This window comes from Mycolicibacterium flavescens (genome assembly GCF_001722335.1).
GTDB classification, from domain to species: Bacteria; Actinomycetota; Actinomycetes; order Mycobacteriales; family Mycobacteriaceae; genus Mycobacterium; species Mycobacterium flavescens.
This window is the reverse complement of the sequence record NZ_MIHA01000018.1, coordinates 1-55,254: the sequence shown is the minus strand read 5'-3', so window position 1 is coordinate 55,254 and position 55,254 is coordinate 1. Positions and strand designations below refer to the sequence as shown.

57 protein-coding genes and 2 pseudogenes (1 of these 59 only partly in view) are annotated in these 55,254 nt (G+C 68.1%); 23 read left to right on the top strand and 36 right to left on the bottom strand.

The annotated features are described in order from the left end of the window. The 3 genes in view from BHQ18_RS21600 to BHQ18_RS21590 are tightly spaced (at most 7 nt apart) and all read right to left on the bottom strand, a layout consistent with a single transcriptional unit that may run on beyond the window. Positions 1–866: the 5' portion of an LLM class flavin-dependent oxidoreductase gene (locus tag BHQ18_RS21600; RefSeq protein ID WP_069415691.1), read on the bottom strand. 106 nt of this gene lie to the left of the window's left edge; the window shows 866 of its 972 coding nt (coding positions 1–866); its start codon is at positions 864–866; its stop codon lies beyond the left edge, outside the window. Further along, positions 863–1,825 carry a DUF7064 domain-containing protein gene (locus tag BHQ18_RS21595; RefSeq protein WP_069415690.1) on the bottom strand — a complete coding sequence of 321 codons (963 nt, stop codon included), beginning with the start codon at positions 1,823–1,825 and terminating at the stop codon, positions 863–865. Before BHQ18_RS21595 ends, BHQ18_RS21600 begins: the two co-directional genes overlap by 4 nt. Before the next feature lie 7 nt (positions 1,826–1,832). Further along, entirely contained in the window at positions 1,833–3,266 is a 1,434-nt protein-coding gene (locus BHQ18_RS21590; protein ID WP_131815720.1) for a phosphotransferase, read from the bottom strand. A gap of 59 nt (positions 3,267–3,325) precedes the next feature. Between BHQ18_RS21590 and BHQ18_RS21585 the strand changes: the two genes are divergently transcribed. After that, complete coding sequence (locus tag BHQ18_RS21585; RefSeq protein ID WP_069415688.1) at positions 3,326–3,874, top strand: TetR/AcrR family transcriptional regulator; 549 nt, start codon at positions 3,326–3,328, stop codon at positions 3,872–3,874. Here the strand turns inward: BHQ18_RS21585 and BHQ18_RS21580 are convergent. Together BHQ18_RS21580 and BHQ18_RS21575 are read right to left on the bottom strand one after the other, a co-directional pair. After that, positions 3,841–4,854 carry a 3-ketosteroid-9-alpha-monooxygenase, oxygenase component gene (locus tag BHQ18_RS21580; protein WP_069415687.1) on the bottom strand — a complete coding sequence of 338 codons (1,014 nt, stop codon included), beginning with the start codon at positions 4,852–4,854 and terminating at the stop codon, positions 3,841–3,843. The genes BHQ18_RS21585 and BHQ18_RS21580 overlap by 34 nt on opposite strands. After that, complete coding sequence (locus BHQ18_RS21575; protein WP_069415686.1) at positions 4,851–5,426, bottom strand: TetR/AcrR family transcriptional regulator; 576 nt, start codon at positions 5,424–5,426, stop codon at positions 4,851–4,853. Before BHQ18_RS21575 ends, BHQ18_RS21580 begins: the two co-directional genes overlap by 4 nt. Before the next feature lie 53 nt (positions 5,427–5,479). On the opposite strand from BHQ18_RS21575, the gene BHQ18_RS21570 reads away from it, so the two are divergent. After that, positions 5,480–6,685, top strand: a complete 1,206-nt coding sequence (locus BHQ18_RS21570) for a cytochrome P450 (protein ID WP_069415685.1) — start codon at positions 5,480–5,482, stop codon at positions 6,683–6,685. A gap of 7 nt (positions 6,686–6,692) precedes the next feature. Here the strand turns inward: BHQ18_RS21570 and BHQ18_RS21565 are convergent, their stop codons facing one another. After that, positions 6,693–7,160 (bottom strand): MarR family winged helix-turn-helix transcriptional regulator, encoded by a 468-nt coding sequence (locus BHQ18_RS21565; protein WP_069415755.1) that lies wholly within the window; start codon positions 7,158–7,160, stop codon positions 6,693–6,695. Between the two features lie 83 nt (positions 7,161–7,243). Between BHQ18_RS21565 and BHQ18_RS21560 the strand changes: the two genes are divergently transcribed. Both BHQ18_RS21560 and BHQ18_RS30175 read left to right on the top strand, forming a co-directional pair. After that, positions 7,244–8,149: a spirocyclase AveC family protein gene (locus tag BHQ18_RS21560; RefSeq protein ID WP_109789369.1), complete on the top strand. Its 906-nt coding sequence runs from the start codon at positions 7,244–7,246 to the stop codon at positions 8,147–8,149. A gap of 19 nt (positions 8,150–8,168) precedes the next feature. After that, positions 8,169–8,345, top strand: coding sequence for a DUF7156 family protein (locus BHQ18_RS30175; RefSeq protein ID WP_165614585.1), 177 nt, complete (start codon positions 8,169–8,171; stop codon positions 8,343–8,345). A 202-nt stretch (positions 8,346–8,547) separates the two neighbouring features. Here the strand turns inward: BHQ18_RS30175 and BHQ18_RS21555 are convergent, their stop codons facing one another. The 10 genes and pseudogenes from BHQ18_RS21555 to BHQ18_RS21515 all read right to left on the bottom strand — a co-directional run bounded on the left by BHQ18_RS21555 (position 8,548) and on the right by BHQ18_RS21515 (position 19,003). After that, complete coding sequence (locus tag BHQ18_RS21555; protein ID WP_069415684.1) at positions 8,548–10,047, bottom strand: MCE family protein; 1,500 nt, start codon at positions 10,045–10,047, stop codon at positions 8,548–8,550. 1 nt (position 10,048) lies between these two features. Further along, positions 10,049–11,197, bottom strand: coding sequence for an MCE family protein (locus tag BHQ18_RS21550; protein ID WP_372516660.1), 1,149 nt, complete (start codon positions 11,195–11,197; stop codon positions 10,049–10,051). Then, positions 11,194–12,522: a virulence factor Mce family protein gene (locus BHQ18_RS21545; protein ID WP_069415682.1), complete on the bottom strand. Its 1,329-nt coding sequence runs from the start codon at positions 12,520–12,522 to the stop codon at positions 11,194–11,196. Before BHQ18_RS21545 ends, BHQ18_RS21550 begins: the two co-directional genes overlap by 4 nt. Further along, positions 12,519–13,871 carry an MCE family protein gene (locus BHQ18_RS21540; RefSeq protein ID WP_069415753.1) on the bottom strand — a complete coding sequence of 451 codons (1,353 nt, stop codon included), beginning with the start codon at positions 13,869–13,871 and terminating at the stop codon, positions 12,519–12,521. The genes BHQ18_RS21545 and BHQ18_RS21540 overlap by 4 nt, the downstream gene beginning before the upstream one ends. After that, a complete protein-coding gene (locus tag BHQ18_RS21535) occupies positions 13,868–14,899 on the bottom strand; it encodes a virulence factor Mce family protein (RefSeq protein ID WP_069415752.1) in 1,032 nt (343 codons plus the stop codon). Before BHQ18_RS21535 ends, BHQ18_RS21540 begins: the two co-directional genes overlap by 4 nt. 37 nt (positions 14,900–14,936) lie before the next feature. Further along, positions 14,937–16,397 (bottom strand): MCE family protein, encoded by a 1,461-nt coding sequence (locus tag BHQ18_RS21530; RefSeq protein WP_069415681.1) that lies wholly within the window; start codon positions 16,395–16,397, stop codon positions 14,937–14,939. A gap of 1 nt (position 16,398) precedes the next feature. Next, on the bottom strand, positions 16,399–17,253 hold the full coding sequence (locus BHQ18_RS21525) for an ABC transporter permease (protein WP_069415680.1): 855 nt from the start codon (positions 17,251–17,253) through the stop codon (positions 16,399–16,401). Next, positions 17,250–18,017 (bottom strand): MlaE family ABC transporter permease, encoded by a 768-nt coding sequence (locus BHQ18_RS21520; protein ID WP_069415679.1) that lies wholly within the window; start codon positions 18,015–18,017, stop codon positions 17,250–17,252. Before BHQ18_RS21520 ends, BHQ18_RS21525 begins: the two co-directional genes overlap by 4 nt. A 208-nt stretch (positions 18,018–18,225) precedes the next feature. After that, positions 18,226–18,330, bottom strand: a pseudogene (locus tag BHQ18_RS29900) (VOC family protein); the annotation flags it as partial. 67 nt (positions 18,331–18,397) lie between these two features. Then, on the bottom strand, positions 18,398–19,003 hold the full coding sequence (locus BHQ18_RS21515) for a TetR/AcrR family transcriptional regulator (RefSeq protein WP_372516659.1): 606 nt from the start codon (positions 19,001–19,003) through the stop codon (positions 18,398–18,400). A 115-nt stretch (positions 19,004–19,118) separates the two neighbouring features. On the opposite strand from BHQ18_RS21515, the gene BHQ18_RS21510 reads away from it, so the two are divergent. Further along, positions 19,119–22,040: an aminotransferase gene (locus tag BHQ18_RS21510; RefSeq protein WP_069415678.1), complete on the top strand. Its 2,922-nt coding sequence runs from the start codon at positions 19,119–19,121 to the stop codon at positions 22,038–22,040. 6 nt (positions 22,041–22,046) lie between these two features. Here BHQ18_RS21510 and BHQ18_RS21505 read toward each other — a convergent pair whose 3' ends face one another. Beyond that, complete coding sequence (locus BHQ18_RS21505) at positions 22,047–23,015, bottom strand: hypothetical protein (protein ID WP_205866162.1); 969 nt, start codon at positions 23,013–23,015, stop codon at positions 22,047–22,049. A gap of 14 nt (positions 23,016–23,029) precedes the next feature. Here BHQ18_RS21505 and BHQ18_RS21500 point away from each other — a divergent pair, with 14 nt between their 5' ends. After that, positions 23,030–23,842, top strand: a complete 813-nt coding sequence (locus BHQ18_RS21500) for an adenylate/guanylate cyclase domain-containing protein (protein ID WP_069415677.1) — start codon at positions 23,030–23,032, stop codon at positions 23,840–23,842. Here the strand turns inward: BHQ18_RS21500 and BHQ18_RS29655 are convergent. Further along, positions 23,812–23,970, bottom strand: a complete 159-nt coding sequence (locus BHQ18_RS29655) for a hypothetical protein (RefSeq protein ID WP_109789368.1) — start codon at positions 23,968–23,970, stop codon at positions 23,812–23,814. The genes BHQ18_RS21500 and BHQ18_RS29655 overlap by 31 nt on opposite strands. Positions 23,971–24,012: 42 nt before the next feature. Here BHQ18_RS29655 and BHQ18_RS21495 point away from each other — a divergent pair, with 42 nt between their 5' ends. Next, complete coding sequence (locus BHQ18_RS21495; RefSeq protein WP_069415676.1) at positions 24,013–24,687, top strand: guanylate cyclase; 675 nt, start codon at positions 24,013–24,015, stop codon at positions 24,685–24,687. Positions 24,688–24,692: 5 nt separating this feature from the next. Here BHQ18_RS21495 and BHQ18_RS21490 read toward each other — a convergent pair whose 3' ends face one another. From BHQ18_RS21490 to BHQ18_RS21450, 10 genes and pseudogenes are all read right to left on the bottom strand, one after another. Beyond that, a complete protein-coding gene (locus tag BHQ18_RS21490; protein ID WP_234794262.1) occupies positions 24,693–25,787 on the bottom strand; it encodes an LmeA family phospholipid-binding protein in 1,095 nt (364 codons plus the stop codon). 49 nt (positions 25,788–25,836) lie between these two features. Continuing rightward, positions 25,837–26,322, bottom strand: a complete 486-nt coding sequence (locus BHQ18_RS21485; RefSeq protein ID WP_069415675.1) for an SRPBCC family protein — start codon at positions 26,320–26,322, stop codon at positions 25,837–25,839. Positions 26,323–26,347: 25 nt separating this feature from the next. Beyond that, positions 26,348–26,905, bottom strand: coding sequence for a VOC family protein (locus BHQ18_RS21480; RefSeq protein ID WP_069415674.1), 558 nt, complete (start codon positions 26,903–26,905; stop codon positions 26,348–26,350). 62 nt (positions 26,906–26,967) lie between these two features. After that, positions 26,968–27,504 carry a GNAT family N-acetyltransferase gene (locus BHQ18_RS21475; RefSeq protein ID WP_069415673.1) on the bottom strand — a complete coding sequence of 179 codons (537 nt, stop codon included), beginning with the start codon at positions 27,502–27,504 and terminating at the stop codon, positions 26,968–26,970. Beyond that, positions 27,501–27,845: a DUF1801 domain-containing protein gene (locus BHQ18_RS21470; RefSeq protein ID WP_069415672.1), complete on the bottom strand. Its 345-nt coding sequence runs from the start codon at positions 27,843–27,845 to the stop codon at positions 27,501–27,503. Before BHQ18_RS21470 ends, BHQ18_RS21475 begins: the two co-directional genes overlap by 4 nt. A gap of 52 nt (positions 27,846–27,897) precedes the next feature. Then, the gene (locus BHQ18_RS29260; protein WP_084294239.1) at positions 27,898–28,239 is read right to left on the bottom strand and encodes a DUF1801 domain-containing protein; all 342 of its coding nucleotides are present in this window, start codon (positions 28,237–28,239) and stop codon (positions 27,898–27,900) included. A gap of 57 nt (positions 28,240–28,296) precedes the next feature. Then, positions 28,297–28,806 (bottom strand): annotated as a pseudogene (locus tag BHQ18_RS21465) (putative immunity protein); the annotation flags it as partial. A gap of 28 nt (positions 28,807–28,834) precedes the next feature. After that, positions 28,835–29,236, bottom strand: coding sequence for an arsenate reductase ArsC (locus BHQ18_RS21460; RefSeq protein WP_069415671.1), 402 nt, complete (start codon positions 29,234–29,236; stop codon positions 28,835–28,837). Beyond that, a complete protein-coding gene (gene arsB / locus BHQ18_RS21455; protein WP_069415670.1) occupies positions 29,233–30,309 on the bottom strand; it encodes an ACR3 family arsenite efflux transporter in 1,077 nt (358 codons plus the stop codon). The genes BHQ18_RS21460 and arsB overlap by 4 nt, the downstream gene beginning before the upstream one ends. Then, positions 30,309–30,779, bottom strand: a complete 471-nt coding sequence (locus tag BHQ18_RS21450) for an ArsI/CadI family heavy metal resistance metalloenzyme (RefSeq protein ID WP_069415748.1) — start codon at positions 30,777–30,779, stop codon at positions 30,309–30,311. The genes arsB and BHQ18_RS21450 overlap by 1 nt, the downstream gene beginning before the upstream one ends. 97 nt (positions 30,780–30,876) lie before the next feature. Between BHQ18_RS21450 and BHQ18_RS21445 the strand changes: the two genes are divergently transcribed. Further along, positions 30,877–31,236 carry an Rv2640c family ArsR-like transcriptional regulator gene (locus tag BHQ18_RS21445; protein ID WP_069415669.1) on the top strand — a complete coding sequence of 120 codons (360 nt, stop codon included), beginning with the start codon at positions 30,877–30,879 and terminating at the stop codon, positions 31,234–31,236. 97 nt (positions 31,237–31,333) lie between these two features. On the opposite strand, the gene BHQ18_RS21440 is transcribed toward BHQ18_RS21445, so the two are convergent. The 3 genes from BHQ18_RS21440 to ychF all read right to left on the bottom strand — a co-directional run bounded on the left by BHQ18_RS21440 (position 31,334) and on the right by ychF (position 33,657). After that, positions 31,334–31,930 (bottom strand): HNH endonuclease, encoded by a 597-nt coding sequence (locus BHQ18_RS21440; protein ID WP_234794261.1) that lies wholly within the window; start codon positions 31,928–31,930, stop codon positions 31,334–31,336. An 86-nt stretch (positions 31,931–32,016) separates the two neighbouring features. After that, a complete protein-coding gene (locus tag BHQ18_RS21435) occupies positions 32,017–32,361 on the bottom strand; it encodes a helix-turn-helix domain-containing protein (RefSeq protein ID WP_084294227.1) in 345 nt (114 codons plus the stop codon). Positions 32,362–32,568: 207 nt separating this feature from the next. Further along, positions 32,569–33,657 (bottom strand): redox-regulated ATPase YchF, encoded by a 1,089-nt coding sequence (ychF, locus tag BHQ18_RS21430; protein ID WP_069415666.1) that lies wholly within the window; start codon positions 33,655–33,657, stop codon positions 32,569–32,571. Between the two features lie 84 nt (positions 33,658–33,741). Between ychF and BHQ18_RS21425 the strand changes: the two genes are divergently transcribed. Beyond that, complete coding sequence (locus BHQ18_RS21425) at positions 33,742–34,848, top strand: DUF6542 domain-containing protein (RefSeq protein WP_069415665.1); 1,107 nt, start codon at positions 33,742–33,744, stop codon at positions 34,846–34,848. On the opposite strand, the gene BHQ18_RS21420 is transcribed toward BHQ18_RS21425, so the two are convergent. Together BHQ18_RS21420 and BHQ18_RS21415 are read right to left on the bottom strand one after the other, a co-directional pair. Continuing rightward, on the bottom strand, positions 34,845–36,578 hold the full coding sequence (locus BHQ18_RS21420; protein ID WP_276046086.1) for a penicillin-binding transpeptidase domain-containing protein: 1,734 nt from the start codon (positions 36,576–36,578) through the stop codon (positions 34,845–34,847). The genes BHQ18_RS21425 and BHQ18_RS21420 overlap by 4 nt on opposite strands. An 89-nt stretch (positions 36,579–36,667) precedes the next feature. After that, on the bottom strand, positions 36,668–37,669 hold the full coding sequence (locus BHQ18_RS21415; protein ID WP_069415664.1) for a 4-hydroxy-3-methylbut-2-enyl diphosphate reductase: 1,002 nt from the start codon (positions 37,667–37,669) through the stop codon (positions 36,668–36,670). 65 nt (positions 37,670–37,734) lie between these two features. Between BHQ18_RS21415 and BHQ18_RS21410 the strand changes: the two genes are divergently transcribed. From BHQ18_RS21410 to BHQ18_RS21390, 5 genes are all read left to right on the top strand, one after another. After that, on the top strand, positions 37,735–38,283 hold the full coding sequence (locus BHQ18_RS21410) for a lipid droplet-associated protein (protein WP_069415663.1): 549 nt from the start codon (positions 37,735–37,737) through the stop codon (positions 38,281–38,283). A 13-nt stretch (positions 38,284–38,296) separates the two neighbouring features. After that, positions 38,297–39,529: an exodeoxyribonuclease VII large subunit gene (xseA, locus tag BHQ18_RS21405; protein WP_069415662.1), complete on the top strand. Its 1,233-nt coding sequence runs from the start codon at positions 38,297–38,299 to the stop codon at positions 39,527–39,529. Then, a complete protein-coding gene (locus BHQ18_RS21400) occupies positions 39,526–39,738 on the top strand; it encodes an exodeoxyribonuclease VII small subunit (RefSeq protein ID WP_069415661.1) in 213 nt (70 codons plus the stop codon). The genes xseA and BHQ18_RS21400 overlap by 4 nt, the downstream gene beginning before the upstream one ends. Positions 39,739–39,801: 63 nt before the next feature. Further along, positions 39,802–40,923: a 3-beta-hydroxysteroid dehydrogenase gene (locus tag BHQ18_RS21395; RefSeq protein WP_069415660.1), complete on the top strand. Its 1,122-nt coding sequence runs from the start codon at positions 39,802–39,804 to the stop codon at positions 40,921–40,923. Between the two features lie 40 nt (positions 40,924–40,963). Then, positions 40,964–41,707, top strand: coding sequence for an alpha/beta fold hydrolase (locus BHQ18_RS21390; protein ID WP_069415746.1), 744 nt, complete (start codon positions 40,964–40,966; stop codon positions 41,705–41,707). Here the strand turns inward: BHQ18_RS21390 and BHQ18_RS21385 are convergent. Beyond that, positions 41,682–42,131 carry an SRPBCC family protein gene (locus BHQ18_RS21385; protein ID WP_205866161.1) on the bottom strand — a complete coding sequence of 150 codons (450 nt, stop codon included), beginning with the start codon at positions 42,129–42,131 and terminating at the stop codon, positions 41,682–41,684. The two genes, BHQ18_RS21390 and BHQ18_RS21385, sit on opposite strands and share 26 nt — an antisense overlap. A gap of 78 nt (positions 42,132–42,209) precedes the next feature. On the opposite strand from BHQ18_RS21385, the gene BHQ18_RS21380 reads away from it, so the two are divergent. The 3 genes from BHQ18_RS21380 to BHQ18_RS21370 are packed head-to-tail and all read left to right on the top strand — an operon-like array spanning position 42,210 to position 45,036. Beyond that, entirely contained in the window at positions 42,210–42,977 is a 768-nt protein-coding gene (locus BHQ18_RS21380) for an SDR family NAD(P)-dependent oxidoreductase (RefSeq protein ID WP_069415658.1), read from the top strand. Continuing rightward, positions 42,974–43,801 carry an SDR family oxidoreductase gene (locus BHQ18_RS21375; protein ID WP_069415657.1) on the top strand — a complete coding sequence of 276 codons (828 nt, stop codon included), beginning with the start codon at positions 42,974–42,976 and terminating at the stop codon, positions 43,799–43,801. Before BHQ18_RS21380 ends, BHQ18_RS21375 begins: the two co-directional genes overlap by 4 nt. A gap of 11 nt (positions 43,802–43,812) precedes the next feature. Further along, positions 43,813–45,036 (top strand): AI-2E family transporter, encoded by a 1,224-nt coding sequence (locus BHQ18_RS21370; RefSeq protein ID WP_069415656.1) that lies wholly within the window; start codon positions 43,813–43,815, stop codon positions 45,034–45,036. Here BHQ18_RS21370 and BHQ18_RS21365 read toward each other — a convergent pair. Both BHQ18_RS21365 and BHQ18_RS21360 read right to left on the bottom strand, forming a co-directional pair. Next, positions 45,017–45,823 carry a dienelactone hydrolase family protein gene (locus tag BHQ18_RS21365; RefSeq protein WP_069415655.1) on the bottom strand — a complete coding sequence of 269 codons (807 nt, stop codon included), beginning with the start codon at positions 45,821–45,823 and terminating at the stop codon, positions 45,017–45,019. The genes BHQ18_RS21370 and BHQ18_RS21365 overlap by 20 nt on opposite strands. 25 nt (positions 45,824–45,848) lie before the next feature. Further along, positions 45,849–46,505 carry a DUF4245 domain-containing protein gene (locus BHQ18_RS21360; RefSeq protein WP_069415654.1) on the bottom strand — a complete coding sequence of 219 codons (657 nt, stop codon included), beginning with the start codon at positions 46,503–46,505 and terminating at the stop codon, positions 45,849–45,851. A gap of 55 nt (positions 46,506–46,560) precedes the next feature. Here BHQ18_RS21360 and glpX point away from each other — a divergent pair, with 55 nt between their 5' ends. The 6 genes from glpX to BHQ18_RS21330 form a co-directional block, all read left to right on the top strand. After that, positions 46,561–47,589 (top strand): class II fructose-bisphosphatase, encoded by a 1,029-nt coding sequence (gene glpX / locus BHQ18_RS21355; RefSeq protein WP_069415653.1) that lies wholly within the window; start codon positions 46,561–46,563, stop codon positions 47,587–47,589. 25 nt (positions 47,590–47,614) lie between these two features. Beyond that, positions 47,615–49,039, top strand: a complete 1,425-nt coding sequence (locus tag BHQ18_RS21350) for a class II fumarate hydratase (protein WP_069415652.1) — start codon at positions 47,615–47,617, stop codon at positions 49,037–49,039. A gap of 14 nt (positions 49,040–49,053) precedes the next feature. Further along, positions 49,054–51,792 carry an ATP-binding protein gene (locus tag BHQ18_RS21345; RefSeq protein ID WP_069415651.1) on the top strand — a complete coding sequence of 913 codons (2,739 nt, stop codon included), beginning with the start codon at positions 49,054–49,056 and terminating at the stop codon, positions 51,790–51,792. A gap of 90 nt (positions 51,793–51,882) precedes the next feature. Next, the gene (locus tag BHQ18_RS21340) at positions 51,883–54,654 is read left to right on the top strand and encodes a helix-turn-helix transcriptional regulator (protein WP_069415650.1); all 2,772 of its coding nucleotides are present in this window, start codon (positions 51,883–51,885) and stop codon (positions 54,652–54,654) included. An 80-nt stretch (positions 54,655–54,734) separates the two neighbouring features. Beyond that, complete coding sequence (locus BHQ18_RS21335; protein WP_069415649.1) at positions 54,735–54,947, top strand: hypothetical protein; 213 nt, start codon at positions 54,735–54,737, stop codon at positions 54,945–54,947. 114 nt (positions 54,948–55,061) lie between these two features. Beyond that, the coding region (locus tag BHQ18_RS21330) for a helix-turn-helix domain-containing protein (RefSeq protein ID WP_131815691.1) at positions 55,062–55,254 on the top strand (193 nt) is incomplete at its 3' end.

Sequence of the window (55,254 nt, the reverse complement as noted above, 5' to 3'; positions counted from 1 at the left end):
TCCACCGGCGCGCCCGCGGTACCGGACTTGATCGTTTCTGCCAGGTGCTCCGGGGTGCCGTACGCGAAGTCCTTCAACGGCGCCATGCTGCCGGCGTTGACGATGCGGTCGAGGTCGACCGGTCTCGGCGGCGGCCTGCCGGTGCCCTCGACCATATGGCGACGATACGAGTTGAGTTGATATTCCAGGTGTTTGGACACCACCGGCCAGTCAAGTTCCGGATCGTCGGTGGCCCAGCCTTGGATGCCGCCCGACATCACACCACGTTCGACGGGATGTCCGGCCTCGGCGAGGCCGTCCCGGTACGGCTCCCACAGCGACGCGTCAACTGAGAGCAACCCCTCGCCGAGCAGTCCGGCCCGGCGGGCACCCTGCGGTCCCTGATAGCCCATCCAGATCGGCATCGGGTCCTGTACCGGTCCGGGCCGCACACCATCCTTGCCCCACAGTTCGCGCAGTCGGCGGGCCGTGCCGTCGGTCTGGGCGTAGCGGGCCTCAATTGATGCGTCGAACAACTCGAACTCCGGCACGCGGTAGCCGGTGCCGATGCCGAGGTCGAGCCGTCCGCCGGAGATCAGGTCCACCGCCGCGCACTGCTCGGCCAGTTCGGCCGGATGGTGCAGAGGCGCGATGACGATCGCGGTGCCGAGCCGAACCCGGGAGGTTCGGGCCGCCACCGCGGCCGCGAAAGTCAGGGGTTGGGCGAGATAGTCGTCGTCGAAGAGGTGGTGCTCGGAGAACCACACCGAACTGGCGCCCAGCCGTTCGGCCTCCTGACACGCTTCGATCGTGAATCCGTAGAGCCGCGACGGATCCTGCCGCCACTGCGGCGGATTACGCAGATCGAAGTAGACGCCAACCTTCATCGGTTTTCCTTTCTCGGCGCGCTTGGCAGGACGCCTTCACGGCGAAACGCCCTCCACTGCGCAGGATCCCAAACATCTTGGTCTTCCGCGTACACCGTGGCACCCGCATAGCTCCACTCCACCAGACTCTGGTGGACCAGCATCGACGGGTACACGAGATTGGTGAACTGCGAGACAACCTCACCATGCGCGACGGCTGAGCGTCCCAGCTCGTCGATGACCTCGATGTCGATCGCCGCGGGCATGCCGTTGTCCTTGCGGTGTACGCGTCGTTCGCCGCTGACTGCCTTACTCCATACGCCGTCCCGCCAGATGAATCCCATCACCACGCGGTCCTCACCCCGGTCCAGAGACAGGCCGAGGAACCCGTCGTCGACGCTCGGGAAGGCGTAGTCGTAACCAGCCTTCACCCCGCGCAGGTCCGACCTCCTTCCCCAACTACGGTCGCGCATCAGGATGCAGTTCACTTCCATCGGCTGCGCTCGTAGGGTGATTGTTCCGGTCACCCGGCCCGCCTGATCGACGTGGTAGGCACCCGTGAAAGGAGGCCGCGGCTTGGGCGCGGTGACCAGCGCCGGCGCGATCGCATCGAACTGCAAATCGACATCGATTTCGTCGTTCGAAATGCCGAAAGCAAAGGATTTGTTGGGTTCTCGCTGCCGGACAAATAGCCCACCGGGCAACCGTGCGTCCCGCATGTCGAGGCCAGCGGGGATCGGTAAGTGATGCTGCATCGAGTAAAAGGGCGTTTCCCACGGCGTCGTACCCGTGTCGTCGAACAACGTCACGCCCCCGCCGATGCTGTTGAGCAGCGGACGAAAGTAGAGATAGAAGTTGCCGAACAGTTTGCATTCCGGGACGGCGAAGGTGAACCAGAATGTCTCGGTCCACCAGGTGTCCGCACCCTCCGGCGGCGTGTGCAATGTGTCGTCTTCGGTAGACAAGTTGTAGTCAGACATGCGCTTCCTAGAATCTCGGCAGTGGTGTGGTCGCCATGGGGCCCAGTAACTCGGCCATCCGGACGGTTTCACGCTGCACATGTCGTCCCAAGTAGCTCAACACCGTATTGGTATCGACGGTGTCGGCACGGATGCGTTCGCACAGTTCCTTTCTGCCGTCGGCAGCGACCGACATGTCCTCGCCGAGCAGTGATGCCAGATCTCGTCGCTCTTGGTCTTCGATGGCGGCGTCATAGCGCTCCCCCTGTTGCAGGTGACGGACGGTGCGCAGGGCTGCCTTGGCCTGAGCGATCTGGTACGGATCCGACAGCGACGGCAAGAGCCGCTCGCGCAACGTCGTGCGGATGAATGCGAGCGAACCCTCACGCTCGGAACCCGTGTCGGGCTGAGGTTCCAGCGAGACTGGTCCTTGCTCGACGCCGGCAAGTTCGCGGAGAGCGTCGATGACCAGACGACCGTGAAAAGCGGGCCCGCTGACCATGATCGGGTATTGCGGGTCGTCATGCCCACGGGCGCGTACAACATCGCCGGCGATCAGTATTTTCAGCATGGCACTCACTGCACCGTGCCAGATGCGCGCGCGGTCGAAGGGAAGCCCACTCGCTTCGGAATAGACTTCGAAGCGGCGAGTCAGATTCCCGAACGGAAACAGCAGAGCGCGAGCGACTACCCAACCGAGATCCTCATACGGGTCGCCCAGGTGCGAAAGCTCCCAGTCGACGACGGCCGTCACCCGGCCTTCATGCTGGACGAAGTTGCCGGGACCCGTATCGCCCTGCACCAGGACAGTCCGGTCGACGTCATTCGGAGCGTTGCGCCGCAGCCACTCCCCGGCAAAAGTGACGACCGGGTTCGCGGGCGCATTCGCCGCGTGAAAGCGCAACCAGTGGTCCAGATCGAGAGTGGCATGTTCCTGCGCCGTGGTGGGCACCGGCATCGGTGGTAGCTCGAGGGCGGTGGGATCAAGCGCGTGAAGCGCGGCGATGTGCCGCATCAACTCGTCGGAGACCGCCTCCCGTGTTGCGGGGTCCAGTCCACTCAGGTCATCAGTTCCGGCAACACGCTGCGCGGCAACAAGCCCGCGCTCGGTGTCGACGGCATAGATGTCTGGGACGGGAACGGGTGTGTGCGCCAACGCGCGGTAGATCTGCGTCTCCCTCGACTCGTCTCCGTAGACCTGGAGAGTGTCGCGAGTTCGACGCACGATCACCGGAACGAGATCATCGCCACGAGTGACGTCCACGCTCCAACTGGAGCGGGTGCCCGCGACGATCGGCTGGACCGAAACTTCGTCGGCACCCAGCGTTTCACGCATCCATTCATGCAGGAACGCTTCGAAGTCGGCGTCATCACTGCGGGACAACAACGCGTCATTACCGGGAGTTCCGGCGGGTGCCTGTATTCGAGCTGCCACGCTGACCCTTCTGTAAACGGTGTTCACTTCCTGGTAAACGGTGTATACCACGTCGAGTGAACGCCGTATACCCCATACTGGGGAACATGGCCGCCCCTGCGACAGCGCCTCTGACCCGCGATCGCATCGTTTCCGCCGCGCTCAGCTTGACCAAGGCTGCCGGCGAACCGCCCAGCATGCGCACGCTGGCCGGTGAACTGTCGGTCACCCCGGGAGCTCTGTACCGCCACGTCGCTGGACAGGCCGACTTGGTGGCGCTGATGATCGACGAGGTGATGGAGCACGTCGAGATGCCCGATGAGGCGACCGAACCGGATCCCTGGCGGCGGATCCGTGCTCACGTGCATTCCCTCACCAAGACGCTCGACGCCTACCCCGGATTAGACCGCTTGATCGCGCACCACGGCGACAGCAGCAATGCTGCCCGCGTCCGGCAACAATGGACGATGGACCAATTGCGGACCGCAGGCCTGAATCGGCGGGATGCCGGTCGTGCGTACGGGGCGCTCGACATCTACTGGCTCGGCTCTCGCCAGAGGACCCAGCGGTCCGTCGCGACTTTTCTCTTCGGACTCGACCGGCTGCTCGAAGGGCTGCGCGCTCACAGCCGGAACTCGTCCGCGACCTCAGGATAGAACGCCCGCGCCCAGCGGCGGAAGTCTGTGAAGGCCTGCCCCTCGACGGTTGCCAGCGCAGGCGGATCCTCGAACCGCTGGTGGCTCCAGATCGCGATGTCGTTCGGCAGCTGCGAGATGGCCTGATCCAGCCGCGACTCGAGCACATCAGGGGTGTCGCCGGGCAGCTTCTCGAGCCACACCGTCTGGAACATGTCGCTCGTGCCGGCCTCGATCGGTGTGGTCGACAGCAGGATCAACGTGTTCATCGAGCCCGACAGCGACGTGTAGTTCAGACCGACCCCCGCAACGAGGATCGACAGCGTGTCCCCGTCGTGACTGTCGGGTTCCATTGGCCGCCAGCGGCTCCCGAACCCGATCTGACTGAACCAGTGCGCCTCGTCCTGCCAGCGGCGCAGAAACACAGGATGACTTCGCGCGCCGTGCACGTAGCGGAAATGGATCGGGTCGGCGGCATTCTCGCTGACGAGCTGCGGGTGCAGCGTGAGCGCGTCGAATTTGACCTGGCTCGGCGCGTGATACTGCAGGGCCGCGGTGTGGGACGCGGTGTCGGTGAAGATGTCGGGCGGTTCCCAGTCCGGCTCGCGACCGTCGACGTCGTGCCACATGTACACCATGCCGGACTGTTCGCGCACCGGCCAGACCCGCAGGCGACGTGCGCGGTTCGGCCGGTCGGGTTGGTACGGAATGTGGGTGTTGCGGCCCTCGGGGCTCCAGTGCCACCCGTGAAACGGACACACGACGCAGTCGTCCTGTACGTGGCCGCCGTAGCCCAGGTGCCCGCCGAGATGCCGGCAGTGTGCATCGAGGATGTGTAACGTCCCGCTGGTGTCGCGGTAAGCGACCTGCTCACCGCCTAAATAGCGCAGCGGCCGCACACCCTCCGCCGGGAAATCTGTCGACCATCCGACCTGGAACCACCCGGTCGGCAGCCAGTGCGGCCTCAGCCGGTCGGGGTTGAGCACGCTGGATTGGGTCATTCGACCAACTCCTTACTTGACCTCTCGACGTGGTGTCGCAGCCCGGCGATCAGAACGTCCAGGGCCTCGGCGAAGGTGTCAATATCGGCTTTACGACGTTTGCGGCCCTCAAGAGCGGCCCGCGACCCCAGCCACAGCCACGTCACCGCGCGGTACACCTTGTGCGCGTCCTCCACGCTGAGCCCCTCGCGCTGCAGCGCAGCCATTCCCTCTTGCCGGAGCCGGTTGGCGACAGGCGAGCTCGGCGAGCGCGCGATCACCGCGTCATCGAGCCCGGGATAGCGGTCCATGAGCGCCTGGACGCCCAGCACCTGGGCGCGCAGCGCCAGCCAGCCGTCGCCGGTATCCGAGCCGGCCTTCGGCGCCTGCTGAAGTACGTGATCGACCACCAACTGGAGAAGCTCGTCCCGGCCGGAAACATGTTTGTACAGGGCACCGACCGATACCCGCAGTTCGTCGCTCAGTGATCGCATCGTCAACGTGGCCAATCCTTTTCGCGCGATCTTGACAGCCGCGGCGACGATCGCATCTACGTCGAGCGCCTCGGCACGAACCCTTGGACGGCCAGCCATACGATGTATAGTAAACAACGTTCGCCATCAGTGCCAGTGCAGACGAGGAACACATGCCTGACGACAATGCACACACCGAGCAGCCCTACGACTTCCGGCTGTCGGACTACGCACGCGACATCGAGACCTTGGAGCACCCACAGGACCACCTCGCCGAGAAGGTAGCGACGACACGGTACGAGCGGTCGGCCGACGGCGCGATCTACCTATATCGGCACGAAGACATTCTCAAACTGAACCGGCATCCGGCGATACTCGGCAACGGTGGACGCGGCAGCATGGTGCCCGGAATGCCTTTGGTGCCACTGGAGATCGATGGTGACGACCACGTCAAGTGGCGCAAGATCCTCGATCCGTTGTTCGCGCCCAAACAGGTCGCCCGGCTCGAGAGCACAATCCGCGAGCTCACCGCGGAACTGGTGGACTGCTTCGCCCACGACACATCGGTCGAAATGTACTCACAGTTCTGTGTGCCGTTGCCTTGCATCGCCTTTCTGCGACTATTCGGCGCGCCCGTAGACGACCTGGGGTTCTTCCTGGAGTACAAGAACGACATGCTGCGCCCGGAGTGTGACACTCCCGAGGAGAACGTCGAGAAGATGCAGGGGGCCGCGCTGCGGATCGCCGCCTACTTCATCGACATCTTGCAGAAGCGGCGGGAAGAGAAGCCCGGTGACGACGTTCTCTGGGCTCTCCTGCAGGCGGAATTCGATGGTGAGCCACTAACCGACGCGCAACTTTTGAGCATCATCATGCTGATGATGTTCGCCGGCTTGGACACAGTGACGGCATCGTTGTCGCTGATGATTCATTGGCTGGCCCAGCATCCGGACGAACGTCAGCGAGTCATCGCAGAACCCACGTTGATGAGAGGGCTTGTCGAGGAGTTGCTTCGGTATGAGTCACCGGTGCAGACGGGTACCCGGTATGCGGCCGAAGGCGTCGACCTCGGAGATGGGCTCGTCATCGAGAAGGGCGAGGCCATCCTCGCGTCGTGGGGAACGGCAAACCTGGACCCGAACGCTCATCCCAACCCGTTGACCGTCGACATTGATCGCCCTCGGCATCAGCACATCGCCTTCGCGAGCGGCACGCATCGGTGCCTGGGGTCCAATCTCGCGCGTTTGGAACTGCGAGTCGCCCTCGAGGAGTTGCACAAGCGGATGCCGAACTACTCACTTCAACCGGGCGAGGCGATTCAGTGGGTGAACATGCCCGTTCGGACGATCGAGTACCTGCCGTTGGTGATCGGCGGCTGACGGCCAGTTACGTCGGCTGCGGGCCGATGCCGAGGTGACGGCAGACGTCGGCCAGCGTCGAGCGCAGCTCGGCCAGTCGCTTCTGCCCGATGATCGCCCCGATCTCGGCGTCCAACTGTTCGGCGATCGCCGCCGCGTCGGCCAGCAGGGCGCGGCCCTTTTCGGTGTACCGAACTATTTTCGCCCTGCCGTCCGCGGGGTCGGGTGCGCGTTCGAGGTACCCGAGTTCTTCGAGTTCGGTCACCAGCTGCCCGACGGCGTTCTTCGAAACGTCCTGCGCCTTGGCGATATCGGAGATGCGGCTGCCCTCCCAGTCGATGAAAACCATCAACCGGGCGTGGGCGGGCCTGAGTTTCGCGTGTCCGAGCGTGCGAGCACGTTCATTGGAGGCGCGCACCATCCACTCGCCGAACTCGATGGCATGTCGCTGCAGCGAGTCCGCCTGAAACCTGCGTACCTGCGACTCGCCGCGCATCGGCATTCTCCTCCGAGATGGTTGACAAGCCGCCGTGTTTTAGTGAAGCTGACTTCACTATATCTCGGCGACAAGAGGCCCGCATGAATCTTGCATCGGATGAACTGGTTCCACCAGCGCTCGTGGAGCCCTCGGGAGTGTGGTTCTTCAACTGGGCGATACCGATCATCGGCAGCATCTTCATCGTGCTGGCAATCGCCGACGTCATCCGGCGCAGGCGCCTGACGTGGGGCTTCCTGTTCTTGTTCAACAGCATGGCTGTCTACTGGATGGAGACCGTCGGCGACTGGGGCCAGATGCTGATCTACAGCCCCACGTTCACCGAGCACCACCTGCTGGACTGGCTGCCGCTCAAGACCCCGAACGATCCACTGTTCATGCCGTTCGCCTACGCCGTCTACTGGGGCGTGCATGCCCTTCTCGTGCTGTGGCTGAGCCAGTGGCTGTCGTCGCGGCTGGGCTGGAGCATGCTCAAATCGATGCTGGTGCTGGCCATTCCGGTGAACTACGTCTGGGACTTCATCGTCGAAGGGTTGGCCACCGCCATGGGATGGTGGACCTACGACCCGGGCATCGGCCCGGTGCTCGAATGGGAGAGCGGCGGCCGGATCACGCTGCTGTGGACGATCGGGTTGATGTGCACCTGGCCCAACCTGATCGCGTACTGGGCGGGCAAGCCGCCCATCCGAGGCCTCAACCATCTCGAGCGCTTCGTCGGCCTGGAGCGGTTCACCAAGCCGAAGGTTCCTGCCAAGCAACCGGTTACAGTCGGCGCTCCGAGTGCTGCGGCCAAGCCTGTGCGGCTGTCCAAGATGCAGGAGTACGACGACTACCTCAATTACGAGGTGACGATTCCGCGGTGGCGGTTCGAACTGATGCGCCTGGGCGCGTGGTTCGTCGGCTTCCAGGTCAGCTTCTTCCTGTTCCTGCTCGTCCCGCTGGTGGTCCTGCGCTGGCTCACCGGCGCCGACAGCCCCTACGTCCCCTGATCTGAAGGATTCCGCTGACATGGCTGATTTCAAGCGCCGCGACATGAAAGACATGCCCGCCGAGTTCTTCCTACCGCCGCCGACCAAAGAGGGGTTGTGGCGCGAAACGGCGGCTTTGGTGATCGGCTGCTTCGCGTTCATCATCGTCCTGGCGATCATCGTCGCGCTCACCCAGGGCATCGTCATCAAGGTTTAGGCCCCGTTCGCTGCCGCGAGTGTGGGCTTACGTCACGCTTTCCGCGATTTCGCGTGCGGGTAACCCACGTTCGGCCGTAAGGCGCGCGACCACAGCGCCGCGGCGCGCGACCACACCCCCGCGAGTGTGGGGTTACGTCACGCTTTTCGCAATTTCGCGTGCGGGTAACCCACGTTCGGCGGCAAGAGGTAAGGCCCGAGAACTACCGGCCCGGCGGGACCAGCAGCGACTGCCACGGCCGCTCGCCGGCCGCACCTTCGGCGAGATTCGACTGGGTGTACACCTTGCCGTCGGGGCCGACGTACTCGCCGGAGGCCGGATCGTACTCAGCGGCGGCGACCGGCAGCGGCGGCGTACCCGGCGGCGGAGGCGTCACCGCGACCGGAACATCCGGCGGCACATGCGGAATCGCCTGCCCGGACAGGGTCGCGTTCGGGTCGCCCTTCCAGTTGTAGCCGTCGTTGAGCGGCACGTACTGCTCGTCGCTCTCGCACATCTGCCACGTCGGAGCCCGCTTACCGGGCACCGTGATACACGGCAGGTTGCGGGCGCCGCGGACGTTGAACGGCGCGTCCTGCGGTGTCCGGCAGTACATGTCGCCGTTCGGCCGGTCGGGGTAGTCCTCGAAGACCGGCACCCGCTGCTGCTGGGCCGGCAGGAACCCCGTCGTACACGGCGGCGGCAGGTTCTGCGGCGGCAGCGGCAGCGGCGCCGGGAACGCGGGCAGGATCGCGTTCAGGTTGAAGATCAACGAGTCGCCCATGTAGTCCTGCTTGGTGCCGCGCTTGTGCACGCCGACGGCCTGCGTGACCGCGGTGCCCTGCGGCAGCAGCACCAGCAGCTGCTCGAGGCTCGGCTGGTAGGCCACCGCGACCTCGCCGATGCTGACCAGGTTGGCCAACACGATCGGCAGCGTCGGCTGCAGCCGCTCGAACAGGGCGCGCACCTCGTCGGCGGCCCCCGGCCCCTTGGCCAGAATTCCTCGCACGGCCGGATCCTGGTTCCGCACCTGACCACTGATGTCCGCCAGGTTCGCCGCCCACGCCTGAATCGACCCGCCGGTCTCGGTCTGGGTGTCGAGTATCGGCTTGGACTGATCGATGAGCGTCAGCAGCGGGTCGAGGTTCTCGCGGGCGTCAATGGCCAGCTTGGCGCTTCCGCTGACCAGCCGGCGCAGCTCGGGCCCGAGCCCGCCCACCGCGGTGTAGGCCTCGTCGACGACGGTCCGCAGGTTCTCTTGGGGGATCGCCTGCAGGCCACGCGCCGTGTCGTCGAGCACCGTGTTGATGTCCGTCGGAACCGTGGTGCGGCTCAACGGGATCACGTCGCCGTCCTTGAGTTCCGGACCGTCGCCGCTGCGGGGCAGCAACTGCACGTACTGCTCGCCGACGGCCGAAACGCTGTGCACCTCGGCTTCGAGGTCGGCGGGGATCCGGACGTCGGAGTCCAGCGACAGCACCGCCTGTACACCGGTGTCGGTCAGCTCGACGCTCTTGACCTCACCGACCTGCACACCTCGGTAGGTGACGTTGCCTCTGGGATACAGCCCGCCGGTCTCCGGCAGCTCGACCGTCACGCGGTACTGACCGACGCCGAGGAGTGACGGCAGCCGCATGTATCCGAAGACCATGATCCCCAGCGCGAGGATCGCGATGGCGGAGAAGATCGCCATCTGGATGAGAATCTGCCGGGTCATTCGCATGCTAAGGCCCCTGATCCCAACGGTACGGAGCGACCAGCGGGTTGCCTCCCGGTGGCGGCACGTTGTGGTTGCAGGGGCTCGGGAACTGGCCGATGGTCCGTCCCCACTGCAGCTCCAGCCAGGTCAGGTTGCACTCGAACCGCGTTCCGGTGAAGAAGCTCTGGTCGATTCGGCTCAACGTCAGGTCGACGACCAACGTCAGGTTCGCGTAGTCGCCGCGCATCCAATTGAGCAGTGTCTCCTTGGGGAACGGGAAGGTCGGCAGGAAGCTCAGCGCGCGGGTCAACGCGGGACCGGCGTCGGCCAACTCCTCGAGCACCACGCCGAGGTCCTTGAGCTCCTGCACCAGCGCCTCTCTGGTCTGGTCGACCGAGTCGGCGGTCAGCGCGCTGAACCTACCGAGCTGGGTCAGCACCTCGGCCAGGTTCTGCCGCTGATCCTTGAGCACCGCCAGCGCGTCGGGGATGGTCCGTAACGCCTTGTCCACCACCGGTTTCTGCTCGGCGATCTGCCCCATCAGGTTGTTGAGGCTCTCTGTGGCGTCGATGATGTCCTGCTTCTGGTCATCGAGGTGCCCGATCGCGATGTCGAGCTGCTCGATGAGACTGCGCAGGTCGTTCTCACGGCCGGTGAACGCGACGCTCAGCGCCTCGGTGATGTCGTAGATGTTGCCGATACCGCCACCGTTGAGCAGCAGCGCGACGGCGGCCAACGCCTGCTCGGTGCTCGGATACGCGCTCGACGACTCCAGCGGAATCAGCGAGCCCTCTTTGAGCTTGCCCGACGGCGCAGCATCGGTCGGCGGCGCCAATTCGATGTGCAGAGAACCCAACAGGCTCGTCAGCCCCAGCTTGGCGGTCGCGTTCGCCGGCAGCTCGACGTCACCGTTGAGCTCCATCGTCACCAGCGCGTGCCAGCCCTGGCGCTCGATCTTGCGCACGGTGCCGACGTTCACATCGGCGACCCGCACACGCGAGTTCGGCTCGATGTTGTCCACATCGGGCATCTGCGCCTGGATCGTGAACGCGCCCGGCCCGGTGCCCTCGACGCCCGGCAGCGGCAACGAGTTCAGCCCCTGCCAGTCCGAGCAGCCCGCCAACAACGCGGCCGACGCCACCACGACCACTGCCCTGCGTAAGCGCCGCATCATGGCCCCATCCCCGGCGGCACCATCAGCCCGTGCAGGCCGTCGGCCGGATTCGTGGAGACCGGCGCCTCGGCCGGCAGCGGCGGGCCCCCGGCCGGCGGTGGTGCCGGCGCACCCGCGGCCTGCGCGGGCGGCGGCGCTGCCGGAACAGGTTGCGGCGGGATGTAATCCGGTCGCAGCCAGTCCTCGCTGTAGGTGAGCTCGTTCGGCCGTGTCGTGGCGCCGGAGAAGACGTTCTGCATGATGGGCAGGAAGTTGTACTGGCGGTTCTTCATGATCGGCGCCAGGTACTGCACGCACAGCTTCGCCGACTGCTCGGCGTTCAGCCGCGACGCCGCCTGAATCCCGCCGCACAGGAACGAGATCGGGTTCGCGAAGTTGTTCAGCATCGGCAGGCTGCTCACCGCGCCCTGCGCGGGCTGCCAGATGTTGACGTAGTTCTGCAGCGTGTTGGGCGCCACGTGCAGGAACTGCTTGACGTCGGCGAGGCTGTCGGTCAGCGCCTGGGTCACCCCGGCCAGCTTGTCCGACGTGGTGCCCAGCGCCTCGCGGTTGTCGGCGACGAAGGTCTGGACGTCGCCGACGACGTTGTTGAGGTCGCGTAGCGCGTCGGCGACCTCGTTGGGATCGTTGGCTAAGAGCCCGGTCACGCTCGCGAGGTTCTGGTTGAGCTGGCGCATCACGTCGGTGCTGTCCTGCAGCGCCGAGACCAGGATCGCGAGGTTCTTGACCGTCGAGAAGATGTCGGTGCTGTGATCGCCCAGGGCGGTCACAGCCTGCGACAGCTTGATGACGGTGTCGCGGATGTTGGCGCCCTCGCCGCGCAGGTTGTCGGCGGTGGTGTTGATGACCGATCCCAGCGGGCTGACATCGCCGGGTTCGGTGGGCTGCAGGGTCTCGGCGAGTTTCTCCAGCTGCTGACGAACCTCGTCCCACTCCACCGGAACCGCGGTGCGGTCCTGCGGGATGACCGTGTCGTCACCCATCACCGGCCCGCCGGTGTAGGGCGGGGTCAGCTGAATTGCGCGCGCGGTCACCAACGTCGGCGACAGGATCGCGGCCTTGGCGTCGGCAGGCACCTTGTACTTGCTGTCGTACCAGAACGAGATCTTGACCCGCTCGGGTTCGGGTTCGATCGATTCGATCTTGCCCACCGGCACGCCGACGATGTTCACGTCGTCACCGGGGTAGATCCCGTTGGCGTTGTCGAAGTAGGCGACGACGTGGGTGCGGCTGATGGCCCCGGTGTTGCGCAACAACACGATTGCGCCGCCCGCCAGGATCACGACCAACGCGACGGCCAACAGGTTACGAGCTGAGCGCGTCATCGGCCGGCCTCCGCGGGTCCGAGGTGGGCGACCCCACCGGGAGCGGGCACCGCGACCGGCGACGGTGTCGGGTCCGGAGTCGACTGCAGACCCGGCGGCGCCTCGGCAGGCGGCCCCGGCGGCGGACCGCCGGGCGGCGGCGCGGGCAGCGGCTCGCGGTACGGATAGCAGCCGGGACCGGGCAACGGCAGCCCGGGCGGACCGCACGCCTGATCACCCGGATTACCGGTGATCGCGTCGGGCACGGTCAGGCGCGGCTCGCCGCCCTGGCCGGTGCGCGGGAACGGCACCGGCAGCGCAGGCGTGCCGGGCTGGCCGACCTGCGGGTCGCTCAGTTCCGACGGCAGCTTCACGTTGGGATCCAGGCCGAGGTCGGAGAACGCGGCATCGATGAACGGCTGCAGGAACTGGCCCGGCAGCAGGTTGGCGACGTAGTTCTTGAAGAACGGTCCGCCCGACACCGATTCGCCCAGCGACATCACGTAGTCGGTCAGCAACTCGAGCGACTTCTGCAGACGGTCCTTACGGTTGTCCAGGATCGTCAGCACGCCGTTGAGCTTGTCGAGGGCGGGCCGCAGGGTTTCGCGGTTCTCGCCGATGAAGCCCTGCAGCTGTCCGCTGAGCGCCGAGATGTTGCCTGACACCTGATCGAGTGCGGCGCTCTGGTTTTCGAGCTCGGCCAGCAGCGCGTTGGTGTTGTTGACCAGGCTGACGATCTGGTTGCTGCGCTCGGCCAGCACCGTGGTGGCCTTGTCGGCGTTCTCCAGCAGACCCCGCAGCTGCGCGTCACGTTCGTTCAGGGTGTCGGAGAACCGGGCCACCCCTTCGATCGCGACCTTCAGTTCCGGCGGGGTGTCGGAGAACGTCTCTGACAGCACCCGCAGCGAATCCGAGAGCTGGTCGGTGTTCAGTCCGCTGATCGCGGTGGCCAACTCCCCCAACGCATCCGGCAGCTGATACGGCGACGTCGTGCGGTCGAGCGGGATCGTGCCTTCCTGCTTGCCGTCGCCGCGGGAGGTGACCTCGAGGATCTTCGTGCCGAGCAGGCCCTCGGTCTTGATCGCCGCCTCGGTGCGATCACCCAGCCGGATGTCACTGTCGACGGTGAAGGTCACCAGCGCGCGGGGTCCGTCCACCTCGATGGACTTGACCTGGCCCACCTCGAAACCCGAAACACGCACGGCCTTACCGGTTTGCAGCCCGCCGACCTCGGCGAAGTAGGCCGAGTACTCGCTGCCCTGCAGGAACGGCAGCCGGTCGTAGTTCAGCGACCCCACCACGATGCCCACGGTCAGCGCCAACCCGACGGCGCCGATGACGGTCTGATTACGTTCGGAGAAGGGCTTCACCTCGGCGCGCACCTCCCGGTGGACTGCCCGGCGACCTTCACGTACACGGGCTGGCCGCCCTTGCCGTTGAGTTTGAGCACGATGTCGCAGAGATAGAAGTTGAAGAAATCACCGTAGAGGCCTTGGCGGGCGAGCGCCTGATGCGCCTCCGGCAGCGTGTTGAGCAGGTTGTCGAAGTACTCGTGGTCAGCCACCACGATCCCGGCCGCACGGTCGGTCTCCTGGACCGTCTTGCTGAACGGCGGGCGGGCCTGCGACAACAGGTCGGCGACCGTGCCTGCCGCCTCGTTGGTGTAGGCCAGCCCGTTGCTGATGTCCTCCCGGCGCTCCGCGAGCGTGCCGACCAGTTCGCTGAGCGCGTCGACGGCCTTGCCGAACTGCTCGTTCTGGTCGCCGAGCGAGCCGAGCACCACGTTGAGGTTGACGATAACGTCGCCGATGAGCTGGTCACGGTCGGCCAGAGTCGTTGTCAGAGCAGCGGTCTGGGCGAGGAACGAGTTGATCGTCGCGCCCTGGCCCTGCAGGGCCCGGATCAGCTGACTCGACAGCGCGTTGACCTGATCGGGGTCCAGCGCCCGGAACAGCGGCCGGAACCCGCCGATCAGCGCGTCGAGGTCGAGCGCGGGTGACGTGCGGGCGAACGGGATCGTGCCGCCGGGTTCGAGTTTCTTGACCCCGCCTGCGCCTTCCTCCAGCGCCAGGTAGCGGCCGCCGATCAGGTCGTCGTACCGGATGACGGCCCGGCTGCCCTCGGTCAGCACCACTGACTCGTCGGCGTCGAACTCCACCCGCGCGGTGGTATCCGGTTGAATGGCAACCTTTTTCACGCTGCCGACCTCGACGCCGGCGATCCGCACGAAGTCACCGTTCTCCAGCCCGGTGACATTGGTGAACTCGGCGACGTAGCTGTTGGTGGACTCCCCGAACCGCATCTCGCCGAAAACCGCGAACAACCCGAACACGCCGAGCAGGCACACGGCCAGGAACGCGGCGAGACGCACCGCGTCTCGCCGGACCCTGGCGTTCATGCTGGACATGGCGTGTCACCTCTCATGGCGTCGTGGTTCATCCGAACGGCGGACCGGGTCGGGCCGGGGTCGGCAGGGGTGTCGGGCGCAGCGGCGTGGGCTGCACCTGCGCAGGCGAGTGCACGATGAACGGCTCCGAACCCGGCCGCGGGCCCGGATCGCGCGGCGCCATCGGCGGCGGCGCGGCCGGCAGGCCCGGCCACAGCGGGGTGCCGTCGTCGGCGTAGAGGTCCGCACCGTAGGCCGGGGCGCCCGGGTACGGCACGGGGCCGATCGCGGGTCCACCGAACAGGTTGCGCACGCTCGGCGGTTCGGGAACCGCGCGGGTCGTCGGCAGATAGTTGGCGTACCCGGGGAAGCCGATGCCGGGGTTGGGCCGCCAGTCGATTCCGGTGCCGAACCCGGTGTTGGTGACGAGGTTGCGCACCGGCCAGTTCTTCGCGACGTCGGGCAGCGAGCCGCAGCTGGGTTTGCCGCCCGGCCCGCCCTTGGCGCCGACGATCGGCAGGTGATCGGGGTAGCGGTAGGGGTCGTCGCCGACGCCGAGGGCCACATCGAGCACTAGGGAGCGGCCGTTGCCGCCGGGCCCGTCGTACCCGCCGTTGTCGAGCAGGTTCTTCGCGCCGGTCAGCAAGCAGGTGTACTCCGGGCTGTACTTGTGCAGCAGGTTCGTCGTCGGCTCGAGCACGTTGATCGACTTGATCAGGTTCGCCTGGTTCGGCGCCAACAGGTTGATTCCGCTGTTGGACAGCCCGATGGTGGCCAGCAGCAACGCATCCAGCTGGCTGGCCTGCGCGGTGATCGTCGTACTCGTCGTGCTCAGCGCATCGAGGGTGCTCAAAATGTCCTGCGCCGCAGCGCTGTACGTGTCGTTGAAGTCGCGCAGCGCGCGCAGGTCCTCGGTCACCGTCTCGTGGCGCGGATTGACCTCCAGCAGAACCTGATTCGCCGCGGTCGTGGCCTCACCGATCAGCTCGCCCTGCCCACGCACACCCTCGGCGAGGGCGTACAGGGTGCTGTTGAGCTTGGCCGGGTCGACCTGTTCGAGCACGTCGACGATGTTCTGGAACACCGTGTTGGCTTCGACGGTGACGTTGCGCGACTGGATCACCTGACCGCCGGCGAGTCGCTGCGAACTGGGATCGCTCGGATAGATCAGGTCGACGAACTTGGCGCCGAACACCGTCGTCGCCCTGATCTGCGCCTCGACGTTCGCCGGGATGAAACCGAGCTTGTCCCTGTCGATCTCCAGCTGCAACGCCACCGGTTCGCTGCCGCCCTGGATCGCCGACACCCGCCCGACCTGCACGCCGCGCAGCTTCACCTTGGCGTCGGTCTCCATCACCAGCCCGGCGCGGTCCGAGGTCAGCGTGACGGTCTCGGTCTTGCGGAAGGCGCCGACGAACAGCGCGTACGTCAGCCAGACGGCGACGGCGACGATCACCGCGAGGATCAACGTCCACCACGCGGGGTGCAGGCCTTCGTCCTCGAAATCCATGTCAGCCCGCCAGATTGAAGTTGCCGGACTGGCCGTAGACCGCCAGTGAGAGCATCACCAGCACGACGGCGGAGACGATCAGCGAGGTGCGCACCGCGCGGCCGACAGCCTCGCCGACACCCGCGGGCCCGCCGCTGGCGGTGTAGCCGTAATAAGTGTGCACCAGCATGATCATCACCGACAGCGCGATGGTCTGGCCGAACGACCACATCAGGTCGGTGGGGTTCAGGAACGTCGTGAAGTAGTGGTCGTACACGCCGGTCGACTGACCGTAGAGCACCGTGGTGCCGAACTTGGCGGCCCAGAATGCGGCGATCACACCGACGCAGTACAGCGGGATCACCACGAGGAATCCGGCGACGACGCGCGTGGAGGCGAGGTAGGCGATGCTGCGGACACCCATCACTTCGAGCGCGTCGACCTCCTCGTTGATCCGCATGGCGCCCAGCTGTGCGGTGGCGCCCGCGCCGATGGTGGCCGACAGCGCCACCGCCGTGGTGGCCGGCGCGATCAGACGCACGTTGAAGAACGCCGACGCGAAACCGGTCAGGGCTTCGACGCCGATCTCCGAGAAGTCGGTGTAGCCCTGCACGGCGACCAGCGCGCCCGTCGTCACGGTGAGGAAGCCGACGATGGCGACCGTGCCGCCGATGATGATGAGCGCCCCGGCGCCCAGGCCCATTTGAGCGATGATCCGGATCAACTCGACCTGATAGTGCAGGAGGGTGTAGCGGATCGAACTCAGCGTGCGGCCGAAGAACTTGGCCTGCATACCGACCCGGTTCCACGGATCGGCCACGCTGCGGAACCGGGCTTTGAGCCACGGGAACTGGGAGTGCGGCCGGGAGATCGTCACATCGTCACCTTCACCGCGACCGCGGTCGCGACGATGTTGATCGCGAACAGGGCCATGAACGTGAAGACCACGGTCTCGTTGACCGCGTTGCCGACGCCTGCCGGGCCACCACCAACGGAAATGCCTTTGTAACAGGCGATCATGCCCGCTGACAGCCCGAACAGCGCGGCTTTGAGCAAGGCGATGACGACGTCGGTGGTTCCGATCAGCAGCGTGAGGCCGGCGGCGAACGCACCGGGTGAGACGTTCTGGATGTAGACGACGAAGAAGTAGGCGCCGGCCAGCCCGACGAGGATCACCGTGGCGGACAACGCCAGTGACACCAGAGTGGCCGCCAGTACACGCGGAACAACCAGTGCCTGAATGGGATTGACGCCCATGACCCGCAGCGCGTCGAGTTCTTCGCGGATCGTGCGGGCGCCGAGGTCGGCGCACATGGCGGTGGCGCCGGCGCCCGCGACGACGAGCACCGTGACGATCGGCCCGATCTGGCGCACGGTGCCGAGCGCGGCCCCGGTTCCGGAGAAGTCCGCGGCGCCGAACTCCCGCAAGAGGATGTTGAACGTGAACGTCAACAACACCGTGTACGGGATGGTCAGCATCAGGGTGGGCAGCAGCGAGACTCGTGCGACGAACCAGGCCTGCGAGATGAACTCGCGCCAGGCGAAGGGCGGCCTGAACATCGCCACGAACGTGTCGAGCGCCATCGAGTAGAAGCCACCGAACGCCCGCACCGGTTTCGCGACCGCAGCCGAGGCCACCATCAGACGGTGAGTCCTCGTGTACACCGCACTGCCATAGGCCGCAGATCCCTCCATTACCAACCGCGCCCATCCAGGCTGTGGGTGACGTTACACGTCAACGGGCCGCAGAACCGTACATCACCGATTTCGTGACCAGCAACAGCGCAGCTGGCCAGGGTGCACGCAGCGCGCAGCAAAGCCGAAGCAGTTAGATGATTCGAGGTCCGCGTCAGGTATTGCGTACCGCCTCTTCGAGTTCGGCGATGACGATCTTTCGCATTCTGAGCATCGCTTTCGTCGCCGCGGCAGCGCGCGCGGGGTCCGGATCGTCGTGCATTTCGAGAAACCGGTCGACTGAGCGCCGCTGTCGAGAACGCAGGTGGGGAAGATCGCTGCGGAAGTCACCGCCCGGCGGGCGTCGCTCCCAGGGCTCGCAGCGCGAATTCGAGCACGGTGGCCTTGGCTCGGCGCATCCCCTGCGGGTCGTCGTAGCGCACGGTGAGCATCACCCGGCTGATGAACGCGTTGATGGCCACCGCGTCCGATTCCGGCTTGGCCAGCGGAAACGACCCGTCCCGGCAGCCTCGGCGCAGGATTTCAGCCAGCGAGCGCTCCCGGTCGGCGTGTGCCTGCTCGCGGGTCTCGCGGTACCCCTTCGCGGCGCGGACCTCCTCGGAGTCGATCACGGTGAAGTGCGCGCGGATCCGGTCGTCGTAGACCAGCCCGAACATCCCCTCGATCCAGGCTTCGAGCAGGTGAGCAGGGTTGCCGGGCAGGTCCTCGACGATGCGGTCGAGCCGTTCTGCGAGCGCGTCGGTCTCCGTCCGCAGCATCGCCAGGAACAGTTCGTCCTTGGACGCGAAGTGCCGGTAGAACGCGCGCGTCGACACCCCGGCGCGCTGCAAAATCGCCGCGACCGGGACCGGGCGGGAGTGCGGCTCGGACAGACACCGATAGGCAGCATCGATGATGCTTCTGCGGTCGTCGGCGGTCGGATCGGACTGCACAAGGGCAAAGTATATTGACGCCCTCATAAATTGGCTAGCGGCGCGTGAAAGGGTCGAATCGTGCAAAACTCTGCGACGTGGTCAGCATGGACGGCGTCGCCGACGTCGTGAACCGGTGAGCGCGGACCGCCGCACCATCGGCTTCAACTTCCTCTCACAGCCGGAGTTGCCCGCACCCCGGGTGAGTGAGCAGCAGGCCGAGCGCCTCCTCGCCGAGCACTACGGGTTGACGGCCGGCGCGGTCTCTCTCGGCAGCCAGCAGGACCGCAACTTCCTCGTCACCGCCGCCGACGGCACGATCGCCGGTGTGCTGAAGGTGGCGAATCCGGCGTTCAACGCCACCGAACTCGCCGCCCAGGATCTGGCCGCCGAGCTGATCGCGAACGCCGAACCGCACCTTCGGGTTTCGGTGCCGCTGCCGAACACCACCGGTGAGAAGTACACCGCGGTCGACGGGCTGGTGGACACCACCGCCTACGTCCGGTTGTTGCGCCACCTGCCCGGCGGCACGCTGCTCGAGTCGGGCTATCTCGCGCCAGCGGCCGTGGCCGGCCTCGGCGACGTCGCGGGCCGGGTGAGCCGGGCGCTGGCCGACTTCACCCATCCGGGCCTGGACCGCGTGCTGCAGTGGGACCTGCGCTACGGCGCCGACGTGGTCGCCGCGCTGCTGTCGCACGTGCCTGACGTGGCGCTGCGCGAGCGCATCGACGCGGCCGCCCGCGAAGCGTGGTCGCGGATCGACGCGCTGGCGGACGCCCTGCCGCGCCAGGCGGTGCATCTGGACCTGACCGACGCCAACGTCGTGGTCACGCGCACGGCAGGCGCCGTGGTGCCCGACGGCGTCATCGACTTCGGCGACCTGACCGACAGTTGGGCGGTGTCGGAGTTGGCGATCACCGCATCCAGCGTGCTCGGCCACCCCGGGGCCGGCCCCACCTCCGTGCTGCCGGCCATCCGCGCGTTCCACCGGATCCGGCCGCTGTCGCCGGACGAGGCCGCCGCGGTGTGGCCGCTGCTGGTGCTGCGGACCGCGGTGCTGATCGTCAGCGGCGCGCAGCAGGCCGCGCTCGACCCCGACAACGACTACATCACCGAGCAGGCCGACGAGGAACAGCGCATGTTCGAACAGGCGACCTCGGTGCCGATCGATGTGATGACCGCGGTGCTCGTCGCCGACCTGGGACTCGACACCCCTGCCCCGCCTTTGCGCGGCCAGTTGATCGAGCCCACGCGGGTGACGACGCTGGACCTCGGCCCGCTGTCGGACGCCTACGACGACGGCCGCTGGCAACGTCCCGATGTCGATGACGAAACCGCCTGTGCCGCACTGACCGACAGCACCGGGGTGGCCGTCTCCGAATACGGCGTCCCGCGGCTGAGCCGAACGGTCAAGCTGTCCCAGGGCAGCCCCGACGTGGTGGCCACCGGCATCGACATGTGGTCGGCGTCCGAGATCGCCCTGCAGGCGCCGTGGGACGGCGAGGTGGTGCGGGCGACCGCCGACGAGGTGACGCTGCGTGGCGTCGACCACGAGGTCACGGTGATTGGCGCGCGCCGTAACGCCCCGCTCGGGTCCCTCACCACAGGCGCGGCGCTGGCGACCGTCGCCCCGTACGAGGCGGTCCGGGTCAGCGTGCGACCGGTCGGGGCGCCCGTCGCGCCCCCGTACGTCAGCGCCGACCTCGCCCCCGGCTGGCTGGCGTTGACGCGTGACCCGCGCCCGCTGCTGGGCCTGACGCCGACCACACCTGTCCCGCGACCCGACCTGTTGGCCCGCCGCGACGCGAGTTTCGCTGCAGTGCAAGAGCATTACTACCGCACACCACCGCAGATCGAACGCGGCTGGCGCCACCATCTGCTCTCCACCGCGGGCCGTTGCTACCTGGACATGGTCAACAACGTCACCGTGCTCGGCCACGCGCATCCGCGCGTCGCCGACACCGCCGCCCGCCAGCTGCGCAAGCTGAACACCAACTCGCGGTTCAACTACGAGGTGGTCGTAGAGTTCAGCGAACGGCTCGCCGCGACATTGCCCGACCCGTTGGACACCGTGTTCCTGGTCAACTCCGGTTCGGAGGCAAGCGATCTCGCGCTGCGGCTGGCGATGGCCGCGACCGGCCGCCGCGACGTCGTCGCGGTCCGCGAGGCGTACCACGGCTGGACCTACGGCACCGACGCGGTGTCGACGTCGATCGCCGACAACCCCAACGCGCTGGCCACCCGCCCCGAGTGGGTGCACACCGTCGAGTCGCCGAACAGCTTCCGCGGCAAGTACCGGGTAGCCGACGCGGCGCGCTACGCGGCCGACGCGGTACGCCGGATCGACGAATTGATCGCCGCGGGCCGACCGCCCGCGGCGTTCATCTGCGAGAGCGTGTACGGCAACGCCGGCGGGATGGCGCTGCCCGACGGTTATCTGCAGCAGGTATATGCGGCGGTGCGCGCCGGCGGCGGGCTGGCGGTCTCCGACGAGGTGCAGGTCGGTTACGGCCGGCTCGGGTCGTGGTTCTGGGGCTTTCAGCAGCAGGACGCGGTGCCCGACATCGTCTCGGTCGCCAAGTCCACCGGCAACGGGTATCCGCTGGGCGCGGTGATCACCAGCCGCGCGGTGGCCGAGGCGTTCCGCTCGCAGGGGTACTTCTTCTCCTCCACCGGCGGCAGCCCGCTCTCGTGCGCCATCGGGATCACGGTGCTCGATGTGCTGGAAGAGGAACGGTTGCAGGACAACGCCGCCCGCGTCGGCGGCCACCTCAAGCGGCGGCTGGTCGAGCTGGCCGAGCGCCATCCGCTGATCGGCACGGTGCACGGCACCGGCCTGTACCTGGGCGTGGAAATGGTGCGCGACCGCCACACACTGGAGCCGGCAACCGAGGAGACCGCGGCGATCTGCGACCGCATGCTCGAACTGGGGGTGGTCATCCAGCCCACCGGCGATCACCAGAACATCCTCAAGACCAAACCGCCGCTGTGCATCGACGTCGAGGGCGCCGACTTCTACGTCGACACCCTCGATCGAGTGCTCTCCGAAGGCTGGTGAGGCCGCTCAGGCCAGCAGCGGCACCGTGTCGTGCGGGGTGTCGGTGAGGATCTCGAACATCACCCGCCGCCGTGCCGTGAGCTCCGCGCGTTCGAAAGCCTTGCCGGCCACCTGAACCCGGCAGGTGGCGAGCGCGGAGTTGTAGCAGTACTTGGTGGTGCCGTCGGTGTCGGTGTAGGTCAGCCCGATCACGTCGGACGGTTCGGCGACGATCTCACCTTCGATCATCTTCTCCCCGACCCGGCCGCCGAAGGTCCAGGAGAACGGCCGGTAGCGGCCGTGACTGGACAGGCTGGCGCGGATCGAGCGCACCGCGAATTCCGTTCCGCCGTGCCGGAACACGAACAGCGTCACGCCCGGCAGCAGCACCGGCCCGACCGCCGCGCGGGCGGTCACGATCTCCAGCGTCGAGTCGGGCGCGTCGTCGAAACCGCAGATCTGACCGTACGCGTACGCCGGCGTGTGCCGGGTGCCCCAGTTGTGGTTGATGCTGCCGGTCCACCCGTCGACCGGTATCGGGGCGCCGTCGATCTCGAGCAGCCCGTCGAACGTCGCGAGCGGGTGGCGCACCGTCGTCTTGGCCGTCGGGAACCGTGCGGCGTAGGCTCGTTCGGTGAGCAGCCTGACCGGTTCGGCGTCACCGGGGTCGATCGACAAGTTCCAGCGCGCCGTGCGACCGCCGCCGGTGACGACGCCTTCGGCGCTGCGGTCGTCGAGCGTGGTGGCCGCGATGCGGGCAGTCCAGTCGTCGTCCCCGAATTCGGCCATGTCGATCGGGTAGGGCTGCTTGAGCGCTCGGTTGCCGTCGCCGTCGGGATCGAACAGCATCACCCACACATCGGCCGTCGCCTCCCCGGCCGTGGGACGCAGCAGCGTCTGGCGCAGCCACAGCGCGCGCGGTGACTCGGGGTGGTTGGCGCGGATGTAGCGACTCTCGTAATACGGGGGCTCCGCGGACGTCACGGGTCCCAGCATCCAATACTTGAGCGGTGACCGGTGTGCAGATCGCGGCTTACCTGCTCAGTGTGGTGGCGGCGGCCGAGGCCGTCGCGCTGGCGGTGCTCTGGGTGCGCCATACCCGCCAGCGCACCGAACTCGAGGAAGCCCGTCGTCGCCTCGACACCAAGAACATGCTGTTCACCGGAGGCCGCGAAGCGGTCAAGCAGGTGTGGCAGACCGCGAACATCCTGCGCAAGGACGGGTTGGGCGCGGCGGTGCGGTCCTCGATCGAAGATCTCGCGGACTGGGCGGAGGTGGAGCGGCCCGACCTCGCCCGGCTGGCGCCCGGCGGCAAGATCGTGATCGCGTTCTCCGACATCGAGGAGTCCACCGCGCTCAACGAACGCATCGGCGACCGCGCCTTCGTACGGCTGATCGGCCGCCACGACAAGATGGTCCGCCGGCAGGTCCAGAAACACTCGGGTTACGTGGTGAAGAGCCAGGGCGACGGGTTCATGCTGGCGTTCGCGCAGCCGGAGCAGGCGGTGCGGGCCAGCGTCGACATCCAACGCTCACTTCGTCGGCAGCCCAACGGAATCCGGGTCCGCATCGGCATCCACATGGGCAAGTCCGTGCGTCGCGGCGACGATCTGTTCGGCCGCAACGTGGCGATGGCGGCGCGGGTAGCCGGCGTGGCCGACGGCGGTGAGGTGCTGGTCAGCTCGGTCGTGCGCGACGCGGTCGACGGCATCGACGACCTCGGCTTCGACGACGGCCGCGAGGTCGAGTTGAAAGGCTTCGGCGGGTCGCACCGGCTCTACGCCGTCACGGGTCAACCGCGGTCGGCCTCCGCGACCCGCTGATGCAGCCGCGCCCGGATGTCCTCGGGGGAGTAGGCGTTGCGGCGACGTTGGTCGCGCGCGACCAGCACCCCGCCCGCCACCACACCGGCGACCCCGGCCAGTCCGACCCACTTCCAAATCCCGCGCATGGCCGTCAGTCTGCCTAAGCTGCCACAGTGAGTCCAAGCACCGTGTCGTTGAGCGAGGCGCTCGACGCGACGCGCACCGGCGACCTCTGGCTGTTCCGCGGCCGGTCCGGGCCCGACCGGGCCATCCAGTCGATGACGAACAGCCCGGTCAACCACGTCGGGATGACGATCGCGATCGAGGATCTGCCGCCGCTGATCTGGCACGCCGAGCTCGGCGACAAGCTCGTCGACATGTGGACCGGTGACAACCATCGCGGTGTGCAGCTCAACGACGCGCGCCAGGTCGTCGAACGCTGGGTCACCAACTATCACCAGCGGTGCTGGCTGCGGCAGCTGACGCCGTACGCCAACCGGGAGCAGGAGGACCGCGCGCTGAAGGTCGTCGCCCGCATGGACGGCACACCGTTTCCCAGCACCGCGCGCCTGACCGGCCGCTGGTTTCGCGGACGGCTGGCCGTGACCGATCTGACGCGCGGAATCCCGTTCGTACACAAGAAGGTTCGGGACGCCACCGAACGCCGCAAGCAGGAGAAGCTGCAGGTCGGCCTGGAGACGGCCTACTGCGCGGAGACCGTCGCCATCACCTACGAGCAGATGGGCCTCCTGTCGACCGAGAAGCACTACAACTGGTTCGATCCCGGCAAGTTCTGGAGCGGCGACACCCTGCCGCTGGCGCCCGGGTATCGGCTGGGCGCGGAGATCGCCGTCGAACTCTGAGGCTGCTACAGCCGCGCGAAGCAGGGGTTGGCGTCTTCCTTGGGGATCGAAGCGTCACGGCTGGAGAACGTGCCGACGACGCCGGACTCGGTCACCTCCACGCTGTCGGCCTGGATGCCCAGCGGGTAATTGTCGTTGAGTTTCTTGGTCAGGTCGTTGAGCGCGGTCTGCACGACGTCCTTGGGCAGCGGGCCGACGACGTCGAGCACCTGCAGGTTGAGGTCGCCGTTCTCGACGACGGGCCGGGCGGTGACGCTGTTGTCGCCGGCCTCCAGGATCACGGTGTCGGCGCCCGGGTCGGTGCGCACTCCGGTGATCAGGTTGCCGACGCCGGGCAGGTTCTCGGCGACGGTGTCCTTGATGCCGGCGGACTTCCAGCTCAGCGTGGCGTCGAGCGATCCGATCATGCCCTTGGAGTCGCCGGTGTCCTGCAGTCGCACGTCGGCGAGCGTCACCTCGGCGGTCATGCCGTCGGCGCTCTGCACCCGGTTCCCGTCGGTGGTGACCGTGATGTTGGTGTAGTGGCCGGTGATGTGCTGCCACAGGAACGGCGGGTTGACGCCGAACGAGATCGTCACTCCGTCCTCGGTCACGCATTCGGCGACCTCGGTCAGGATGCCGTCGGCGCGGTGGCGGGCATACAGTTCGCCGGCGGCCAGCCCGCCCGCGAGCAAGGCCAGCACGATGAGTACCAGCAGCGCGACGAACGTCGTGTTGACGCGGCGTTTGCGCGGGCTTGGGTTGCTGCCCGGGGTGGGCCCGAACGTCGGCGGCGGGGGCGGCGGCGGGGCCTGGCGCTGAATCTGCTGGGTCGGTCGCACATCGGCCGGCGACTGCGGCCGCGGGAAGCTGCGGGTGGGTCCGGCACTGGGCGCGGGCTCGGTCGGCGGCTGTTCGGGCGCCCGGCGGAGTTGTTCGGTGGGCGGCTCGGGCCGGCGGGGCGGAGGTTGGTTCGGCGGGGGCCGGTGCTGCGGTGGCGGTTGCCGCGGAGGCTCAGGCCGTGACGGTCCCGGCGGGGGCCGCCGCTGACCCGGATGAGGCGGCGGCGCGCCCCTACCACGCCAGTCGGGCGGGCCGGGGCGGTGCGGCGGCTGCGTCACTTGCGCGATTCTGCCTGCCCCGACGGGATTTCGTCGAGCGACCCGGCCGTCAGTCGGCGCGGAAGACGGTCTGCCGGCGCGCCAGGTAGGCCGCCAGGTTCTCCAGCGAGGAGTTCATCCCGTCGGCGTGGTCGGCGGCCGTGACACCCGCGGGCACGTCGTCGGCTCGCAGTTCGACCCGGGTGCCGCCGTCGACCCTGGTCACCGCCCACGTCATCGTCATCGTCCCGTGCAGGCCCGGGTCGTCGGAGGTGAAGTCGACGGCCTGCACGACGCGGTCGTCGGGCTCGATCTCGACGAACCGCCCCTCGACGACGTCGGAGTCGGCGCTGCTCTTACCGCCGCCCTCCGGCGGCTGCGCGTAGGTGAGGATCATCCGGTAGGAGCCGCCGGGGCGGGCGTCGAAGTGCTCGAAACGCCCCGTCATCCCCGACGGCGGCAACCACTCGAGCAGCGCGCCCTCGTCGACGAGCGCGTCGAAGACACGGCTCAGCGGGGCCTTGATGATCCGCGATGCGACGTCCGTGCGTGCCATGACACACCATTGAACCGAAGTTCTCTCACCGTCCGGCCGAGGGCAGGGTGCGGCGCGCCTGCCAGGTCACGCCGGGCACCGTGCGCGCCAGGTCCGGCCGGCTTCTGGCGAACCCGCGGATCGCGCGGTAGAACGCCCACACCTGGCGCGGGGACGGCACTTTCGGCACCCACGCCAGCTCCCAGTGGATGCCGTTGATCGGGTCGTCGAAGAAGACCGCGTAGTAGCCGGGCCAGTACTGCGGGTAGTCCGTGGGTTCGTCGGTGACGGGAACGCCGTTGGGGATGAGGAATTCGCGGTGGAAGCGGTCGACTTCTTTCCGGTTGCGCGCCCACAGCGCGACGTGGTTGATGCCGACGGCCTGCTCGCTGTGCGTCAGCTTGTCTCCGGTGCGGGCGGGCTGGATGCCGATGTAGCTGTGCGGGTTGAGGTAGCGGGTCATGTAGTAGACCGACTGGTATTCCATGTCCATCGACGAGAAGCTGCTGTAGCCGAGCCAGCCGAACAGCGCGTCGTAGAACCCGAGGGATTCGTCGTAGTCGAGGACTGCGAACTCCACATGACTGACACCGCGCCACCGCATGAAACGCCCTCCCGATCGACTACTACCGACCGTAGTACACCGGCCGTCTGTCGGGTGGCTTTTCAGACGACGGGGAGCTCGAAGTCGAGCACGTCGGTCACCGATCCGGACGGAGTGACGACCCGGTGGGGCCCGTCGACCCAGGTGAAGCCGGCGCTTTCCAACGCGCGTCGGGAGCCGTCGTTCTCGGGGACCGTGCGGGCGGTCAGATGCGTGAGCCCCGCCGCCGAGGCCAGCCCGGCGGCGGCCGTCAGCGCCTGTCTCGCGGCGCCGCGGCCCCTGGCCTCCGGACACAGCCAAAAGCCGACTTCGGCACGCGCGTCGATGAAGTCGAACAGCACGATGCTGCCCAGGAAGCGGTCGGAGGACGCGTCGGCGATCGCCAGTACGGCGAGCGAGTCGTCGGCCAGGCCGTCGGCGATGACACCGTCGATCTGGTCGCGAACGATCTGCTCCGAGTACTCCGGCAGCGGCAGATGCCCGTACTGCCGCACCGCGGGGTCCTCGGTGCCTGCCGCGAAAGCGGCCGCATCGCCGTGGCTCAGTCTCCGTACGACGATGTCGCCCTGGGTGCGGGGCAACTGCTGTGCGATTTTCATTTTCCGCGGTTCGCCTTGACCGCCGCCCGGATCAGGTCCTTGAACGCTTCGGGGTCCAGTTCGTCGTCCTCGCGCAGGTCGATGGCGCGCCGGACCCCGGCCTGCAGGCTGGCGTTGAACAGTTTGTCGGGGTCGTCGATCGACGCGCCCCTGGCAAATGTCAGCTTGACCTTGCCCTGGTACATCTCCAGCGTGCAGATCAGCCCGTCCAACGAAAAGGTCGGGACGCCATCGGGATTCGACGGCTTTCGCCACTTGTTCTCTTCGACGACGTCGGGTTCGGCTTCTTTGATCAGTTCGCGGATCCGGTCGAGTCGGTCGACGCGCCAGTCGTGGGTCATACGGCGATGCTAGGCCCCGTTGAGAACTGCTCGCGGACGGCCGCCAGATCGCTCACGTGCGGTTGACCCTGACCGCCTCGCTGATCAGTTCCTTGAAGGCTTTCGGGTCCAGCTCGTCGTTCTCGCGCAGGTCGATGGATCGGCCGACGGGTGCCTCGAGGCTGGCGTTGAACAACTGGTGCGGGTCCTTCAGCGACGAGCCCTTGGCGAAGTTCACCTTGACCTTGCCCTTGTAGGTTTCCAGCGTGCAGATCAGGCCGTCCAGCGAGAACGCGGGGACTCCGTCGGGGTTCGATTTGGTGCGCCACTTGTTCTCTTCGACCACGTCGGGTTCGGCTTGCTTGATCAACGACCGAATCTCATCGACCCGGTCGATGCGCCAATCTTCAGTCATGTTCCCGACAGTACGACGGGTCGCGGTGGCGATACCACCGTCGAGCGTGGGAGTTTCAGCGCGCAACTTTATGTCGAGGGCGGACATGAGTTGCGACACGTGGCTTCGGCCGGCTTGCGCTGGCGGGTACCGGCGCAGGACGTCGACCAGTTCGGGTGTTGCCCGTCGCGCCGCACGGGCAAGAGCGGCTTCACCCGTCCCGGCCTGAATTTCTGCAATGCGAGCAACATTGGCGGCGGCGCGAAGGATGTGGCCGACCTGGTGCGCCTTGGCGATCGGGTGCAGGTAGGCGGCCGAGGCGGCGTCGCCTGCGGCTTGCGCTGCCAGCCGAGAGGACTCGGTGGACGCCTCTCTGGCGGCGCGGTGGGCGTCGAGGGAGCAGACCCGTTGCAGCTTGGTCCGTCGGGCGCCGTCGATGAACTGTTGCGCGGCGGCGATCGCCGCACGCGGACGGGGATCGTCGGGCTCGGCGTTCTCGAAGACGGGCAGAACCTCGGCCGCAAATGTCGTGACGTAGCGGACGACGACGCGCAACTCGTCGTCAGTCACCTCGAAGTCGCCTGCCACACAACGACGATACGACCGTGGCAACCCGCTACGGAAGAAGGTCGTCCGCCAACGCGCGGACTCTCTTCTCGATCTCGTCGCGGATGCGACGCACACTGTCGATGCCCTGGCCGGCGGGGTCCTCGAGTTCCCAGTTCTCATAGCGCTTACCGGGAATGTACGGGCACGCGTCACCGCAACCCATGGTCACGACGACCTGGACGGCTTCGACGTCGCTCATCGTCCACCGCCGAGGTCGTTGACCTGCGATGTCGATGCCCTTCTCGGCCATCGCCTCGATGGCGGCGGGGTTCACGTCACTGGCGGGTTCGGAACCAGCCGAGTAGACCGCGACGCGATCACCGGCCAGGTGCTTGAGAAACCCCATGGCCATCTGCGAGCGCCCCGCGTTGTGCGTGCACAAGAACAACACAGCGGGCTTCGAATTCATTTGCTGGCAAACCGCTTTCGTAAGAACAGTGATACGTAGACGAGCGCGACGAGGATCGGCACCTCGATGAGGGGGCCGACGACGCCGGCCAGGGCTTGACCGGACAGTGGGCCGTAAGTGGCGATGGCCACGGCGATGGCGAGTTCGAAGTTGTTGCCCGCCGCCGTGAAAGCCAGGGTGGTGGTTCGGCGATAACCGAGTCCGAGCACCGCGCCAAGCAGGTAGCCGCCGCCCCACATGATCGCGAAGTACGCCAGAAGCGGTACCGCGATACGAAGGACGTCGACGGGGTGACTGGTGATCCGGTCGCCTTGCAGGGCGAACAGGATCACGATCGTGAACAGCAGACCGTAGAGCGCCCACGGCCCGATCCTGGGCAGGAACTCGGATTCGTACCACTGCCGGCCCTTGGCCCGCTCGCCCAGGCGTCGAGACAGGTAACCGGCCAACAGCGGTATGCCCAGGAAGATCAGCACCGACTTGGCGATCTGCCATGGCGAGGTGTCGATCGTGGTCTGCTCCAGCCCGAGCCAGCCGGGCAGAACGGACAGGTAGAACCACCCCAGCACCGCGAACATGACGACCTGGAAGACCGAGTTCAGTGCCACCAGGACCGCCGCTGCTTCCCGGTCCCCGCAGGCCAGGTCGTTCCAGATGATGACCATGGCGATGCAGCGCGCCAGCCCGACGATGATCAGGCCGGTGCGGTACTCGGGCAGGTCCGGTAAGAGCAGCCAGGCCAGGGCGAACATGAGCGCCGGACCGAAAAGCCAGTTCAAGACGAGCGAACTGACGAGCAGCCTGCGGTCGCCGGTGACGCTGTCGAGGCGGTCGTAGCGGACCTTCGCCAGCACCGGGTACATCATGATCAGCAGGCCCAGTGCAATCGGTACCGAGATGCCGTCGACCTGCACGCGGTCCAGTGCCGTGTTCAGTCCGGGCACCCAGCGCCCCAACAGCAGTCCGGCCGCCATGGCGATGCCGATCCAGACCGGAAGCAACCGGTCCAGTGTCGACATCTTCTCGGCTACCGAGCCTCGTGCGTCGGGGCCGACAGTCGTCGTCTGCGCCATCAGCAGCAGGAGTTCGCGGATTCGGGTTCCGCGGCATCGTGTGCAGACCCGCCGCAGCACACGGTGCCTTCAGTGGAGAGATGCTTTGGACTGCTGCCGAATTCGTCGGAATCGGACAGCACCGTATAGATCTCCCACTTCTCTCCGGCCGGACCGGTCACCCACACCTTGTCCTGGGTGGCGAAGCAGCAGGTCGTGTTCATCTCCTCCTCGGTGAACAGTCCCTCACCGGTGAGTCGCGCGATCTCGGCGTGGACGGTTTCGCTGGACTCGACCTCCACGCCGAGGTGGTTGATCGTGCCGCCCTTGCCGGGGTGTTCCAACAGCACGAGTTTGAGCGCCGGCTCGGTGACCGCGAAATTGGCGTAGCCCGGCTTGACCTTGGCGGGTGTGGTGTTGAACAACTTCGAGTAGAACGTGATCGCCTCGTCGAGGTCGTCGACGTTGAGGGCGAGCTGCATGCGCGACATGTGGGTCTCCATACCTGTGCGACATATATCGAAATCTTGACGGGAGCCAGAATGCACACCTTTTTGATAAATGTCAATCTACTGGCACACTGGGTCCATGCCCAAAACTCTGCCGACCATCGACATGTCGAACCCGGTGTGCTGCGCCCCGGTGGCCTCCGGCCCGATGAGCGACGACGACGCGCTGCAGGTGGCGCTGCGACTGAAGGCGCTCGCCGACCCGGCGCGGGTGAGGATCATGTCGATGCTGTTCAGTTCTTCGACAGGCGAGGAGAACAGCGGCGACCTGTCGGCAATGCTGGGGCTGAGTGAGTCCACGGTCAGCCACCATCTCAGCCAACTGCGGCGCGCTGGTTTCGTGGTGTCGGATCGGCGAGGAATGAACGTCTTTCATCGACCCGCCCCCGATGCGCTCGGCGCGCTGTGCACGGTGCTCGATCCGAGTTGCTGCCGCTGACTCGAACTGCCACAGCGCATTTGGGGCGGGCCGGCCGGCTGGCGTGAACCGACGAGGTTGCCGCGCGGCTCTACACGTTGAAGCGGAACTCCACCGCCTAGCCGTTCGCTTTTAGTGCCGAAATAGTGCACCTGAGCCATCGTCCGATGTAGGCACGGTGGGGCTCAGCTGCCTCCTCCAACACGGTTGGCTTGTCCGCGAGATAGTCGACAAGCCACTGCGACAACCCGTCCCACCCCTCCACAGCGCCAGCCGGAGGCAGCGTCCAACCGAGGTCGTCCACCGTCCAGTGGGCCTTCGCCTGGTTTCTCAGCATCGACGCTGTGACCCAATTCGACTCGTCGTCGTCCCCGCCTCGGCTGACGGGCACAAGATGATCGACCGTCGGGAACAACTCCCAAAAAGCGAAGTGCGTCTCTGAGGCCTTCCAGTTCGGATGTGCCGGGAAGTCGTCCCCAAGCACAACATGGAGGAGGCGGAGAACCCCGGGGTTAATGAGTCGGTTGCCCGTGTAGTAGTCGATGAAGCCGTCACGCATGAACAGTTTCATCGACTGACCTACTGAGTACCGGCGGACGATCCTCTCTACCGGCTCGAACGGATAGCCCGACCTAAGGGTCGCCCTAGCAGAACCAGAGTCCCCGGCCCCAAGAGCAGCGCATACCTCGGCCAGCACGCCAGCCTTTGAGTCCACCCGCACGCCTCCCTTGCTACTTGGCCGCAGCTTTGCCGCCAGACGTTGTTTGAAACCGGAACTTCACGGGATTACCACGCGGCCGTCTACCCATTCTTGTAATAGAGAACTGTTCGGTGGATTGCGTTTGAAACCGTTGCCTTGGAGCAGCCAAGTTCGTCAGCGATCTTCTGCATCGACCATCCCTGCTCGTACAGTTCGCGTATGGTTTCGTCGCGTTGCAGCCGCCTCTGCCGCATGTAGCTTGTGGCTTTCGCCGCAATCTCTCGTACCGTGCATCCTTGCCGCGACAACTCGCGTATGCGTTCGCCCCGTTGCTCCCGCTCCCGCTCAAGGTCACCGCGCTCGTAGGGGCGGAGTGCACGTAGCGTCTCCATGTCGAACCAGTCGCTGACGCTGGATGATCCATTGCCGCCGTTTTGATTCGTCATGCGTTCCTCCTCGGTTGGTCAACAGACGCGATTACGCGGGCTACAAAGTAGGTAACGCGCCGCGTGATGTCGTGGCAAGTGTTCAATCTGAACACGGATCCCCGGCCACATGAGGCTTGGCCGACGAGATCGGCAGTGTCGACGGGTGTGTGGGAGCGATTCGGCGACCAGCGCGGTACTGCCGCTTTCGGGTCTTGGGCTTGCCCGCTACTTCGTCTTAGATGCTTGTCCGTGGCGGAACTCCACCACGTCGCCGTCGGCCATCACGTAGTCCTTGCCCTCCATCCGCACCTTGCCCGCGGCCTTGGCGGCGGCCATCGAACCGGCTTCGATCAGGTCGTCGTAGGAGACGATCTCGGCCTTGATGAAGCCCTTCTCGAAGTCGGTGTGGATCACGCCGGCGGCCTTGGGCGCGGTGTCGCCCTGGTGAATTGTCCAGGCGCGCGCCTCTTTCGGGCCCGCGGTCAGGAACGTCTGAAGCTTGAGCGTGTGAAAACCCGCGCGGGCCAACGCATCCAGGCCGCGTTCGGTCTGGCCGATCGACTCCAGCAGTTCGGCGGCTGACTCGTCGTCGAGTTCCTGCAACTCGGCCTCGATCTTGGCGTCGAGGAACACCGCGTCGGCCGGCGCCACCAGCTCCCGCAACTGCGCCTTGCGGGCCTCGTCGGTCAGAACGGCCTCGTCGGCGTTGAACACGTACAGGAACGGTTTGGTCGTCAACAGGTTCAGCTCGCGCAACGGCGCGGCATCCACCCCCGCGGCGAACAGCGTCGTCCCGCTGTCGAGGATCTCCGCCGCCGCTGCGGCCGCCTCGTGCGCGGGTCTGCGGTCCTTGTGCGTCCTGGCTTCCTTCTCCAACCGCGGCAGCGCCTTCTCCAGCGTCTGCATGTCGGCGAGGATCAACTCGGTCTCGATCACCTCGATGTCGGACTTCGGGTCGATGCGCCCGTCGACGTGGGCGACGTCGTCGTCGCTGAACACCCGCACCACCTGACAGATCGCGTCGCTCTCGCGGATGTTGGCCAGGAACTTGTTGCCCAGCCCGGCGCCTTCGGACGCGCCCTTGACGATCCCGGCGATATCTACGAAGGTGACCGGCGCATGGACGATCTTTTCCGACTCAAACATCCTGGCGAGTTCGGCCAGTCGCGGGTCCGGCAGCGGCACGACCCCCTCGTTCGGTTCGATGGTGGCGAACGGGTAGTTGGCCGCCAACACGTCGTTGCGCGTCAACGCGTTGAACAGCGTCGATTTTCCGACGTTCGGCAGTCCGACGATTCCCAGGTTCAAGCTCACAGGCACCAGAGTCTAGGAGACTGTGACGGGCACGCCAGAACCGCGCTGACAGCTACAGCTGGCGAAAGCCGGTACGGTCTACCTGTGTCAGCACAGCGCGCACGGTCGGCGGTGGCCGCCGACCACCGGTCCGCGCATCCCAACATCCCGGGTGTCCCGTGGTGGGGTGCTGTGCTCATCGCCATCACCGCGAGCGCGATCGGCTTCGCGTTCGACGCGGGTGCGGGCAGCAAACAACTGAGCGCGGTGTTCGCGGGCTGTTACGTCCTCGGCTGCGTGCTGGCCGTGCTCGCGGTGCGGCAGGCGGCGGTGTTCACCGCGGTCATCCAGCCGCCGCTGGTGCTGTTCGTCACCGTGCCGACGGCGTATTTCCTGTTCACCAGCGGCCAGATCGAAGGCCTCAAGGACCTCGCGATCAACTGCGGCTATCCGCTGATCGAACGCTTCCCGCTGATGTTCTTCACCTCGGCGGGGGTGCTGCTCATCGGGATGCTGCGCTGGTACGTCGGCCTCGCGACGCGCCGCGCCGCCCCCGCGCAGGAAGACGACGCCGTCGAGCCCGCAACCGGGTTCGCCGCCGCGTTGACCGCCAAACTGTCCGGGCTCTTCGCCCGGGATGACGACGACGAGGCCGAGGAGGTCCCGCCGCCGCCGCGCCGTCGCCGCCCCGCCTCCGAGCGCGCAACGTCCTCGCGCGCTTCCGCCGACCGCGCGGCCCGCCGGGACCGGGCGACGGGCACCCGCGCCGAGCGGCCCACCAAGCGCGCCGCGCCGTCGCGGTCACGCCACGTGCGCCCGCCCGAAACCGAGATCATCGACCCCGTCGCCGAGCGTCCTCGCCGCAGCCGCTCCAGCAGGCAGCGCGAGGCCCCGCCGCCGGAACCGCGTCGCAGGCCGCGCACGTCGAACCCACGCCAGCCCGGCCCGCCGCCGTCCGAGCGGCGCAGCCGCTACGACCGCAACGGCTACGAGCGCACGGGATACGAGCGCACCGGATACGAGCGTCCCGAACGCCGCCGCTTCGACGACTACCAACCCCGCGAGCCGCACAGCTCCAACGGCAACTCCAACGGCACGCACCATCCGGTCTCGCGGGTCCGCTACCGCGGCGAGGACAGCGACGAGCGCGCGCAGTACCGCACCAGCCGCCGCGGCGGCTGGGAAGCCGAGTCCTGGGAGTACGACGTCTAAGGACGCGCGCGCAGGAACCGGCCCGCCGCCTCGACCGCGGGCGCCGAACTGCCGGCGTCGCTGACGAACACCGCCAGCGCCAGGTCGCCCTGGATGCCGACGAACCAGCCGTGCGCGTGGGTGTCGTCGATGTACTCGGCGGTGCCGGTCTTGCCGAGCAGCCCCGGGACGTCCTGCAGTTGTGTCGCGGTGCCCGCGGTCACGGTCTCGCGCATCATCGACCGAACATGCTCGGCGACGGTCGACGGCAGCGGTTCGGGCGTGCGGTCGGGTGTGCCGGGCCGGCCCTCGACGATCGACGGGGCCGGCACCGAACCGTGCGCCAGCGCCGCGGCCACCAGCGCCATCCCGAACGGCGTCGCGGTGACCTTGCCCTGGCCGATCCCCTCCTCGACCCGCAGCGCGGCGGTGTCGGCGACGGGCACCGACCCGGTGACCGTCGTCATGCCGGGCGCGACGTAGTCGATGCCCAGTCCCAGTTGCGCGGCGGCCTTGGTGAGCGCGTCGGGCGGCAGGTCCACCGCCAGCCGCCCCATCGTGGTGTTGCAGGACCGCGCGAAGGCCGTGTGCAGCGGCACCTGCCCGAGATCGAAGTTGTCGTCGTTGGGGATCTGTCTGCCCTGGATGTTCTCGGTGCCGGGACACGCGACGACGGTGTCGGGGGTGACCTGCCCGGCCTGCAGCGCCGCCGATACCGTCACGGTCTTGAACGTCGAACCCGGCGGGTAGAGGCCGGTCAGCGCGATCGGGCCCTGCGCGTCGGCAGGCCCGTTCTGCGCGACGGCCCGCAGCGCGCCGGTGGACGGTTCGATCGCCACCAGCGCGGCGGGCGTGGGGATGGACGCCAGCGCCGCCTCACCCGCCCGGAGCAGTCCGATGTCGAGCGTGCTGGAGATGTCGCCCACCGGTTTCGGATCCTGGCCGCCGACGCGCCGCGCACCGGCACTGGTCTGCGCGGTGACCGCCCAGCCGGCGGCCTCATCGGTGCGCTGCTGCCACAGCTCTTCGAGCCCGGCCAGTGTGGGTGAGGTCAGCGACCTGTCGGTGGCCAGCAGCCGCGTCTGCGGGGCCAGCGTGACGTTGGGCAGCGCCGACAGTTGGGCCTCGATCGGCGCGAGGTCCTCCTGGCGCAGCGTGATCGCGGTGACCGTCTTACCGCCGGCGAGGTCGGCGCCCAGGGATTCGGGAGTGATGCCGGGGGCGAGTGGATTCAGCAGTGCGGCAACGGTATTGACGTCGGCGCCGGGTGCCACGTTGACGAGCGTGACGATGTGCTGGGTCAACAGCTCGGCGCCCGTGCGGTCGAGCACGCGCACCGCCGGGTCCGGTCCCAGGGTGCTGTAGGACAGCGGGCCGGCGTCGAGTCCGGGGGCGACGGTCGTCGGCGCCCAGTCGATCTTCCAGTCGTCATCGGACGCGGCCGCGGCGCCGGCCGTGCGGTAGGTCCACTGCGTGGCGCCGTCGCGGAAGCGCCAGTGCACGTCGAGCGCGAAGGTGCCGGTGTTCTCGTCGACTTTTACGGCGTCGGGCCGGAATTCGACGTCGCTGCCGAGGCTGGCGAACAACTTGCCCAGGGTGTCGGCCGCCCGCGCGGGGTCGGTGGTGGTGGCCGCGGCGGCTGCCGCGTCGCCGTTGGACAGCGCGTCAGCGAACTGCCGCACCGTGTCGTTCAGGCGGTCCTGCGCCGACGAGCAACCGGCCAGTGCCGCCGCCAACACGGTCACCGTCAGTGCCGCGAGCAGACGCGAAATGACCCGCAGCGACGGGATTTTGGGGCAATTTGTGTCTGCTCGCGCCGGGATGTTCACACCCGGAGAGGTTACGCGCGGGCGGGCCGGATCTCCCTCGGCAACGCGAACACCAGCGTTTCGTTGGCCGTCGTCACCGGTTGCACGGTGTCGTAGCCGTAGTCGGCGAGCCGCTCGAGCACCCCGCGGACCAGGATCTCGGGCACCGACGCGCCCGAGGTGACGCCGACCGTCGTCACGCCGTCCAGCCAGGCCGGGTCGATGTCGTCGGCATAGTCGACGAGGTGGGCGGCGGCCGAGCCGGCGCCGAGCGCGACCTCGACCAGCCGCACCGAGTTCGACGAGTTGCGGGAACCGACGACGATCACCAGCTCGCACTCCGGGGCCATCGCCTTGACCGCGACCTGACGGTTCTGGGTGGCGTAGCAGATGTCGTCGCTCGGCGGGTCCTGCAGCGTCGGGAACTTCTGCCGCAGCCGGCGCACCGTCTCCATGGTCTCGTCGACGGACAGCGTGGTCTGCGACAACCAGATGACCTTGGCCGGATCCCGCACGGTGACCTGGTCGACCGCGTCGGGGTTGTCGACGACCTGAACGTGGTCGGGGGCCTCACCGGCGGTGCCGATGACCTCCTCGTGGCCTTCGTGGCCGATGAGCAGGATGTCGTAGTCGTCGCGGGCGAACCGCTTGGCCTCGTTGTGCACCTTGGTCACCAGCGGGCAGGTGGCGTCGATGACCTTGAGCTGGCGTTCCTTGGCGGTCTGGTGCACCGTCGGCGCGACACCGTGCGCGGAGAACACGACGATCGCGCCCTCGGGCACCTCGTCGGTCTCGTCGACGAACACCGCGCCGGCCTTGGCCAGAGTGTCGACGACGTGACGGTTGTGCACGATCTCGTGACGCACGTACACCGGCGCGCCGTGCTTTTCCAGCGCGCGCTCGACGGTCTCGACGGCGCGGTCGACCCCGGCGCAGTAACCCCGCGGTTCGGCCAGCAGCACCCGTCTGCCGGTTGCACCGCTCGCAACCGAGCTGGCGGCGCCCGGAATCCCCATGTTGACTGTCGGCGGCATGGCTCCCAGGGTACGCATCCCCGGCCATCCCGGACCAGCGGAGACGTCGCCCGTAGGCTGTGGCCATGGCAACTGCACCGTATGGGGTCCGTCTGCTGGTTGGCGCGGCGGTCACCGCCATCGAGGAAACCCGCAAGCTCCCGCAGACCATCCTGATGTACCCGATGACCGTGGCCAGCCAGGTCGCGCACCTCGTGATGAAGGTGCAGCAGGACGTCGCGGACCTGGTGAACAAGGGTGACGAGACGCTCGAGACCATCTTCCCGCCCAAGGACGAACAGCCCGAGTGGGCGACGTTCGACGAGGATCTCGACGACGACGGCGGCGCAGCCAGCGACGGCGAACGGCTGACCGAGGGACGGTTCGCGCTGTTCAGCAACGGCGAGCCGCAGACCGCCGAACCGGAGCCCGAGGACACGCCCCCGGGTGAGGCGCCCGAGATCGTCACCGAGCTGGACTACGAGTCGCTGACGCTGGCCCAGCTGCGCGCGCGGCTGAACACGCTGAGCGTGACCGACCTCGAGGCGCTGCTGGCCTACGAGGAGGCCACCAAGGCGCGTGCGCCGTTCCAGACGCTGCTGGCCAACAGGATCACCCGCGCCTCGGCCAAGTGACGACCCCGGCGCGATGACTGAGGCCGAGCCCGGCAAGTCTCCGGACAACCCGTGGCCGGTCCGCGCCGTGGCCACCCGCGTCGCCAAGTACATCGACCGGCTCGGCACCGTGTGGATCGAAGGGCAGCTGACCGAGCTCAAGCTGCGCCAGAACACCGCGTGGATGGTGCTGCGCGACCCGGCCGCCGACATGTCGCTGTCGGTGAGCTGCCCGCGCGACCTGGTCGCCAACGCGCCGGTGCCGCTGACCGAGGGCACGCAGGTGCTCATGCACGGCAAGCCGCAGTTCTACACCCGCAACGGGTCCTTCAGCCTGCGCATCTACGAGATCCGAGCGGTCGGCCTCGGTGAACTGCTGGCCCGCATCGAACGGCTGCGCCGGCTGCTGGACGCCGAGGGCCTGTTCGATCCGCGGCTCAAACGCCCGCTGCCGTTCCTGCCCCGCACGATCGGCTTGATCACCGGGCGCGCCAGCGCCGCCGAACACGACGTCGTCTCGGTGGCCGGTGATCGTTGGCCCGCAGTGCATTTCGCGATCCGCAACACCGCCGTGCAGGGCCCCAACACCGTGCCGCAGGTGGTTGAGGCGCTGCGCTCGCTGGACGCCGATCCCGAGGTCGACGTAATCGTGATCGCCCGCGGTGGCGGCAGCGTCGAGGATCTGCTGCCGTTCTCCGACGAGACGCTGTGCCGCGAGATCGCCAAATGCACGACACCGGTCATCAGCGCGATCGGCCACGAGCCCGACAACCCGCTGTGCGATCTGGTGGCCGACCTGCGGGCCGCGACACCGACCGACGCCGCCAAACGCGTGGTCCCCGACGCCGCCGCCGAGCAGGCGCTGATCACCGACCTGTGCCGGCGCGGCGGGCGCGCGCTGCGCAACTGGGTGCACCGCGAGGAACGCCTCATCGACCAGTTGCGCAGCCGCCCGGTGCTGGCCCAGCCGCTGGCGGCGCTCACCGCCCGCTCCGAGGAGATCGAACGGGCCCGCTCGGCGGCGCGCCGCGACATCACCCGCCTGCTCGCGGTCGAGGGTGAGCGGGTGGGCCATCTGGCGGCGCGGCTGTCCACCCTGGGGCCGGCGGCGACGCTCGCGCGTGGGTACGCCGTCGTCCAGACCGTCGCGGACGGCGAGGTGCTGCGCACGACCGCCGACGCGCCGGCCGGCACGCAGCTACGGGTCCGGGTGTCCGATGGGGCCGTCACAGCGGTCAGCCACGGCAGCGAAGAGGATACGAAATGAAGCCTATTAGTGAACTCGGGTACGAAGAGGCGCGCGACGAGTTGATCGACGTCGTGCAGCAGCTCGAACGCGGCGGACTCGACCTCGATGCATCGCTGAAACTGTGGGAAAGAGGCGAAGAACTGGCTCAACGCTGCGAAGAGCATTTAGCTGGGGCGCGCAAGCGCGTCGAGGACGCGCTGGCCGCCAAGGAGCCGCAGGACGGTTGAGAAGGCAACCAACTTGGCGCTTCGGCTTCCAAACTGGAACGTGTTTCAGTTACGCTGTCCGCCATGGGTGACGCAACGCTGACCACCGACCTCGGCCGCGTGCTGGTCACGGGTGGTTCCGGATTCGTCGGCGCCAACCTGGTGACCGAACTGCTCAGGCGCGGCTACCGGGTCCGCTCGTTCGACCGCGCCCCCTCCCCGCTGCCCTCGCACGAACGCCTCGAGGTCCTCGAAGGCGACATCTGCGACGCCGACACCGTCGCGGCCGCGGTCGCCGACATCGACACCGTGTTCCACACCGCGGCGATCATCGACCTGATGGGCGGCGCCTCGGTCAGCGAGGAGTACCGCGCCCGCAGCTTCGCCGTCAACGTGACCGGCACCGAGAACCTGGTGCACGCCGCGCAGGCCGCCGGCGCGCAACGGTTCGTCTACACGGCGTCCAACAGCGTGGTGATGGGTGGTCAGCGGATCGCCGGCGGTGACGAAACCCTGCCCTACACCACGCGTTTCAACGACCTGTACACCGAGACCAAAGTGGTCGCCGAGAAGTTCGTGCTCGAACAGAACGGCGTGGGCGGCCTGCTGACCTGTTCGATCCGGCCCAGCGGCATCTGGGGCCGCGGCGATCAGACGATGTTCCGCAAGGTGTTCGAGAGCGTGCTGGCCGGCCACGTCAAGGTGCTCGTCGGCGGCCGCAACGTCAAACTCGACAACTCCTACGTGCACAACCTGATTCACGGTTTCATCCTGGCCGCGCAGCACCTGGTGCCCGGCGGGTCGGCACCGGGTCAGGCGTACTTCGTCAACGACGGCGAACCGGTCAACATGTTCGAGTTCTCCCGCCCGGTCGTTCAGGCGTGCGGGCAGAACTACCCGAAGATCCGCGTGCCCGGCCGACTGGTCTGGTTGGCGATGACGGTGTGGCAGTGGCTGCACTTCCGGTTCGGCCTGCCCAAGCCGATGATCGAACCGCTCGGCGTGGAACGGCTCTACCTCGACAACTACTTCTCGATCGCCAAGGCGCGACGCGACCTCGGGTACCGCCCCTTGTTCACCACCGAGCAGGCGATGGCCGACTGCCTGCCGTACTACGTCGACCTGTTCCACCAGATGCAGGGCGAGGCCGCCGCGGGTGCCGAGCGGCCAGTTATCCGACGCGAAAGCGCCGTTCGCGCCCGATAAATGGCCACTCGGCGCGTGCGGCTCGTAAGTTGTGGTGTCGATGGCCGAATCTCGCTTCACCACCAACGCCGGCGTACGGCTGCACTTCCTGGATTCCGGCGGCGACGACCGGGGCGCGCCGATCGTGTTCGTGCCGGGCTTCACGTGTATCGCCGAGGACTACGTCGAGGTGCTGCCGGTGTTCGGCCGCCGAACCGTCGTCGTGGAACTGCGTGGGCACGGCCGCAGCGATGCACCCGAAAGTGGTTATGACTCCGCCACTTTCGCCGGCGACGTGGGCGCGGTGGTCGACGCGGTGACCGCGGGGCCGGTGCACGTGGTGACGTTCTCGCGCGGCACGCCCTACGCGCTGATCTGGGCGCTGGCGCATCGCGAACGGGTGCACTCGCTGTCGATCGGCGACTACGTGCCCGAGGAGATCACGCTGCCCGACGGGGTGTCGGCGTCCCTGCTCGACGGCCGGTGGCGCGGCACGCCGGTGCGGGACCGGCTGGACCGCCGGGCCGGCGAGGCGATCATCGCGTCGGCTCGCCGACAGTCGTTCTGGCAAGCGCTATCCGATTGGCAGCCGCCGCTTCTGGCGGTGCGCAGCCCGACCGGCCCGCTGATCTCCGACACCGCCTGGGACCGCTACCGCGCAGAGTTCCCGACGGCGTCGCTGCACGTGTTCGACGAATCGCCGCACGACATCTTCCGGCCGGACCGCGAGCGCTACCCGAAGCTGGTGCGGGCGCACGTCGACGCCGCCGGCAACAGCGTCAGCCCCGTTCGGCGGCGGCCTTGATCGCCGCGAGTGTCGCGGGGATACCGGTGCGGGCGGCCTCGCGGCGCGCGGCGATCTCCTCGTCGGCCCGGTCGCCGAAATGCTCGCGGAAGCCCTCGACACCCACCGGGCGCAGTTCCCAGTGCTCGGTCATCTTCGTTCCGCCGTCGGCGGGCTCGAAGGTGTAACCCCAGTACACCCAGCCGCCGTTGACCTCCCACGCGAATTCGCGACCCGGATCGGCGGCCACCACCTGCGAGCGGGTCTCCCACGTCTGCTCGGGCGTGACGTTGCGGCCGGTGAACCAGGCGCCCACGCATGGCCCGTCGCCCTCGTCCCACCAGCATGCGCGGCAGATCGGGCTCCAGTCGCCCATCCGGGTCACATCGGACACCATCTCGTAGAGCACCTCGGGCGGCGCCGCCACATGAATCGACTCAGACATCTTCAGATCCGTCACGACCCGAGTGTGCCAAAGCGCTAAGTTGGAACACGTTCCAGTCACCACCGAAGGGTCAACGGTATGGGCAACAGCCGTAGTGCTGTCGTGATCGGCGCGGCATCGGGCATCGGCTGGGCGACCGCACGCGCCCTGGCCGCCGAAGGCGACCGGGTCACGCTCGCCGACCGCAACCTCGACGGCGCCGAACAGCGCGCCGACGAACTCGGGGCCCCGCACGCCGCCGCGCACGTCGACGTCACCGACGAGGGCTCGGTGCAGGCGCTGTTCGAGAACACCGCAACGCTCGACATCGTGGTCAACTGCGCGGGCTTCGGCAGCCTCGGGCTGATCACCGACCTCGCGGTCGAGGAGTTCCGCGCGGTCGTCGACGTCTGCCTCACCGGGGCGTTCATCGTCGCCAAACACGCCGGAGCGCACCTGCGCGAAGGCGGCTCGCTGGTGTCGATCAGCTCGCTCAACGGCCGGCAGCCGGCGGTCGGCATGAGCGCCTACTGCTCGGCGAAGGCGGGGCTGTCGATGCTGACCCAGGTCGCCGCGCTGGAGATGGGCCCGCGCGGTATCCGGGTCAACGCCGTCGCCCCGGGGTTCGTCGAGACGCCGCTGACCGAGGGGTCGGCGCTGATCCCCGGTCTCGTCGAGGACTACGTCGACAACACCGCGCTCGGCCGGGCCGGGCAACCGGAGGAGATCGCCGACGCCATCGTGTACCTGTGCTCGCCGAAGGCCCGCTGGCTGACCGGCGAGGTGCTCGACCTCAACGGCGGTGCGCACCTGAACAAGTACCCCGACGTGCTGGGCCATGTGATGAAACTGGCGGGGAATTCATGACTTTGCGCGGCAAGCAGGCACTGGTCACCGGCGCCGGATCCGGTATCGGCGCGGCGCTGTGCCGGGCGCTGGTCGCCGCGGGCGCGGAGGTGATGTGCACCGACGTCGACGCTGCGGCCGCCGAGAACACCGCCTCGACGCTGGGGCCCGGGGCCCGGTCGGCCCGCCTCGACGTCACCGACGCGGCGGCGGTGCAGGCCGCGGTCGACGAGGTGGTGCAGCGCGCCGGCCGACTGGACCTGATGTTCAACAACGCCGGAATCGTCTGGGGCGGCGACACCGAACTGCTGACCCTCGAGCAGTGGAACGCCATCATCGACGTCAACATCCGCGGCGTGGTGCACGGGGTCGCGGCCGCCTACCCGCTGATGGTGCGGCAGGGCCACGGCCACATCGTCAACACCGCGTCGATGGCCGGGCTGACCGCCGCCGGTCAGGTCACCAGCTACGTGATGACCAAGCACGCGGTCGTCGGGCTGAGCCTGGCGCTGCGCAGCGAGGCCGCCGCCCGCGGCGTGCGGGTGCTGGCGGTGTGCCCGGCCGCGGTCGAGACACCGATCCTCGACAAGGGTTCGGTCGGCGGGTTCGTCGGCCGCGACTACTTCCTTCAGGCCCAGGGCGGCAAGCCCTACGACGCCGACCGCCTGGCCCGCGACGTGCTGCGCGCCGTCGAACGCGACAAACCGATCCTGGTGAAACCGCGCATCGCGCACGCACAGTGGTGGTTCGCGCGGTTGGCGCCCGGGCTGATGAACCGGGTGTCGATGCGGTTCATCGCCGACCAGCGGGCCAAACAAGCGCAGTCGCGCCCCTCGACGCTGTAGACATAGCGGCGATGGCTACCGAATTCTCGATGCCGCAGCGGCGGGCGCTCGCGGTGGCGACCGTGGTCGCGGTGCTGTTCGCCGCATACTTCCTGCGCAGCTACTTCATCCTGATCGTGGTGGCCGCGGTGGCCGCCTACCTGTTCTCGCCGCTGTATGTGCGGCTCAACCGGCGCATGGGCAGCGGCCTGTCGGCGACGCTGACCCTGCTGGCCGCGTTCGCTGTGGTGTTCGTGCCGCTGAGCCTGTTCGTCCTACTGGCCGTCGTGCAGATCACCACGATGGTCGAACGGGTGGCCGAGTGGGTGGGCCGCACCGACCTGTCGGCCCTCGGCGACCGGGCGCTGCAGATCGTCAACGACCTGTTGCGCCGCGTGCCCTACATCGACACCACCGTCACGCCCGAGTCGCTGCGCGGTTCGATGGCCCGGGTGGCCCAGGAGGGCGGACAGTGGCTGCTGGGCCTGCTGCAGGGCGCCGCCGGCGGCCTGTTCGGCGCGATCACCGCGCTGATCCTGTTCCTCTACGTCTTCTTGTCGCTGTTGACCAACCGCGAGCGGGTGGTGATGGTGATCCGCCAACTCAACCCGCTCGGCGAGGACGTCACCGACGTCTACATGACCAAGATGGGCGCGATGGTCAAAGGCACCGTCATGGGCCAGTTCGTCATCGCGGTCTGCCAGGGTGTCGCCGGTGCGGGGTCGATCTACCTCGCCGGATTCCACCAGGGCTTCTTCCTGTTCGCCGTGCTGCTGTCGGCGCTGTCGGTCATCCCCCTCGGCAGCGGAATCGTCACGATCCCGTTCGGCATCGGAATGATCCTGTTCGGCAACGTGTTCGGCGGCGTCTTCGTGATCCTGTTCCACCTCATCGTGGTGACCAACATCGACAACTTCCTGCGGCCGATCCTGGTGCCGCGCGAGGCCCGGCTGGACGCCGCGCTGATGCTGCTCGCGGTGTTCGCGGGCATCACCATGTTCGGCGCGTGGGGCATCGTGATCGGCCCGGTGCTGATGATCGTCGTCGTCACCACGATCAGCGTCTACCTGCAGGAGTACAAGGGCGTACCGATGCAGCGCTACGACGAGGACGAGCGCGACGAGAAACCCAAGCGGCGAAACCCGTTGTGGTGGTTGGGCCGTCGTATCAAGGAAGCCCGCGAGAAAGACCAGCCCCGGCAGGACGCCGACGACACCGAGGACGCCGAGCCGGAGCCTAAGTCAGCCGCTCCTTGAGGAACGCGACCACGCGTTTGAGCGCGACGTCGGTCGGAAACCCTTCGCGGCGGCGCATTTCCAGCGTTAGCACCGAATGGGCCATCTTGGTGAACCCGTGTTCGTTGCCTTTGCCCGAGTCGATCTCGATCACCTCGAACGCGTCGCCGAGCCGCTGCTTGAGCGTCGCGAAACGCTCTGCCGGCGCCAGCGCATCCTCGCTGAACCGCAGCCCCAGCGCGCACAGGCCGTCGTTGGCGGCGCGGCGTTCGACGATCTTGAGTTCGGCCTCCGACAGGCCGGGGTCGCGGCGCTGCTTGGGGGTCAGCGGAAGCGGCAGCGACGGCTGGCTCAGCACCGGCGCCAACACGGCGTCGTCGACGGCCGCGGCCAGCGCGAAGCCGCCGGTGAAGCACTGCCCGATCACCCCGACGCCCCTGCCCGGTGTCTGCTCGTTGAGGTCGCGGGCGAGTGCGCGCAGGTAGTGCGCGACCGGCCGGTCGGCGTTCGTCGCGAACGCGGCGAATTCGCGGGACACGCAGCCGCGCAGCATCACCGGCACCATCCCGGGCCGCATCGGCGGCGCCCCGGGGGTGCCGAACAGCGACGGGATCGCGACCGTGAAGCCGTTGTCCACCAGGTGATCGCCCAGTGCCAGCACACCGGGATGCGCGCCGGGCATCTCGGGGATGAGCACGACGCCGGGCCCGTCGCCCTTGCGGTAGACGTCATGGGTGTAGCCCGACGAGGTGAACGGCGCGACGGACCAGCCCGTGAGGTCGGCTTCCGGAGCCGTGTCCGCGGTCATGGAGCCTCCTGTGAATCCCGTGCTGCTAGCCGGCGGGCAGCGGCGACGCGGTCTGGGTCGCCGAGGCCAGCGTACGAAACTCCTCGGTGGTCGCGGCGCCGGTCAGCGCGATCTGTGCGGGTCCGCCCGCGGCATCGAGGCGCGTCGTCCACACCGGCTCGGCCGGGTCGCCGTCGTCGTCGCTGCCCTCGTAGACCACCCACCGGACACCGTCGACGTCGACCACCCCGGTCGGCAGCACGTCGGGGTTGAGCGAGCCGACCAGCTTGTCCTCGTCGGCGTTGCTCTGGGTCAGGCTGACATACATCCCGCTGGGCGCCAGGTAGCCGACGGTCGAGCTGACCGCCCGCCCGGGCTGCCCCGTCGCCGGGTCGACGCGCCCGCCCTCGATGCCCTTCCTGCTGCCGGAGTTGGACTGCCAGCCCTCGGGCAGCGCGGGCAGGCGGATCGGGACGTCCAGCGCGTCGGCGTCGGCCCGCAGCGCCGCGGCCGCGTCGTGCGACGGCACCGGTCCCGGGCCGGGGCCGCCGGCCTGGAACGAACACATGCCGAGTAGCCCGGCCAGCACGACGCACGCCACCACCAGCGGCGCGATCGACCAGAACATGTCGCGGCCGTCGTGCAGGAGCCGCGACTTGGCCGGCTTGGGGTGTGGCGCCGGTTGCGGCTGTGGCGTGGTCATGGCTGCCAGTATCCCAGCTCCCGAACTCGCAGCCGTTAATGGGAGAATCTGGCGCATGAGCCCCTCGCGCGGTGAAGCACCCGATCGAAATCTGGCCCTTGAGCTGGTCCGAGTCACCGAAGCCGGCGCCATGGCCGCCGGCCGGTGGGTCGGCCGCGGCGACAAGGAAGGTGGCGACGGGGCCGCCGTCGACGCCATGCGCGAGCTGGTGAACTCGGTGTCGATGCGCGGTGTCGTGGTGATCGGCGAGGGCGAGAAGGACAACGCGCCGATGCTCTACAACGGCGAGGAGGTCGGCAACGGCGACGGCCCGGAGTGCGACTTCGCCGTCGACCCCATCGACGGCACCACGCTGATGAGCAAGGGCCTGTCCAACGCGATCTCGGTGCTCGCGGTCTCCGAGCGCGGCACCATGTTCGACCCGTCGGCGGTGTTCTACATGAACAAGATCGCCGTCGGTCCGGAGGCCGTCGACGCGATCGACATCACCGCGCCGATCGCCGAGAACATCCGCCGGGTCGCCAAGGCCAAGGCCGTGTCGGTGTCCGACCTGACCGTGTGCATCCTGGACCGGCCACGGCACGCCGAGCTGATCGGCGAGGTGCGCGACGCCGGCGCCCGCTGCCGGTTGATCACCGACGGTGACGTCGCCGGCGCGATCTCGGCGTGCCGCCCGAACACCAGCACCGACCTGCTGGTCGGGATCGGCGGCACCCCCGAGGGCATCATCGCCGCCGCCGCGATCCGCTGCATGGGCGGCGCCATCCAGGGCCAGCTGGCCCCCAAGGACGACGAGGAACGCCAGAAAGCCATCGACCGCGGCCTGGACCTGGACCAGGTGCTGATGACCGAGGACCTGGTGTCCGGGGAGAACGTGTTCTTCGCCGCCACCGGCGTCACCGACGGCGACCTGCTCAAGGGTGTGCATTTCTACAGCGGCGGCTGCACCACGCAGTCGATCGTGATGCGGTCCAAGTCGGGCACCGTCCGGATGATCGAGGCCTACCACCGGCTGTCCAAGCTCAACGAGTACTCCGCGATCAACTTCACCGGCGACAAGAACGCCGTCTACCCCCTGCCGTAACCCCCCACCCACGAGAAGGGCACACATGAGCGCCGAGCCGTCTGGCAACGACGACACCGAGTTCCGCATCGAGCACGACACCATGGGCGAGGTCCGGGTGCCGGTCAACGCGCTGTGGCGCGCGCAGACCCAGCGGGCGGTCGAGAACTTCCCGATCTCCGGCCGCGGGCTGGAACGCACCCAGATCCGCGCGCTCGGCCTGCTCAAGGGCGCCTGCGCGCAGGTGAACAAGGACCTCGGGCTGCTCGACGGGGCGAAGGCCGACGCGATCATCGCCGCGGCCGCCGAGATCGCCGAAGGCCGCCACGACGACCAGTTCCCGATCGACGTGTTCCAGACCGGCTCGGGCACCAGCTCGAACATGAACACCAATGAGGTGATCGCCGGCATCGCAGCGCGCAACGGCGTGACCGTGCACCCCAACGACGACGTGAACATGTCGCAGTCGTCGAACGACACCTTCCCGACCGCCACCCACATCGCCGCGACGGAAGCGGCTGTGCGGCACCTGATTCCGGCACTCGAGGTGCTGCACGAGTCGCTGGCGGCCAAAGCTCGCCAGTGGCACACCGTGGTGAAGTCGGGTCGCACGCACCTGATGGACGCCGTACCGGTCACGCTGGGCCAGGAGTTCGGCGGCTACGCCCGTCAGGTCGAGGCGGGCATCGAGCGGGTGCGCGCATGCCTGCCGCGCCTCGGTGAGCTGGCGATCGGCGGCACCGCGGTCGGCACCGGACTCAACGCCCCCGACGACTTCGACGAGCGTGTGGTCGCGGTGCTCAGCGAGCAGACCGGGCTGGCCGAACTGCGGGTCGCCAAGGACCATTTCGAGGCGCAGGCCGCCCGCGACGGGCTGGTCGAGGCGTCCGGCGCACTGCGCACCATCGCGGTGTCGCTGACCAAGATCGCCAACGACATCCGGTGGATGGGGTCGGGCCCGCTCACCGGTCTGGGCGAGATCCAGCTGCCCGACCTGCAGCCCGGCAGTTCGATCATGCCCGGCAAGGTCAACCCGGTGATCCCGGAGGCGGTGACGCAGGTGGCCGCTCAGGTCATCGGCAACGACGCCGCGATCGCGTGGGGCGGCGGCAACGGCGCATTCGAGCTCAACGTCTACATCCCGATGATGGCGCGCAACATCCTCGAGTCGTTCAAGATCCTGACCAACGCCTCGAAGTTGTTCGCCGAGCGGTGCATCGACGGTCTGGTGGCCAACGAGGAGAGGCTGCGCCAGCTCGCGGAGTCGTCGCCGTCGATCGTGACGCCGCTGAACTCGGCGATCGGCTACGAGGAGGCCGCGGCCGTCGCCAAGCAGGCACTCAAGGAGAAGAAGACCATCCGGCAGACGGTCATCGACCGCGGCCTGATCGGCGACAAGCTCTCCGAGGAGGAGCTCGACAAACGCCTCGACGTGTTGGCGATGGCGAAGGTCAAGAACGCCGAGCACTAGTTCGACGGGCGCGGATGCCGACCTACCTCGCGAACCGGCCGACGGAGGAAGCCGCGATAGCGGAGTTCCTCGGCACCGCGTCGCGGACACCGTCGGCACTGCTGATCGACGGTGAGGCCGGGATCGGCAAGTCCACGCTGTGGCTGGCGGCGCTGGACCGTGCGGCCCGGCACGGGTTTCAGATCCTTTCCGCGCGAGCGGCGTCGGTGGAATCCGTGGCGGCCTACGCCACGTTGGCCGAGCTGCTCGGCGGGGTGCCCGACGACGTCATCGCCGATCTGCCCAGCGCCCAACGCGCGGCGCTCGAGCGGGTCCGCGGCGCCGCAGACGCCGACGCCGCGCCCACCGATCAACGCGCGGTCGCGGCGGCGTTCCTGTCGGTGCTCGAGCAGGTCGCCGAGCAGGCGCCGGTGCTGCTCGCGATCGACGACGCACAGTGGATCGACCCCTCGACCGTGCACGTGCTGGCCTACACCGCGCGCCGACTGTCCGGTCCGGTCGGCGTGCTGGGCACCGTGCGCACCGACGGGTCCGGGGACCCGGTGTCCTGGCTACAGATGCGGCGCCCGGATGCGGTGCATCGGATCACGCTGCGCCCGTTGCACTCCCGGGCGCTGCAATCGGTGATCTCCGAACACCTCGGGCGGCCGGTGCCGCGACCGACGATGTCGCGCATCTACGAGATCTCCGGCGGAAACCCCTTCTATGCCATCGAATTGGCCAAGGTGTTCGACAGCGGCGAGGACAAGCCGTTGCCGCACACGCTGGCCGCCGTCGTGCAGGCCCGCCTCGACGGGCTGGAACCTGACGCGCTGGCCCCGCTGTTGGCGGCGGCCACGGCGGCCACCCCGACCGTCGAACTCGTCACCGCGGCGGTCGGCGGCGAACCCGACCGCACCATCGAACTGCTCGAGACCGCCGAGCAGAACGGCATCATCGTGATCGAGGGCAACCGGATCCGGTTCACTCATCCGCTGCTGGCCACCGGCGTCTACACCGGCGCATCGGCCGACCAGCGCAGGCAGATGCACCGCAGGCTCGCCGGCGTCGTCGGCGAAACCGAGACGCAGGCAAGACATCTGGCGCTGGCCGCGACGACGGGCGACGACGCCACCGTGAGCGCCCTCGAGCGGGCCGCCGCCGGCGCCCAGGCCCGCGGCGCACCCGCGGCGGCAGCGGAGTTGATGGAGCTGGCGATCACGCTCGGCGGACCGACCCCCGAGCGCCAGATCCGGTTGGCCACACACGTCTTCGACGCCGGTGACCCGGCCCGGGCGCGGACGTTGCTCGAGCGCGCGATCGCCCAGCTGCAGCCCGGCCCGCCCCGCGCGACGGCGCGCCATCTGCTGGCGGTGGTCCGGTTCATCGACGACGGCTTCGTCGACGCGGTCGAGGTTCTGCAGCGCGCCCTCGCCGAAGACCGGGCCGACGAGCCGCTGCGGGCCGTGATGCTCACGACGCTGGCCTACGGCCTGTACATGACCGGCGACCCGGACACCTCGCGGCGGCGCGCCGCGGAGGCGGTCGCCAGCGCCGAAAAGCTCGGGGCACCGGGCCTGCTGAGCCAGGCGCTCGGCGCGCGGACGATCATCGAGTTCTTCACCGGCGCCGGCGTGGACGAAGCTGCCATGCGTCGCGCCCTCGAACTCGAGGACCACGACACGTTCGCACCCGTCATGCTGCGCCCCAGCCTCGAACAGGGTCTGATCCTGGCCTGCACCGGCGAACTCGACGCGTCGTTCGACCTGATGCGCGAGATCGAGCGCCGCTGCATCGAGCGCGGCGAGGAAGGCGAACTGGTCTTCGTCGAGTTCTACGTCGCGTTGACCCGCATCTGGCGCGGTGACTTCCCGGCGGCCGAACACATCGCGGACAACGTCACCCAACTGGCCCAGCAGCTCGGCGGAGGGTTCCCCGCGATGCTCAGCGCCGTGCTGCGGGCCTGGCTCGCGGTCTACCGCGGAGCCGAGCAGCAGGCGCGGGAGGCGATCTCCGAAGCGATCGAGACCAGCCGGCGCAGCGGCACGGCGTGGCACCAGGACTGGGCGCGCACGGCGCTCGGGCTGCTGGAGGTCTCGCTCGGGAACTTCGAGGCAGCCGCGGAGTCCCTGCAGCCGCTGCTGGCGCGGTTCGTCCCGGAGTCGACCGAGATCCAGGCCGCCTCCTTCGTTCCCGATGCGGTCGAGGCGCTCGTCGAACTCGGTCGCGCGGCCGAAGCCGAAGCCCTGGTGGCCGCGCTGGAACGCAACGGCGAGCGGCTGGACCGGCCGTGGATGCTGGCCGTCGGCGGCCGGTGCCGCGCTCTGCTGCTGGCCGCCGCCGGCGACCTGCGCAGCGCGCAGACCTGCGCGCGCCGAGCGATCGAGCAACACCGCCGGCTGCCGATGCCGTTCGAACAGGCCCGCACCACACTGGTTCTCGGCCAACTGCAGCGCCGCGCCCGCGACCGCGCCGCCGCGGCCACACTGCGGGAGGCGATCGCCGCCTTCGAACGCCTCGGCACGCCGTTGTGGGCCGCCAGGGCCCGAACGCAGCTCAGCGGGCTGGGCGGGGCGGGGGCGCCGAGCGCGCTGACCGCCGCCGAACTGCGGATCGCCGAACTGGCCGCCGCGGGTCTGACCAACCGCGACGTGGCCGGCGAGCTGTTCCTGAGCGCCAAGACCGTGGAAGCCACGCTCGCGCGGGTGTACCGCAAACTCGGTATCCGGTCCCGTGCGGAACTGGGCCGGATGATGGGTAGGCCGGACGCTTAGCGGGTATCAGTGCTTTGCCATCTGACACGTGGCGGATCATGATTGCCAAACAATGACGTTTGCGGCAATACACCTGTAATCCTGATCAACATGCCGGGGGACGTCGTGGTCGGCCAGCCAGCTCATCAGCGGGCGATAGCCGCTTTCCTGCATGCAGCCGCCGACGGGCCGGCCGCATTGCTGATCGAGGGCGAACCCGGGATCGGCAAGACCACACTGTGGTTAGCTGCCGTCGAGCAGGCCCAGAAGGCCGGATTCCGGGTGCTGTCCACTCGCGCGGCGGCCGCCGAATCCGTGCTCGCCTACACCGCGCTGGCCGATCTGCTCGACGAGGTCGACGCCGGAGCCTGGGCCGAACTGCCCACCCCGCAGCTGCTGGCCGTCGACCAGGTACTGATGCGGGCCGACAGCGACGCCGTCACCGACCAACGCGCGGTCGCGGCGGCGTTCCTCTCGGTGATCGAGCGGGTCGCCGAGCAGGGGCCGGTGCTGCTGGCCGTCGACGACCTGCAGTGGGTGGACCCGTCGAGCATGCACGTGATGGCGTTCGCGGCGCGCCGCCTGACCGGTCCGGCCGGGCTGCTCGCCACCGTCCGCACCGAACCCGGCGACGGGGCCGGCGCGGCCTGGTTGCAGCTGCCGCGCCCGGAGGCGGTCAACCGGATCCGCCTGCGCCCCTTGAACGTATCCGATCTGCACGCCGCGGTGTCCGCGCGGCTGCGCCGACCGTTCTCCCGCCCCACCATCGGGCGCATCCACCAGGTGTCGGGCGGCAACCCGTTCTATGCGATCGAACTGGCACGCGCGATCGACGAGAAGGCGTCCGGTACCGACCCCGCGTTGCCCCGCACCCTCACCGACGTGGTGCGCACCCGCCTCGGCGCGCTGGAACCCGAAGTGCACGACGCGCTGCTTGCCGCCTCGTGCCTGGCCGCTCCGACCGTCGACCTGGTGTCGAGCGCCACCCGCAGCGACGACGACGAGCTGGTCGACCTGCTGGAAACCGCTGAGAGCCAAGGAATCATCGCGATCGACGGCAACCGCATCCAGTTCTCGCACCCGCTGCTGGCCCGGGGTGTGTACACCCAGGCCCCGCCCGGCAGGCGCCGGTCGATGCACCGGCGGCTGGCCGAGATCGTCGACGAACCCGAGCTGCGGGCCCGGCATCTGGCGCTCGCGGCGACCAGCGGGGACGAGGTCACACTGCGGGCTCTCGACATGGCCGCCGAGTCCGCCCGGGTGCGCGGCGCCCCCGCGGCCGCGGCCGAACTGCTGGACCTGGCGATCGGGCTCGGCGGTGACACCCCGGACCGGCGGCTGCTCTCGGCGCTGCACCACTTCGACGCCGGCGACCAGGAGCGGGCGGCCGCGGTGCTCGAGGAGGCCATCGGACAGCTGCCGCCCGGCGACCTGCGCGCGGAGGCGCTGACCCGCCTGGCCGTGGTGCGGCTCTACAACGAGGGGTTCTTCGAGGCGGCCCGCGTGCTGCGCGAGGCCCTCGACGAGGTGCGCGACAACCGCGCGCTGCGGGTGCAGGCTCTGGTCACGCTGGCCTACGCGCTGTTTCACGGCAACTCCGTGCACGACGCGGTGGCCACCGCCGAGGAGGCGGCCACCGCCGCCGAGGAGCTCGACAACCCGCACCTGTTGAGCATGGCGCTGGGCATGGTGGTCATGATGCGGTTCGCCGCCGGCGACGGATTCGACGCCGAGCTGCTGCAGCGGGCGCTCGAGTTGGAGGACCCGGAAGCGTTGACGCCGTTGGTCTTCCGCCCCAGCGTGCAGCAGGCGCTGCTGCTGGAGTGGACCGGTCAGCTCGAACAGGCCCGCGCGCAGCTGGACAAGATCCGCGCGCGATGCCTGGAAAAGGGCGAAGAGGGCGAGCACGTGTTCATCTCGCAGCACGTGGTGACGACGGCGATCATGCACGGCGACTTCGCCGAGGCCCGCGCGATGACCGAGGACGCGTTGGACAAGGCGCATCAGCTCGGCGGGCACACGCCGCAGTTCCTGACGCAGAGCCTTCGCGCGCTGTTGACCGCGTTCGCCGGTCAGGAAGCCGCGGCGCGCGAGGCGATCGAGGAGGCCCTCGAAGCCAGCCGTCGCACCGGCACCGTGCGTCTCGCGGCGCGGGTGCGCTCGGCGCTGGCGTTCCTCGAACTGTCGCTGGGCAACTACGAGGCCGTCGTGGCCGCGGTCGAGCCGATGCTGTCGCAGTTCGATCCGCAGAGCACCCCGACCGAGTTACCCGACGCCGCGTACCTGCCCGACGCCGTCGAGGCACTCGTGCAGCTCGAGCGGCTGGAAGAGGCCGAGCCGTTGATCGTGGCGCTGGAGCGCAACGGCCGCCGGGTCCAGCGGCCGTGGATGCTGGCGGTCGGGGCGCGCTCGCGGGCGATTCTGCTGGCCGCCCAGGGCGATCTCGACGGTGCGCACGCCGCCGCCTCGAGCGCGCTGCGAATCCACCACGACATGCCGATGCCGTTCGAGCGTGGCCGCACGCTGCTGATCCTGGGCCAGATCGAACGCCGGCAGCGCAAGAAGGAGTCGGCGTCGGCGTACCTGCAGGAGGCGTGCGAGGTGTTCGAGACCCTCGGTGTCCCGCTGTGGGCCGCGCGGGCGCGCGCCGAGCTGTCGCGCTCCAACGTGGGACCGCGCCGCGACGGCCAGCTGACGCCGTCCGAGCAACGCGTCGCCGAGCTGGCGGCCTCGGGCATGAAGAACCGCGACGTCGCGACCGCGCTGTTCATCAGCCCCAAAACCGTCGAGGCCAACCTGGCCCGGATCTACCGCAAACTCGGCATCAAATCGCGGGCCGAACTCGGCCGCCACATCGGCAGGCCGAACGAGACCGGAACGTAGGGAAACCCCCTATTCCCCTGTGCGCCGCACGGGTTTACGGTCGAGTCGCTCCCACCTCACGCCCGTCGACAGGAGGATCGGTGCTCACCTCCGAAGCCCCACCGGTGACCGTTCAAAGTCCCACGCTGGTCACCACCGCGACCAGCCAGCCCGCGCTCGGTGCGGGGTTCGCGGTGCTGGGCCTGGTGTCGCTGCTGGACCTGCCCCGGCGGGGCCGCGGCGACCGGGTGCTGGCGCTGAGCGGCGCGGCGGCCGCGGGCTGGTACCTGGTGTCGACCGGCCGTCGCCGGTAGCGATTCGGGTGTAGTTGGTTGCGCTGACCGCAATGTCGTGTTTAGGGACATCGCTGACAGGTGTATGTCTCGGGACATCGCTGACACCTGAGTAGAGCCTGGTCAAGATGATCCATGGCTCAGAAGGTGGCGGCGATGGATCTTCGTATCGCAACGGCGGCGGCTGGACAGATCGATAACGTGTCGCAGTTTTGCCGCGATCATCGGATCAGTAGGCAGACGTTTTACAAGTGGCGCAGCCGCTTCAGCCAGGAGGGCCTGGCCGGTCTCGAGGAGCGCTCGCGCCGGCCGCTGTCCTCACCGGGCC

Coding starts and splice junctions, on each gene's coding strand:
- BHQ18_RS21595 (WP_069415690.1), bottom strand. CDS start 1,825: ATGTCTGACTACAACTTGTCTACCGAAGACGACACATTGCACACGCCG.
- BHQ18_RS21585 (WP_069415688.1), top strand. CDS start 3,326: ATGGCCGCCCCTGCGACAGCGCCTCTGACCCGCGATCGCATCGTTTCC.
- BHQ18_RS21580 (WP_069415687.1), bottom strand. CDS start 4,854: ATGACCCAATCCAGCGTGCTCAACCCCGACCGGCTGAGGCCGCACTGG.
- BHQ18_RS21575 (WP_069415686.1), bottom strand. CDS start 5,426: ATGGCTGGCCGTCCAAGGGTTCGTGCCGAGGCGCTCGACGTAGATGCG.
- BHQ18_RS21570 (WP_069415685.1), top strand. CDS start 5,480: ATGCCTGACGACAATGCACACACCGAGCAGCCCTACGACTTCCGGCTG.
- BHQ18_RS21565 (WP_069415755.1), bottom strand. CDS start 7,160: ATGCGCGGCGAGTCGCAGGTACGCAGGTTTCAGGCGGACTCGCTGCAG.
- BHQ18_RS21560 (WP_109789369.1), top strand. CDS start 7,244: ATGAATCTTGCATCGGATGAACTGGTTCCACCAGCGCTCGTGGAGCCC.
- BHQ18_RS30175 (WP_165614585.1), top strand. CDS start 8,169: ATGGCTGATTTCAAGCGCCGCGACATGAAAGACATGCCCGCCGAGTTC.
- BHQ18_RS21555 (WP_069415684.1), bottom strand. CDS start 10,047: ATGCGAATGACCCGGCAGATTCTCATCCAGATGGCGATCTTCTCCGCC.
- BHQ18_RS21550 (WP_372516660.1), bottom strand. CDS start 11,197: ATGATGCGGCGCTTACGCAGGGCAGTGGTCGTGGTGGCGTCGGCCGCG.
- BHQ18_RS21545 (WP_069415682.1), bottom strand. CDS start 12,522: ATGACGCGCTCAGCTCGTAACCTGTTGGCCGTCGCGTTGGTCGTGATC.
- BHQ18_RS21535 (WP_069415752.1), bottom strand. CDS start 14,899: ATGAACGCCAGGGTCCGGCGAGACGCGGTGCGTCTCGCCGCGTTCCTG.
- BHQ18_RS21530 (WP_069415681.1), bottom strand. CDS start 16,397: ATGGATTTCGAGGACGAAGGCCTGCACCCCGCGTGGTGGACGTTGATC.
- BHQ18_RS21520 (WP_069415679.1), bottom strand. CDS start 18,017: ATGGTGGCCTCGGCTGCGGTCGCGAAACCGGTGCGGGCGTTCGGTGGC.
- BHQ18_RS21505 (WP_205866162.1), bottom strand. CDS start 23,015: ATGCTGGGACCCGTGACGTCCGCGGAGCCCCCGTATTACGAGAGTCGC.
- BHQ18_RS29655 (WP_109789368.1), bottom strand. CDS start 23,970: ATGCGCGGGATTTGGAAGTGGGTCGGACTGGCCGGGGTCGCCGGTGTG.
- BHQ18_RS21485 (WP_069415675.1), bottom strand. CDS start 26,322: ATGGCACGCACGGACGTCGCATCGCGGATCATCAAGGCCCCGCTGAGC.
- BHQ18_RS21480 (WP_069415674.1), bottom strand. CDS start 26,905: ATGCGGTGGCGCGGTGTCAGTCATGTGGAGTTCGCAGTCCTCGACTAC.
- BHQ18_RS21475 (WP_069415673.1), bottom strand. CDS start 27,504: ATGAAAATCGCACAGCAGTTGCCCCGCACCCAGGGCGACATCGTCGTA.
- BHQ18_RS21470 (WP_069415672.1), bottom strand. CDS start 27,845: ATGACCCACGACTGGCGCGTCGACCGACTCGACCGGATCCGCGAACTG.
- BHQ18_RS29260 (WP_084294239.1), bottom strand. CDS start 28,239: ATGACTGAAGATTGGCGCATCGACCGGGTCGATGAGATTCGGTCGTTG.
- BHQ18_RS21460 (WP_069415671.1), bottom strand. CDS start 29,236: ATGAATTCGAAGCCCGCTGTGTTGTTCTTGTGCACGCACAACGCGGGG.
- arsB (WP_069415670.1), bottom strand. CDS start 30,309: ATGGCGCAGACGACGACTGTCGGCCCCGACGCACGAGGCTCGGTAGCC.
- BHQ18_RS21450 (WP_069415748.1), bottom strand. CDS start 30,779: ATGTCGCGCATGCAGCTCGCCCTCAACGTCGACGACCTCGACGAGGCG.
- BHQ18_RS21445 (WP_069415669.1), top strand. CDS start 30,877: ATGCCCAAAACTCTGCCGACCATCGACATGTCGAACCCGGTGTGCTGC.
- BHQ18_RS21435 (WP_084294227.1), bottom strand. CDS start 32,361: ATGACGAATCAAAACGGCGGCAATGGATCATCCAGCGTCAGCGACTGG.
- BHQ18_RS21415 (WP_069415664.1), bottom strand. CDS start 37,669: ATGCCGCCGACAGTCAACATGGGGATTCCGGGCGCCGCCAGCTCGGTT.
- BHQ18_RS21410 (WP_069415663.1), top strand. CDS start 37,735: ATGGCAACTGCACCGTATGGGGTCCGTCTGCTGGTTGGCGCGGCGGTC.
- xseA (WP_069415662.1), top strand. CDS start 38,297: ATGACTGAGGCCGAGCCCGGCAAGTCTCCGGACAACCCGTGGCCGGTC.
- BHQ18_RS21400 (WP_069415661.1), top strand. CDS start 39,526: ATGAAGCCTATTAGTGAACTCGGGTACGAAGAGGCGCGCGACGAGTTG.
- BHQ18_RS21395 (WP_069415660.1), top strand. CDS start 39,802: ATGGGTGACGCAACGCTGACCACCGACCTCGGCCGCGTGCTGGTCACG.
- BHQ18_RS21390 (WP_069415746.1), top strand. CDS start 40,964: ATGGCCGAATCTCGCTTCACCACCAACGCCGGCGTACGGCTGCACTTC.
- BHQ18_RS21385 (WP_205866161.1), bottom strand. CDS start 42,131: ATGTCTGAGTCGATTCATGTGGCGGCGCCGCCCGAGGTGCTCTACGAG.
- BHQ18_RS21380 (WP_069415658.1), top strand. CDS start 42,210: ATGGGCAACAGCCGTAGTGCTGTCGTGATCGGCGCGGCATCGGGCATC.
- BHQ18_RS21375 (WP_069415657.1), top strand. CDS start 42,974: ATGACTTTGCGCGGCAAGCAGGCACTGGTCACCGGCGCCGGATCCGGT.
- BHQ18_RS21370 (WP_069415656.1), top strand. CDS start 43,813: ATGGCTACCGAATTCTCGATGCCGCAGCGGCGGGCGCTCGCGGTGGCG.
- BHQ18_RS21365 (WP_069415655.1), bottom strand. CDS start 45,823: ATGACCGCGGACACGGCTCCGGAAGCCGACCTCACGGGCTGGTCCGTC.
- BHQ18_RS21360 (WP_069415654.1), bottom strand. CDS start 46,505: ATGACCACGCCACAGCCGCAACCGGCGCCACACCCCAAGCCGGCCAAG.
- glpX (WP_069415653.1), top strand. CDS start 46,561: ATGAGCCCCTCGCGCGGTGAAGCACCCGATCGAAATCTGGCCCTTGAG.
- BHQ18_RS21350 (WP_069415652.1), top strand. CDS start 47,615: ATGAGCGCCGAGCCGTCTGGCAACGACGACACCGAGTTCCGCATCGAG.
- BHQ18_RS21345 (WP_069415651.1), top strand. CDS start 49,054: ATGCCGACCTACCTCGCGAACCGGCCGACGGAGGAAGCCGCGATAGCG.
- BHQ18_RS21340 (WP_069415650.1), top strand. CDS start 51,883: ATGCCGGGGGACGTCGTGGTCGGCCAGCCAGCTCATCAGCGGGCGATA.